Origin of the sequence: Pseudomonas sp. NBRC 111139 (genome assembly GCF_001753955.1) — a bacterium.
Classification (GTDB): domain Bacteria; phylum Pseudomonadota; class Gammaproteobacteria; order Pseudomonadales; family Pseudomonadaceae; genus Aquipseudomonas; species Aquipseudomonas alloputida.
Window position 1 is genome coordinate 1 of the sequence record NZ_BCBP01000022.1, and the last position, 53,145, is coordinate 53,145.

Genomic DNA, 53,145 nt, shown 5'->3' on the forward strand with positions numbered 1-53,145 from the left:
CGTTGTGGCCAAAATCATCGAGTAATCACTCGACCGATTGAAAAAAACCCCCGCTCAGCGGGGGTTTTTTTTATTGGGTTGACACTAATTGGGGGCGTCTATAGAATCACGCCTCCTTTTAGCGGGCGTAGTGCGTCCGTTGGGAACAGCCTGGAGTCTGAAATCCAATGCAAAATCAGCAAATCCGTATCAGGTTGAAGGCTTTCGACCATCGCCTGATCGACCAATCCACCCAGGAAATCGTGGAAACCGCGAAACGTACTGGTGCACAAGTGCGTGGTCCAATTCCACTGCCTACCCGCAAAGAGCGTTTCACCGTTCTGGTCTCCCCGCACGTCAACAAAGACGCGCGTGACCAGTACGAGATTCGCACTCATAAGCGTGTTCTGGACATCGTCCAGCCAACGGATAAAACCGTTGACGCGCTGATGAAGCTTGATCTGGCGGCAGGTGTGGAAGTACAGATCAGCCTCGGCTAAGACTTCGGTCTAGTCGTGTAACGCTCTGAAATGGGCGGCCATAGCGGGTGAAAGCCCCGTACACTCATGAGGTTTACAACATGACTATTGGTGTAATCGGTCGCAAGTGCGGTATGACCCGCATTTTCACCGAAGAAGGTGTCTCCATTCCGGTCACGGTCATTGAGATCGAGCCGAATCGCGTCACCCAGTTCAAAACTGAAGAAACCGATGGCTACCGTGCAGTGCAAGTCACTGTCGGCGAGCGTCGTGCTTCGCGTGTGACTGCCGCTCAGGCAGGCCACTTCGCCAAGGCCAACGTTGCCGCTGGTCGCGGTGTTTGGGAGTTCCGTCTTGAAGAAGGCGATTTCCAGGCTGGCGATCTGATCAAAGCTGAACTCTTCACTGCAGGCCAGCTGGTTGACGTTACTGGTCAGTCCAAAGGTAAAGGCTTCGCCGGTACCATCAAGCGCTGGAACTTCCGTGGTCAGGACAACACCCACGGTAACTCCGTGTCGCACCGTGTTCCTGGTTCCATCGGCCAGTGCCAGACTCCTGGTCGTGTGTTCAAGGGCAAGAAAATGTCCGGTCACATGGGCGCCGAGCGCGTGACTGTTCAGTCCCTGGAAGTAGTTCGCGTAGACGCTGAACGCAACCTGCTGCTGATCAAGGGTGCCGTACCTGGCGCTACTGGCGGCGACGTGGTTGTACGTCCAGCTGTCAAGGCTCGCGGTTAAGGGGAAACTGACATGCAACTTAATGTAAATGACGCTCAGGCGATCGAAGTTTCCGAACTGACTTTCGGTGGCGAATTCAACGAGACGCTGGTTCACCAAGCAGTCGTGGCCTACATGGCTGGCGGCCGTCAGGGTACCAAGCAGCAGAAGACCCGTTCCGACGTGGCTGGTGGCGGTAAGCGCCCATGGCGTCAGAAGGGTACTGGCCGTGCTCGTGCTGGTACCACTCGTGGTCCGATCTGGCGTGGCGGTGGTGTAACCTTCGCAGCTCGCCCTCAAGAACACTCGCAAAAGCTCAACAAGAAGATGTATCGCGCAGCTCTGCGCTCCATCCTCGCTGAGCTGGTGCGTAGCGACCGTCTGGTCGTGGTTCAGGACTTCGCTGTTGAAGCACCGAAAACCAAAGATCTGCTGAACAAGCTGAACGGCATGGGTCTGAGCGACGTATTGATCGTTTCCGACGCTGTTGATCAGAACCTGTACCTGGCTGCTCGTAACCTGCCGCACGTCGATGTACGTGACGTACAAGGTTCCGACCCGGTCAGTCTGATCGCATACGAGAAAGTGTTGATCACTGTCTCGGCCGTGAAGAAATTCGAGGAGCTGCTGGGATGAACCAGGAACGCGTATTCAAAGTCCTCCTTGGCCCGCACGTTTCCGAGAAGGCTACCGTTCTGGCTGAGAAAAAAGGCCAGTTCGTATTCAAGGTTGCTACTGATGCAACCAAGCTGGAAATCAAGAAAGCTGTCGAAGGCCTGTTCAACGTAAAAGTTGAAAACGTGTCGACTGTTAACGTTCTGGGTAAAACCAAGCGTACCGCACGTGGTCTGGGCAAGCGTAATGACTGGAAGAAGGCGATCGTCTCCCTTCAGCCAGGCCAAGATCTCGATTTCAGCAGCAGTGCTGAGTAAGGAAGGGGTGCATCATGGCAATCGTTAAATGCAAACCGACTTCCCCTGGCCGCCGTTTCGTGGTCAAGGTGGTCAACAAGGAGCTGCACAAAGGCGCTCCTCACGCACCGCTGATCGAGAAAAAATCGAAGTCTGGTGGTCGTAACAACAATGGCCGCATTACCACTCGTCACGTTGGTGGTGGTCACAAGCAGCATTACCGTCTGGTCGACTTCCGTCGCAACGACAAAGATGGCATTCCAGCCACTGTCGAGCGTATCGAATACGATCCAAACCGTACTGCTCACATCGCCCTGCTGTGCTACGCAGACGGTGAGCGTCGCTACATCATCGCGCCTAAAGGCGTGAGCGCTGGCGACCAGCTGATCGCAGGTGCCCTGGCCCCAATCAAGGCCGGTAACTCCCTGCAGCTGCGCAACATTCCAGTAGGTAGCACCATTCACGGCATCGAACTGAAGCCGGGTAAAGGTGCTCAGATCGCTCGTTCCGCTGGTGCTTCGGCTCAGCTGATCGCTCGCGAAGGTGTCTACGTGACCCTGCGTCTGCGCTCTGGTGAAATGCGTAAAGTCCTGGCTGAGTGCCGTGCGACCCTGGGCGAAGTCTCGAACTCCGAGCACAGCCTGCGTTCGCTGGGTAAAGCTGGTGCCAAACGCTGGCGCGGCGTTCGCCCAACCGTTCGTGGTGTTGCCATGAACCCGGTTGACCACCCACACGGTGGTGGTGAAGGTCGTACCTCCGGTGGTCGTCATCCGGTATCGCCATGGGGCTTCCCAACCAAGGGTGCTAAAACCCGTGGTAATAAGCGTACCGACAACATGATCGTCCGTCGTCGCAAGTAACTAGAGGGATACGACAGTGCCACGTTCTCTGAAAAAAGGTCCTTTTATCGATCTTCACCTGTTGAAGAAGGTCGAAGTGGCGGTGGAGAAGAACGATCGCAAGCCAGTTAAAACCTGGTCGCGCCGTTCGATGATCCTGCCACAAATGGTCGGTCTGACCATCGCGGTTCACAACGGTCGCCAGCATGTTCCAGTTCTCGTGAACGAAGACATGGTCGGCCACAAACTGGGCGAGTTCGCCGGTACCCGCACCTATCGCGGGCACGTGGCTGACAAGAAAGCCAAGCGTTAAGGGGTAAGGAAATGGAAGTAGCCGCTAAGTTGTCGGGCGCTCGCATCTCCGCCCAGAAAGCCCGCTTGGTCGCCGACCAGATCCGCGGGAAGAAGGTGGGCGAAGCGCTCAACCTGTTGGCCTTCAGCAGCAAAAAAGCCGCTGAAATCATGAAGAAAGTCCTCGAGTCGGCCGTAGCCAACGCCGAACACAACGAAGGCGCAGACGTTGATGACCTGAAGGTCTCCACCGTCTTCGTCAACGAAGGGCGTTCGCTGAAGCGCATCATGCCACGTGCCAAAGGCCGTGCTGATCGCATCGTCAAGCGGTCTTGCCATATCACTGTCAAGGTTGCGGACAAGTAACGGAGTCGATCAGATGGGTCAGAAAGTACATCCCACTGGCATTCGCCTGGGAATCGTCAAGGAGCACACCTCCGTCTGGTACGCAGACGGTGCTACTTACGCAGATTACCTGTTGAAGGATCTGAAAACGCGTGAGTACCTCCAAGACAAACTAAAAAGCGCGTCCGTAAGCCGTATCGATATTCATCGTCCGGCTCAAACTGCACGCATCACCATCCACACCGCTCGTCCCGGTATCGTTATCGGTAAGAAAGGTGAAGATGTCGAGAAGCTGCGTCAGGACCTGACCAAGCAGATGGGTGTGCCTGTGCACATCAACATCGAAGAGATCCGCAAGCCGGAACTCGACGCTATGCTGGTTGCGCAGAGCGTAGCTCAGCAGCTGGAACGCCGTGTAATGTTCCGTCGCGCCATGAAGCGCGCGGTACAGAACGCCATGCGTATTGGTGCCAAGGGCATCAAGATCCAGGTGAGCGGTCGTCTCGGCGGTGCTGAGATTGCTCGTACCGAGTGGTATCGCGAAGGTCGTGTGCCTCTGCACACCCTGCGTGCCGATATCGACTACAACACCTACGAAGCTCACACCACTTATGGTGTGATCGGTGTGAAGGTTTGGATCTTCAAAGGCGAAGTTATTGGTGGTCGCCAAGAAGAACTGAAACCACAAGCACCAGCGCCTCGTAAAAAAGCTGCTAAGTAAGGGGTACGCCAAATGTTGCAACCAAAGCGTACAAAATTCCGCAAGCAGATGACTGGCCACAACCGTGGTCTGGCACTGCGCGGTAGCAAAGTCAGCTTCGGCGAATTCGCCCTGAAAGCTGTTGCTCGCGGTCGCCTCACCGCTCGCCAGATCGAGTCCGCACGTCGTGCGCTGACCCGTCACGTTAAGCGTGGCGGTAAGATCTGGATCCGTGTGTTCCCGGACAAGCCGATCTCCAAAAAACCTCTTGAGGTTCGTATGGGTAAAGGTAAGGGCTCCGTGGAATACTGGGTTGCCCAGATCCAGCCAGGCAAAGTCCTGTACGAGATCGAGGGTGTTTCTGAAGAGCTGGCGCGCGAAGCTTTCGCCCTGGCTGCTGCAAAGCTGCCTCTCGCCACCTCCTTTGTTAAGCGGACGGTGATGTGATGAAAGCGAATGAACTTCGTGAAAAATCGGCACAGCAACTGAACGAGCAACTGCTCGGCTTGCTGCGCGACCAGTTCAATCTGCGTATGCAGAAAGCAACTGGCCAGTTGGGGCAGTCGCACCTGCTCTCGCAAGTTAAGCGTGACATCGCTCGCGTGAAAACTGTGCTCAACCAGCAGGCAGGTAAGTGATCATGGCTGAAGCTGAAAAAACCGTCCGTACGCTGACTGGCCGTGTCGTCAGCGACAAAATGGACAAGACCATCACCGTTCTGATCGAGCGTCGCGTAAAGCACCCGATCTACGGTAAATACGTTAAGCGTTCGACTAAGCTGCACGCGCACGACGAAGCCAACCAGTGCAAGATCGGCGACAAGGTTTCCATCCGTGAAACCCGTCCGCTGGCCAAGACCAAGTCCTGGGCACTGGTTGAAGTCCTCGAACGCGCTGTTGAAGTCTAAGGGCTAGGGGTCGGAGAAATTTTATGATTCAGACTCAATCCATGCTCGATGTGGCCGATAACAGCGGCGCTCGTCGCGTCATGTGCATCAAGGTACTCGGCGGTTCGCACCGCCGTTACGCCGGTATCGGTGACATCATCAAAGTAACCGTCAAGGAAGCAATTCCGCGCGGTAAGGTCAAAAAAGGCCAGGTGATGACCGCTGTCGTCGTACGTACCCGTCATGGTGTTCGTCGCGCTGACGGTTCCATCATTCGTTTCGACGGCAACGCTGCTGTTCTGCTGAACAACAAGCAAGAGCCGATCGGCACTCGCATCTTCGGGCCAGTGACCCGTGAACTTCGTACTGAGAAGTTCATGAAGATCGTCTCGCTCGCCCCTGAAGTGCTGTAAGGAGATCCGACATGCAAAAGATTCGTCGTGACGACGAGATCATCGTGATCGCCGGCAAAGACAAAGGTAAGCGCGGTAAGGTGCTGAAGGTTCTGGCTGATGACCGTCTGGTTATCGGTGGCGTGAACCTGGTCAAGCGTCATACCAAGCCTAACCCGATGGCGGGCGTACAGGGCGGTATCGTCGAGAAAGAAGCGCCTCTGCACGCTTCCAACGTTGCCATCTTCAACGGTGAAACCAACAAGGCTGACCGCGTTGGTTTCAAAGTAGAAGACGGTAAAAAAATTCGTGTCTTCAAGTCGACCCAAAAAGCGGTTGATGCTTGAACACTGCTAGGTAGAAGACCATGGCACGACTGAAAGAGATTTACCGGAACGAAATCGCTCCTAAGCTTAAGGAAGAACTTAAGCTGTCGAACGTGATGGAAGTTCCGCGCGTTACCAAGATCACCCTGAACATGGGTCTGGGCGAAGCGATCGGCGACAAGAAAGTCATCGAGCACGCTGTTGCCGACCTGGAAAAGATCACCGGTCAAAAGCCGGTCGTGACTTTCGCTCGCAAATCCATCGCTGGCTTCAAAGTCCGCGAAGGCTGGCCGATCGGCGTCAAGGTGACCCTGCGTAGCGACAAGATGTACGAATTCCTGGACCGCCTGCTGGCGATCTCCCTGCCTCGGGTTCGCGACTTCCGCGGCCTGAATGCCAAGTCCTTCGATGGTCGTGGCAACTACAGCATGGGCGTGAAAGAGCAGATCATCTTCCCGGAAATCGACTACGACAAGATCGATGCTCTGCGCGGTTTGGACATCACCCTGACCACCACTGCTCGTTCGGACGACGAAGGCCGCGCTCTGCTGCGTGCTTTCAAGTTCCCGTTCCGCAACTGATTGGAGTAGGAAAATGGCCAAGAAGAGCATGAAGAACCGCGAGCTGAAGCGTCAGCTCACGGTAGCAAAGTTCGCTAAGAAGCGTGCTGAGCTGAAAGCGACCATCGTCAACCTGAACGCCTCTCCAGAAGAGCGTTTCGCTGCCGTTGTCGCTCTGCAGAAGCAGCCACGCGACGCTAGCGCCTCGCGCCTGCGCAACCGTTGCCGCCTGACCGGTCGTCCTCACGGTGTATACCGTAAGTTCGGCCTGGGCCGTAACATGCTGCGTCAAGCTGCAATGCGCGGTGACGTACCAGGCCTGGTCAAGGCCTCCTGGTAATCGCTGCAGGCAAGGCGCGGGTGGAAGGGGAGCAATCTTCCGACCGCCGGTGACCTTGCCAACAAACAAGCCCCTATATGGGGCTTGTTTCGTTTCTGCCTTGTGTCTAGAATGACCGGCTCACCTGAGCCTGGGTTTTTGCCCAAACCGTTCGGGTGGTTGTCATAGCCGCAAGGCTAATAATTCTTGTATCAGGAGCATCTAGCCCATGAGTATGCAGGACCCGTTAGCGGACATGCTAACTCGCATCCGTAATGCCCAGATGGCTGAAAAGTCCGTCGTAAGCATGCCTTCCTCTACCCTGAAGGTCGCGGTTGCCAAAGTTCTGAAGGACGAAGGTTACATCGCTGGCTACCAGGTAACTGGTGAGGCCAAGCCTTCCCTGTCGATCGAACTGAAGTACTTCGAAGGCCGTCCGGTCATCGAGGAACTGAAGCGCTCCAGCCGTCCAGGCCTGCGCCAGTACAAGGCCGTCACCGATCTGCCGAAAGTACGTGGCGGTCTGGGCGTGTCTATCGTCTCCACCAACAAAGGTGTGATGACTGATCGCGCTGCGCGCGCTGCCGGTGTCGGCGGCGAAGTTCTGTGCACAGTGTTCTAAGGGGGGATAGACATGTCTCGCGTCGCTAAGAACCCCGTTAAGCTGCCATCCGGTGTCGAAGTCAAATTCGCCGGTCAGCAGCTTTCGGTGAAGGGTGCCAAAGGTACTCTCGAACTGAACGTTCACTCGTCTGTTGAAGTTACCGAAGAGTCTGGTGAGCTGCGTTTCGTCGCTCGCAATGGTGACCAGCAAGCTCGTGCCATGGCCGGTACCACCCGCGCTCTGGTCAACAACATGGTCCAAGGCGTAAGCCAAGGCTTCGAGCGCAAGCTCCAGCTGGTCGGTGTTGGTTACAAGGCACAGGCTAAAGGCACCGTCCTGAACCTGGCCCTGGGCTTCTCTCACCCAGTGGACTACGAACTGCCAGCCGGTATCACCGCTGAAACACCTAGCCAGACCGACATCCTGATCAAGGGTATCGACAAGCAGCTGGTAGGTCAGGTGGCCGCTGAAATCCGCGACTTCCGTCCGCCAGAGCCTTACAAAGGTAAAGGTGTGCGTTACGCGGACGAAGTAGTCCGTCGTAAAGAAGCCAAGAAGAAGTAGGGCCTAGTAAATGACCGACAAAAAAGTTATTCGACTGCGTCGCGCTCGCAAAGCACGTCTCAAGATGCACGAACTCGAAGTCGTGCGCCTGTGCGTGTTCCGCTCCTCGCAGCACATCTACGCCCAGGTCATTTCGGCCGACGGCAGCAAGGTTCTGGCAAGCGCCTCGACCTTGGACAAAGACCTGCGTGATGGCGCCACTGGCAACATCGACGCGGCCACTAAGGTTGGCAAGCTGGTAGCTGAGCGTGCGAAAGCCGCCGGTGTATCTCAAGTTGCCTTTGACCGTTCCGGCTTCAAGTACCATGGCCGCGTCAAAGCGCTGGCTGATGCTGCTCGTGAAGGCGGGCTGGAGTTCTAAGTTATGGCAAATAACGATCAAAAGCGCGACGAAGGCTACATCGAGAAGCTGGTTCAAGTTAACCGCGTTGCCAAAACCGTAAAAGGCGGCCGTATCTTCACCTTCACCGCGCTGACCGTGGTTGGTGATGGTAAAGGTCGTGTTGGCTTCGGCCGTGGCAAGTCGCGCGAAGTACCAGCCGCGATCCAGAAGGCCATGGAAGCTGCTCGCCGCAACATGATCCAGGTTGACCTGAAGGGCACCACCCTGCAGTACGCCACCAAGGCTGCCCACGGCGCCTCGAAGGTTTACATGCAGCCTGCCTCGGAAGGTACCGGTATCATCGCCGGTGGCGCAATGCGTGCTGTCCTGGAAGTTGCTGGTGTTCAGAACGTTCTGGCCAAGTGCTACGGTTCGACCAACCCAGTGAACGTGGTTTACGCCACCTTCAAGGGTCTGAAAGCCATGCAATCTCCTGAATCCATTGCCGCCAAGCGTGGCAAGAGCGTCGAGGAGATCTTCTGATCATGGCAACCGTAAAAGTAACGCTGATCAAGAGCGTCTCGGGCCGTCTGCCTAACCACAAGCTGTGTGTTAAAGGCCTGGGTCTGCGTCGCATCGGTCACACTGTAGAAGTCCAGGATACTCCCGAGAACCGCGGGATGATCAACAAGGCTTACTACATGCTGAAGGTCGAGGGCTAATCGATGAAACTCAATGATCTGAGTCCAGCGCCGGGTTCCCGTCGCGAGAAGCATCGTCCAGGTCGTGGTATCGGTAGCGGTCTGGGTAAGACCGGCGGCCGTGGCCACAAAGGTCAGACTTCCCGTTCGGGTGGTTCGATCGCTCCTGGCTTCGAAGGCGGTCAACAGCCGCTGCACCGTCGCCTGCCGAAGTTCGGCTTCGTTTCCCTGAAAGCCATGGACCGCGCTGAAGTGCGTCTGTCCGAGCTGGCCAAAGTGGAAGGCGACGTGATCTCCGTGCAATCCCTGAAGGATGCCAACGTGATCAACCAGCACATTCAGCGTGTGAAAATCATGCTGTCTGGCGAAGTTACTCGCGCAGTCACCATCAAGGGTATCGCAGCCACCAAGGGTGCGCGTGCGGCTATCGAAGCAGCTGGCGGCAAATTCGAGGAATAAATGGCTAAGCAAGGTGCTCTCTCTTCGCTCGGTAAGGGCGGGATGTCGGAACTCTGGGCTCGTCTGCGCTTTCTGTTCATGGCGATCATCGTCTATCGGATAGGTGCGCATATCCCGGTTCCCGGCATCAATCCGGACCGTCTGGCGGATCTGTTTCGGCAGAATGAGGGGACCATTCTTAGCTTGTTCAACATGTTTTCCGGTGGCGCGCTCGAGCGCATGAGCATCTTTGCACTGGGGATCATGCCGTACATCTCGGCATCGATCATCATGCAGTTGATGACGGCGGTCAGCCCGCAACTGGAGCAGTTGAAGAAGGAAGGTGAAGCTGGCCGTCGCAAGATCAGCCAGTACACCCGCTACGGCACCGTTATCCTGGCACTGGTCCAAGCCATTGGCATGTCCATTGGCCTGGCCAACCAGGGCGTGGCGTTTTCTGCAGGCCTGGGCTTCCACGTCGTCGCTGTTTCCACTTTCGTGGCAGGCGCGATGTTCATGATGTGGCTGGGCGAGCAGATCACCGAGCGCGGTGTGGGCAACGGTATCTCGATGTTGATTTTCGCGGGTATCGTTGCCGGTCTTCCGAGAGCAATCGGGCAGTCTTTCGAGTCTGCACGCACAGGCGATATCAACATTTTCGCCCTGGTCGCCATCGGTCTGCTGGCAGTAGCGATTATCGGTTTTGTGGTGTTCATTGAGCGTGGTCAGCGTCGTATCGCCGTTCATTACGCCAAGCGTCAGCAGGGCCGTAAGGTCTTCGCTGCGCAGACTAGCCACTTGCCGCTGAAAGTGAACATGGCGGGGGTTATCCCGGCTATTTTCGCGAGCAGCATTCTGCTGTTCCCGGCTTCGCTGGGTGCCTGGTTTGGTCAGTCCGAAGGTATGGGCTGGCTGCAGGACATCTCGCAGTCGATCGCTCCTGGTCAGCCGTTGAACATTCTGCTGTTTAGTGCAGGGATCATTTTCTTCTGCTTCTTCTACACAGCGTTGATGTTCAACCCGAAAGACGTAGCGGAAAACCTGAAGAAGTCCGGTGCCTTTATTCCGGGTATCCGTCCTGGTGAGCAGTCGGCGCGCTACATTGATGGCGTTCTGACCCGTTTGACCATGTTCGGTGCTCTTTACATGATGGCCGTCTGCCTTCTGCCCCAGTTCCTGGTGGTGGCAGCAAATGTGCCGTTCTACCTTGGCGGGACCTCGTTGCTGATTGTGGTAGTGGTTGTGATGGACTTCATGTCCCAAGTACAATCGCACCTCGTTTCGCACCAGTACGAATCCCTGATGAAGAAAGCCAACCTGAAAGGCTACGGTGGCAGCGGTTTGCTGCGCTGATACGCCCCTAAGGTTCGAGGAGTCGGTAATGAAAGTTCGTGCATCGGTGAAAAAGCTGTGCCGTAACTGCAAGATCATCCGTCGCGAAGGCGTCGTACGAGTGATCTGCAGCGCGGAACCGCGTCACAAACAGCGCCAAGGCTGAGTGTGATCTGCGCTTCAAACCCAGCAGCTAGTGTGCTGCTGGGTTGATTATTCGTTTCTACAGCGATATTATCTCGCGCCCTATTTCTTGGCTTCCGGGGCGTAGGTAGCTGTCAATTGGAGTCCCACTGAATGGCCCGTATTGCAGGCGTCAACATTCCAGATAACAAGCATACTGTTATCTCGCTGACCTACATCTATGGTGTCGGTCGCACAACTGCACAGAAGATTTGTGCAGACGCTGGTGTAAACCCAGCCGCTAAGATCAAGGATCTGAGCGACGAGCAAATCGAAACCCTGCGTGGCGAAGTCGCGAAGTTCACCACCGAAGGTGACCTGCGTCGTGACATCAACATGAAGATCAAGCGCTTGATGGACCTGGGTTGCTACCGCGGCCTGCGTCATCGTAAAGGTCTGCCGGTTCGCGGTCAGCGCACCAAGACCAACGCACGCACCCGTAAGGGCCCGCGTAAGCCGATCCGCAAGTAATCGCCCAGGAATATAGACATGGCAAAACCTGCTGCTCGTCCTCGTAAGAAAGTCAAAAAGACAGTGGTTGATGGCATCGCCCACATCCATGCTTCTTTCAACAACACCATCGTGACCATCACCGACCGTCAGGGCAATGCTTTGTCCTGGGCGACCTCCGGTGGTTCGGGTTTCCGTGGTTCGCGCAAATCCACCCCGTTCGCAGCTCAGATCGCTGCTGAGCGTGCTGGTCAAGCTGCGCTGGAATACGGTCTGAAGAACCTCGACGTTAACGTCAAGGGTCCAGGTCCAGGTCGTGAGTCCGCCGTTCGTGCATTGAACAGCTGCGGCTACAAGATCGCCAGCATCACCGACGTGACGCCAATCCCGCACAACGGGTGCCGTCCGCCGAAGAAGCGTCGCGTGTAATCAGGAGACAGAAGAATGGCACGTTACATTGGTCCAAAATGCAAACTGTCTCGTCGTGAAGGCACCGATCTGTTCCTGAAGAGCGGCGTTCGCGCTCTGGAATCGAAGTGCAATATCGAAGCAGCCCCAGGTATCCACGGCCAGCGCCGTGGCCGTCAGTCCGACTACGGCACCCAGCTGCGTGAGAAACAAAAAGTCCGTCGTATCTACGGTGTTCTGGAGCGTCAGTTCCGCGGTTACTACCAAGCTGCTGCCTCGAAAAAAGGCGCAACCGGTGAGAACCTGCTGCAACTGCTCGAGTGCCGTCTGGATAACGTCGTTTACCGTATGGGCTTCGGCTCGACTCGTTCCGAGTCCCGTCAGCTGGTTTCGCACAAAGCGATCAGCGTCAACGGTAAGACTGTAAACATTCCATCCTACCAAGTTCGTCCGGGTGACGTGGTCGCAGTCCGCGAGAAATCGCTGGGCCAGTTGCGCATTGTTCAAGCCCTTGAACTGTGCGCCCAGCGTGGCCGCGTTGAGTGGGTTGACGTGGATGCTGCTAAAAAGTCGGGCGTTTTCAAGAACGTTCCTGCTCGCAGCGACCTGTCTGCCGACATCAACGAAAACCTGATTGTCGAGCTCTACTCCAAGTAAGGGCTAGAAAATAGGTGCATCCATGCAGATTTCGGTAAATGAGTTCCTGACTCCCCGCCACATTGATGTGCAGGTAGTCAGTCCGACCCGCGCCAAGATTACGCTCGAGCCTCTCGAGCGTGGTTTCGGCCATACCCTGGGCAACGCGCTGCGCCGCATCCTGTTGTCCTCCATGCCTGGCTGTGCAGTAGTCGAGGCCGAGATCGATGGCGTACTCCATGAGTACTCCGCGATCGAAGGTGTTCAGGAAGACGTAATTGAAATCCTGTTGAACCTGAAAGGTCTCGCTATCAAACTGCATGGTCGTGACGAAGTTACGCTGACCTTGTCGAAAAAGGGTTCGGGGGTGGTTACCGCTGCCGATATTCAGCTGGATCACGATGTCGAGATCGTCAACCCCGATCACGTAATCGCGAACCTGGCGTCGAACGGCGCTCTGAACATGAAGCTCACTGTAGCTCGTGGTCGTGGTTACGAGCCGGCCGACTCCCGTCAAACCGACGAAGACGAAAGCCGTAGCATTGGCCGTCTGCAGTTGGACGCCTCCTTCAGCCCGGTGCGTCGTATCGCCTATGTGGTCGAGAACGCCCGTGTTGAACAGCGTACCAACCTGGACAAACTGGTCATTGATCTGGAAACCAACGGCACCCTGGATCCTGAAGAGGCTATCCGCCGCGCTGCGACCATTCTGCAACAGCAGCTGGCCGCGTTCGTCGACCTCAAAGGTGACAGCGAGCCTGTCGTAGTCGAGCAGGAAGACGAGATCGATCCGATCCTGCTGCGTCCGGTTGACGACCTGGAACTGACTGTACGTTCGGCCAACTGCCTCAAGGCGGAGAACATCTACTACATCGGCGACCTGATTCAGCGTACCGAAGTAGAGCTGTTGAAGACTCCTAACCTGGGTAAGAAGTCCCTGACTGAAATCAAGGACGTTCTGGCCTCTCGTGGTCTGTCTCTCGGCATGCGCCTCGACAACTGGCCGCCTGCAAGTCTTAAGAAAGACGACAAGGCGACCGCCTGATCGTCGTAATCACCGAACGTAGTGTTTGGTAAGGAATGAATCATGCGTCATCGTAAAAGTGGACGTCACCTGAGCCGTACCAGCTCTCACCGCAAGGCTATGTTCCAGAACATGGCAGTGTCGCTGATCGAGCACGAGCTGATCAAAACCACCCTGCCGAAAGCCAAGGAACTGCGCCGCGTTGCCGAGCCGCTGATCACCCTGGCCAAGGAAGACAGCGTTGCTAACCGTCGTCTGGCCTTCGACCGTACCCGTTCGAAGTCCGCTGTTGGCAAACTGTTCAACGACCTGGGCAAGCGTTACGCCACCCGTCAGGGCGGCTACCTGCGCATCCTGAAGTGCGGTTTCCGCGCTGGCGACAACGCGCCTATGGCGTACGTCGAGCTGGTTGATCGTCCGGTCGGCGGTGCTGTAGAAGCTGCTGAGTAAGACGTTCTGTCTGCTACAGAAAACCGGGCCTAGTGCCCGGTTTTTTGTTTTTACATCTATTGTTTATTTCTATTGATGTAAGTCATGTAATGAATTTGTTCCTGTAATCTTGCTCGTCAATACTCTCTCTACAGCCGATTAGCCGGCCCTTGAAGACCGAAAAGGAGAGCCCATGAGCAAGATTCTCACCACCGCCAGCGGTGCACCTGTAGCCGACAACCAGAACTCCCGCTCCGCCGGCCCGCGCGGTCCGCTGTTGCTCGACGACTTCCACCTGATCGAGAAGCTCGCCCATTTCAATCGCGAGAACATTCCTGAGCGTCGCGTCCATGCCAAAGGCTCGGGCGCCTACGGTACCTTTACCGTTACTCACGATATCACCGGCTATACCAGCGCCAAGCTGTTCGAAGAGGTCGGTAAACAAACCGAGACTTTCTTACGCTTCTCCACCGTTGGTGGCGAGCGCGGCTCTGCAGATACCGAGCGTGACCCGCGTGGCTTCGCGGTGAAGTTCTACACCGAGGAAGGCAACTGGGACATCGTCGGTAACAACACGCCAGTGTTCTTCATTCGCGACCCATTGAAGTTCCCGGACTTTATCCACACCCAGAAGCGCCACCCGCAGTCCAACCTGAAGAACGCTCAGATGATGTGGGACTTCTGGTCGCATTCCCCAGAAGCGCTGCACCAGGTCACCATCCTCTTTTCCGATCGTGGCATTCCGGACGGCTATCGCCACATGCATGGCTTTGGCAGCCACACCTACAGCCTGATCAATGCAAAGGGTGAGCGCACTTGGGTCAAGTGGCACTTCAAGACCCAGCAAGGCATCAAGAACCTCACCCCGACAGACGCTGCACGCCTGGCAGGTACCGACCCGGATTACGCTCAGCGCGACCTCTTCGAGGCCATTGAGCGTGGCGACTACCCGCGCTGGACTGTCTGCATTCAGGTGATGAGCGAAGCCGAGGCTGCCAGCCGCGACGAGAACCCATTCGACGTGACCAAGACCTGGTCGCAGAAGGATTATCCGCTCATCGAGGTGGGTGTGCTGGAGCTCAACCGCAACCCGCTCAACTATTTTGCAGAGGTCGAGCAGGCCGCGTTCGGCCCGAGCAATATGGTGCCCGGCGTCGGTCTTTCACCGGACCGCATGCTGCAAGGCCGTGTATTCGCCTACGCCGACGCGCACCGCTATCGCGTTGACACCAACCACCAGCAATTGCCAGTCAACGCGCCACGTTGCCCGGTCAACAGCTATCAGCGCGACGGCTCGATGGCCACCGGCAGTTACGGTAGTGCACCGAACTACGAGCCAAACAGCTACAGCGATGCCCCGAAACAGTCGCCACGTCATGCTGAGCCAGCATTGGCCCTGAATGGTTCGGCTGATCGCTACGATCACCGTGAGGACACTGACTACTTCAGTCATGCCGGCGCGTTGTTCCGTTTGATGAGCGATGAGCAGAAAGCCCTGCTGATCAGCAACATCGCCGGTACCATGGCCGGTGTCAGCGAAGACGTGATTCAGCGTCAGCTACAGTACTTCTTCAAGGCGGATCCGGCCTATGGCGAAGGGATTGCGAAGGCTTTGGGCATCAATCTCGCCTAAGTCGAAGTGATAAGAAGAACCGCCCTCATTTGGGCGGTTTTTCAATGAATATCACTACTGTTTAACCGATTTTTTGCGTCTGATTGCGCGTTTTTCAGTGACCATAGGCAAAAGCTGGTTCACACTATGTGGCATAGACGTTTTCACATGGAGAATCAGGGCGATGCAAGGCCACCCGGATGTAATCAACTATCTCGTCACGCTGCTGAAGGGCGAACTGGCGGCACGCGACCAGTACTTCATTCATTCGCGCATGTACGAAGACTGGGGCCTGTCCAAGCTCTACGAGCGCATCAACCACGAGATGGAGGAAGAGACGCAGCACGCCGATGCCCTGATGCGTCGTATCCTCATGCTCGAAGGGACCCCTGACATGCGTGCGGATGACCTGGAGGTCGGTAGCACCGTGCCGGAAATGATCGAGGCAGACCTCAAGCTCGAATACAAGGTGCGCGGTGCGCTTTGTAAAGGCATCGAGCTATGCGAACTGCACAAGGACTACGTCAGTCGTGACATCCTGCGTGCGCAGCTGGCCGACACCGAAGAAGATCACACCTATTGGCTTGAGAAGCAGCAGGGCCTGATCAAGGCCATCGGGCTGGAAAACTACCTGCAGTCGCAGATGTAAGTTACCCACAGGCTCAAGTAAAAGCCCCTGGCACCCTCGGTACCAGGGGCTTTTTCATTGCGCTGGCAACACTTAGGCCCGGTCCCGCTCCAGCAATGGTTTCAGGTAATGGCCGGTATATGACTGCTTCATCTCGCTCAGCTCTTCTGGCGTACCGCAGGCAATGATCTGCCCACCCTTGGAGCCGCCCTCAGGCCCCAGGTCAACCAGCCAGTCGGCAGTCTTGATCACATCCAGGTTATGCTCGATCACCACCACGGTATTGCCGTGGTCGCGCAGGCGATGCAACACGTCCAGCAGTTGCTGGATATCGGCAAAGTGCAGACCGGTAGTAGGTTCGTCGAGGATGTACAAGGTCTTGCCGGTATCGCGCTTGGACAGTTCGCGCGACAGCTTCACCCGCTGCGCCTCACCGCCGGACAACGTGGTCGCTGATTGCCCCAGTTTGATGTACGACAGGCCCACATCCATCAACGTTTGCAGCTTGCGCGCCAGCGCCGGCACCGCATCGAAGAACTCTCGGGCATCCTCGATGGTCATTTCCAGCACCTCGTGGATGTTCTTGCCCTTGTACTTGATCTCCAGGGTTTCGCGGTTGTAGCGCTTGCTCTTGCACACGTCACACGGCACGTAGATGTCCGGCAGGAAGTGCATTTCCACCTTGATCAGGCCATCGCCCTGGCAGGCCTCGCAACGGCCCCCCTTGACGTTGAATGAGAAACGCCCCGGACCATAACCACGCGAGCGTGACTCCGGTACACCGGAGAACAGCTCGCGGATCGGGGTGAAGATGCCGGTGTAGGTCGCCGGGTTGGAGCGTGGTGTGCGGCCGATCGGGCTCTGGTCGATATCCACCACCTTGTCCAGGTGCTGCAGGCCGTCCATGCTGCTGTGCGGTGCGGCTTCCAGACTGCTTGCGCCATTGAGTGCCGTGGCGGCCAAGGGGAAAAGGGTGTTGTTGATCAGCGTCGATTTGCCCGAGCCGGATACACCAGTCACGCAGGTCAGCAGGCCGATTGGTACTTCCAGGTCGACGTTCTGCAGGTTGTTGCCACGCGCGCCTTTGAGCTTGAGCTGCAGCTTCTTGTTGCGCGGCGTGCGCTTGGCCGGCACGACGATCTTCTTGCGCCCGGACAGGTACTTGCCAGTCAGCGAATCGGGATGGTTCATGACCTCCTGGGGCGAGCCCTCGGCGACGATCTGCCCACCGTGAACACCGGCGCCTGGGCCGATATCGACCACGTAGTCGGCCAGCCGAATGGCGTCCTCGTCGTGTTCCACCACGATCACCGTGTTGCCCAGGTCGCGCAAATGGTTCAGGGTGGCCAACAGGCGGTCGTTGTCGCGTTGATGAAGGCCGATGGACGGTTCATCGAGGATGTACATCACCCCCACCAGACCGGCACCGATCTGGCTGGCGAGTCGGATACGTTGCGCTTCACCGCCGGACAAGGTGTCGGCGCTACGATCCAGGGTCAGGTAGTCGAGGCCGACATTGACCAGGAACTGAAGTCGTTCGCAGATTTCCTTGAGGATTTTTGCCGCGATTTCGCCACGGCGGCCGGTGAGGGTCAGTTGACCAAAGTAGTTGCTGGCTTCACCGATCGGCAAGTTGGTTACCGCCGGCAGGGTTTTCTCGCCCACCCACACATGGCGCGCCTCGCGGCGTAGGCGCGTACCCCGGCAATCCGGGCACGGTTGCGTACCAAGGAACTTGGCCAGTTCTTCACGCACTGTGGCCGATTCGGTTTCGCGGTAGCGGCGCTCAAGGTTCGGCACAATGCCTTCGAACGGGTGCGATCGCTTGACGATATCGCCTCGGTCGTTGAGGTATTTGAAGTCGACACTCTGCTTGCCGCTGCCCTGCAGGATCACCTTCTGGTGTTCGGCCAACAGCTCACCGAAAGGCTCCTCCAGGCTGAAGCCGTAGTGCGCTGCCAACGAACCGAGCATCTGGAAGTAGTACACGTTACGCCGGTCCCAGCCGCGGATCGCGCCTTCGGCCAAGGTCAGTTCGGTGTTGACCAGGCGTTTGGTGTCGAAGAACTGCTTGACCCCCAGGCCGTCGCAAGTCGGACAGGCGCCCGCCGGGTTGTTGAAGGAGAACAGCTTCGGTTCCAGCTCGCTGATCGCGTGGCCGCACACCGGACAGGCGAAGCGCGCGGAGAAGATCGTCTCCTCGCCTTGTTCGTCGTCCATCGGTGCCACCAGGGCAATACCGTCGGCCAGCTTCAACGCGGTCTCGAACGATTCGGCCAGGCGCTGTTGCAGGTCGGCGCGGACTTTGAAGCGGTCCACCACCACATCGATGCTGTGCTTCTTCTGTTTGTCCAGCTTGGGCAACTCATCGAGTTCGTAGAGCTTGCCGTTGACCCTGGCCCGCACGAAGCCCTGGGCGCGAAGCTCGTCAAACACCGCCAGGTGTTCGCCCTTGCGCTCGCGCACCACCGGCGCGAGCAGCATCAGCTTGCTGCCTTCCGGGCGCTCCAGCACCAGGTCGACCATCTGGCTGATCGTTTGCGCCTCCAGCGGGATATCGTGGTCCGGGCAGCGTGGAGTACCGACGCGGGCGTACAACAGGCGCAGATAGTCGTAGATTTCGGTGATGGTGCCGACCGTGGAGCGCGGGTTGTGCGAGGTCGACTTCTGCTCGATGGAAATCGCCGGCGACAGGCCTTCGATGGTGTCGACGTCGGGCTTTTCCATCATCGACAGGAACTGCCGGGCGTAGGCCGACAGCGATTCCACGTAGCGGCGCTGGCCTTCGGCGTACAAGGTATCGAACGCCAGGGACGACTTGCCGGAACCGGACAGGCCGGTGATCACGATCAACTTGTCCCGGGGCAGGGTCAGGTCGATGTTCTTCAGGTTGTGGGTACGTGCCCCACGAATCAGGATCTTGTCCACTGCGGCCTCGCTTGGCGGGCATAAACAAGGAAGTATACGGCGCGCCAGTATGACGCGGCAAAGCGTCGCGTTGATGCCGTCAAGCTGTCGGACTGATAGAATCGCCGCCGGTTCACACGAGGTTAATCCATGCACGACACCCACAACGAGCGTATGAGTGGCGGCGAAACCCGCGCCGCTGGCGGCCTTGCCCTGGTCTTTGCCTTTCGTATGCTGGGCATGTTCATGGTCTTGCCGGTACTGGCCACCTACGGCATGGACCTGGCTGGTGCCACGCCTGCCCTGATCGGCCTGGCCATTGGTGCCTATGGCCTGACTCAGGCGGTATTGCAGATCCCGTTCGGCATGGTTTCCGACCGCATCGGTCGCCGGCCGGTGATTTATCTGGGGCTGGTGATCTTTGCCCTGGGCAGTGTGCTGGCGGCCCAGGCTGACTCTATCTGGGGCGTGATTGCCGGGCGCATCCTGCAGGGCGCGGGGGCAATTTCTGCCGCGGTGATGGCACTGCTGTCGGACCTCACCCGCGAACAACACCGGACCAAGGCCATGGCCATGATCGGCATGAGCATCGGGCTGTCGTTTGCTGTCGCCATGGTCGTTGGTCCATTGCTGACAAGTGCCTTTGGTTTGTCAGGTTTGTTCCTGGTTACGGCCGGGCTTGCCTTGGTCGGCATCCTGTTGATCGCGTTTGTCGTACCCAACACCCACAGCATTTTGCAGCACCGCGAGTCGGGGGTGGCGCGCCAGGCCATCGGCCCGACACTGCGTCATCCGGACCTTCTGCGCCTGGACATAAGCATTTTCATCCTGCACGCCGTCCTCATGGCCAGCTTCGTTGCGCTGCCACTGGCGTTCGTCGAGCGTGGCGGCCTGCCCAAGGAGCAGCACTGGTGGGTGTACCTGACTGCGCTGTTCATCTCATTTTTTGCAATGGTCCCGTTCATCATCTACGGCGAAAAAAAGCGCAAGATGAAACGAGTGTTGGCCGGCGCAGTCAGTGTCCTGCTGCTGACAGAGATATACTTCTGGGAGTGGGCTGACGGTTTGCGCGGACTGGTGATTGGCACCGTGGTATTCTTTACCGCATTCAACCTGCTGGAGGCTTCGCTGCCTTCTCTGGTGAGCAAGGTATCGCCTGCCGGTGGCAAGGGGACGGCAATGGGGGTGTATTCCACCAGCCAGTTCCTCGGTGCAGCGTTAGGCGGGATCCTTGGCGGCTGGTTGTTCCAGCACGGTGGGCTGAACACGGTGTTCCTCGGTAGCGCGGTGCTGTGTGCTATCTGGCTGATCGTCGCCTTGCGCATGAACGAGCCGCCATATGTGACCAGCCTGCGCATGCCCCTGACGCCTGAGGCGGTCCGGGAAGCCGGCCTGACCGAGCGCCTGATGGCCGTGCCGGGTGTGACCGACGCTGTGGTGGTGGCAGAAGAAGCCGCCATCTATATCAAACTGGATACGAAAATTTTGGACCGTGCGACCCTCGAGCGACTGGTGAATCCAGCCTCTTCGGCGTGCGAAGCCTAGGAGAACGTTATGGCCCGTGGGGTTAACAAAGTCATTCTGGTCGGTACCTGTGGCCAGGATCCCGAAGTCCGCTACCTGCCCAACGGTAACGCCGTGACCAACCTGAGCCTGGCCACCAGCGAGCAGTGGACTGACAAGCAGTCGGGCCAGAAGGTCGAGCGTACCGAGTGGCACCGTGTGTCGCTGTTCGGCAAGGTTGCCGAAATCGCTGGCGAGTACCTGCGCAAGGGTTCGCAGTGCTACATCGAAGGCAAGCTGCAGACCCGCGAGTGGGAAAAAGACGGCATCAAGCGCTACACCACCGAGATCATCGTCGACATCAACGGCACCATGCAGCTGCTCGGCGGTCGTCCGCAAGGCCAGCAGCAGGGCGGCGACCCATACAACCAGGGTGGCGGCAATTACGGTGGCGGCCAGCAGCAACAGTACAACCAGGCACCGCCACGCCAGCAGGCCCAGCGCCCGCAACAGGCCCCTCAGCGCCCAGCGCCGCAACAGCCTGCGCCGCAGCCGGCGGCTGACTTCGACAGCTTCGATGACGATATTCCGTTCTGATCAGAGCGGTAAGGCGTTCAGCAAGACCAGAAACCCAGGGCAGTTGCCCTGGGTTTTTTTATGGGCAGCACCGCGTATCTGGCATCGCTTTCAGTAGAACAACCGCGGCTCCGCCGAATCCAGCAGGCTTGCCAGCTTGGTCAGGGCAAAGCCCAGTGCCTGGCGGCTGGGTGCCATCAGGGCGATGCGCACACCGCTGGTGGGGTGGCTGCGTTCTGGCAGGAACTGGCTGCCGCTGACCACCGTTACGCCGTTATCACGCGCCAGGTTGGCAAACTCGTCGCTGGTCCACGGTTCTGGCAGCTCCAGCCAGATATGGAAGCTGTGAGGCTGGGTGCGGATCTTGTATTGGCCAAGAATCTCCCGGGCCATGTGCTGGCGCGCGGCCGCCTCCTGTTGCTGCATACGCACCAGCTGGTCGGCCTTGCCGCTGTTGATCAGGTTACTGGCCAGTTGCGCCATCAGTGGCGATGGCATCCACACGCTGCTGCGTACCATCGATGATAACCGCGACAGGGTTTGCGGCGGGGCGTACAGGTAGCCGATGCGCAGTGCCGGCAGCACGCTTTTGGACAGGCTGGTGAGGTACACCGAGCGTTCAGGCGCATACGCTGCAAGCGGCTTGTAGCCCGGGTCGGGCTCGAGAAAACCGTAGATATCGTCATCCACGATGAACAGGTCGAACTCACGGGCGATCTCGGCGATAGCCTGGCGCCTTGCTGGGGGCATGATCGAGTTGGTCGGGTTCTGGTGCGTGGTGACGCACACCAGCAGGGAAGGGCGGTGTTCCAGGCAGGCCGCGCGCAATGCCTCCGGGATGAGCCCGTGTTCGTCCATGGCGACGCCGCGCAGGCGCCGGCCCAGGCTGTGGGCCAGGGATATGATGCCCGGGTAGCAGAGCGACTCGCACAGCACCACATCGTCACTCTTCGACAGGCTGCTGATGGCCACCAGCAGCCCATGCTGGGCGCCAGCGGTCAGTACCACCTGCTGCCAGCGAGCATCAGGCAGCCAGCGCTGTATCCAGGTCGCACCGGCTTGTTTGTGGGACGTGTGGCCACCTTCTGTCACATAGTCGAGTACCTGCCCCAAGTCAGAGGAGGCGGCCAGTTCGCGGATAGCCGTGCCTAGCCACTCGCTCATGTGAGCGTCGTTGGGCTTGATGATCGAGAGGTCGATCTGGCTACTCTCGCCGGCAACGGGTGTGGGCACCGACGGGGCGGGTAATGGCTGCCGCAGTTGCCTGACAAATGTGCCTCGGCCTACCTCGCCAGCCACCAAACCACGCTTGGCTGCTTCGTCGTAGGCCCTGCCAACCGTGCCGGGGGTTACATTCAGCGCCTCGGCGAGGTCCTTGAGCGTGGGTAAGCGATCGCCTTCTGCAAGCCGACCACGTTCGATGTCCTGTTCAAGGGCATCAGCGATCATCAGGTAAACCGGCTGTGTTTGATGGCTGTATTGGGGGACCCACATGGAGATGGCACCAGGCTCTGCAAGAGCGCGAAAGCCTAGCATGAAAGCTCGGATGCAGGTAATGATGGTAATTGGTTAAATTGAATTGAATTTATTTGAGATTGAATCGATTCAATTTTTGAAATTACAATCATCGCACCGATCAGGCCAGCCGCTCTCAGGCTGCGCCTGGCATAACGCTCCACTGGATGGACTTTGCTATGGACATGTTGGGTTCTTACTGGGCGGAGCACGGGTTGCTGGCAATCCTCATGCTTGGCGCGATCGCTTTTGTTGCGGGCTTCGTTGACAGCATTGCCGGGGGTGGCGGTTTGTTCCTGGTGCCGGGTTTTCTGCTGGTTGGCATGCCGCCCCAGGTGGCACTGGGCCAGGAAAAACTGGTCAGTACCCTCGGCACGCTGGCGGCTATCCGCAACTTCCTGGCCAACAGCAAGATGGTCTGGCAGGTAGCGTTGGTGGGGGTGCCGTTTTCGCTATTAGGCGCCTACCTGGGGGCACACCTGATCGTATCGATCTCGCAGGAAACGGTGGGCAAGATCATCCTGGCACTGATCCCGCTCGGCATTCTCATTTTCCTTACCCCCAAGGATCGTCCGGTCGAGGAGCGCGAGCTGTCTTCGCGAATGCTGTACACCGTAGTGCCGTTGACTTGCCTGGTCATCGGCTTCTATGACGGCTTCTTCGGCCCCGGTACCGGCAGCATGTTCATCATCGCTTTCCATTACCTGCTGCGCATGGACCTGGTCTCCAGTTCAGCCAACTCCAAAACCTTCAACTTCGCTTCCAACATCGGTGCTTTGGTGGCGTTCGTCAGCGCAGGCAAGGTCGTCTACCTGCTGGCATTGCCACTTGTGGCCTGCAACATCCTCGGTAACCACCTGGGCAGTTCCCTGGCCTTGCGTAAAGGCAACGACGTGGTGCGCAAGGCGTTGGTGTTCTCGATGCTCTGTCTGTTCATCAGCCTGGGCGTGAAGTACCTGACCTGATCCATTGATAGGAGATAACCAATGAAAACCGCATTTGTAACTGGTGCTTCCTCAGGCTTTGGCCGCGCCATCTGCTGCACCCTGATCGGCAAAGGCTACCGGGTGATCGGTGGCGCCAGGCGCATGGACAAACTGAAAGCACTGGAGGCCGAACTGGGCGTCAATTTCATTCCGCTGGCACTGGATGTCACTGACCCCGTATCGCTTGAGAAGGCGGTCGAGCAGCTGCGTGAGGCGTCGCTGCAGATCGATCTGCTGGTCAACAATGCGGGGCTGGCGCTGGGCGTGGACCGTGCCCAAACCAGCAGTGCCGCAAACTGGCAGCAGATGATCGACACCAACATCACCGGCCTGGCCATGGTCACCCACAAGATCCTGCCGCAGATGGTGGAAGCCGATAGCGGCATGATCATCAACATCGGCTCGATCGCCGGCACTTACCCCTACCCGGGCGGTAACGTGTATGGCGCCAGCAAGGCGTTCGTCCGCCAGTTCAGCCTCAACCTGCGTGCCGACCTGGCTGGCACCCGCGTGCGGGTGAGCAACATCGAGCCGGGGTTGTGCTCTGGCACTGACTTCTCGGTGGTGCGCCTCAATGGCGACCTGGACGCCGTGCAGGCCTTGTATCGGGATGTAGAGGCCCTCCTGCCGGAGGACATCGCAGCAACGGTAGCCTGGGTTGCCGAGCAGCCGGCGCACGTGAATATCAATACCATCGAGATCATGCCTGTGGCGCAGAGCAGTGCGGCGCTGAATGTGGTGCGCAACTTGCCACGTGCCTGATCGGGGCCGCACCACTGACCCAGGTCATCGCACCTTCTGGATTCTTGACTAGTCTTATCCTTTGGCGGCCATCAATTGGCCGCCACCGTGACTACCAAGAGGCGCCGGCAATGTTCCGCGCGTCCACCACCTGATCAGGAGTGCACGATGGACCTGAACCGTCGGCAGTTCTTCAAGGTCGCCGCCGTCGGCCTTGGAGGCTCGAGCCTTGCGGCGTTGGGCATGGCCCCAACGCCGGCATTCGCCGAGCAGGTGCGTCACTTCAAGCTGGCGCATACCAAAGAAACCCGTAACACCTGCCCCTACTGTTCGGTCGGCTGCGGCCTGATCCTGTACAGCCAGGGCGATGCGGGGAAAAACGTCAAACAGAACATCATCCATATCGAAGGGGACGCCGACCACCCGGTCAACCGCGGCACACTTTGCCCGAAAGGCGCCGGCTTGCTGGACTTTATCCACAGCCCGAGCCGCCTGCAGTACCCCGAGGTTCGCAAGCCGGGCAGCAAAGAGTGGGTGCGGGTCAGCTGGGACGAGGTGCTGGACCGCGTCGCCGACCTGATGAAGCAGGACCGCGATGCCAACTTCATCGAGAAGAATGCCCAAGGCCAAACGGTCAACCGCTGGCTCACCACCGGTTTTCTTGCCGCTTCCGCTGCTTCCAGCGAGGCTGGCTACCTGACCCACAAGGTCATCCGCGCAACAGGCATGCTGGGGTTCGATAACCAGGCACGTGTCTGACATGGCCCGACGGTGGCAAGTCTTGCCCCGACGTACGGCCGTGGCGCCATGACCAACCACTGGTCCGATATCGCCAACGCGAATCTGGTCCTGGTGATGGGTGGCAACGCAGCAGAAGCGCATCCGTGCGGCTTCAAGTGGGTGACCGAGGCCAAAGCGCACAACAAGGCGCGGCTTATTGTGGTCGACCCGCGGTTTACCCGTACCGCTTCGGTGGCGGACTACTACGCGCCGATCCGTACCGGCACCGATATCGCCTTCATGGGCGGGCTGATCAACTACCTGCTCAGCAACGACAAGATCCAGCACGAGTACGTGCGCAACTACACTGACGTGTCGTTCATCGTCAAAGAGAACTATGGCTTCGAGGATGGCCTGTTCAGCGGCTACGACGAGGCCAAGCGTGTGTACGCCGACAAGTCCGGCTGGGGTTACGAGCTGGGTGAGGACGGCTATGCCAAGGTCGACCCGACACTGCAGCACCCTCGCTGCGTGTTCCAGCTGATGAAGCAGCATTACAGCCGCTATACCCCGGAACTGGCGAGCATGACCTGTGGCATGCCACAGGACGCCATGATGAAGGTCTGGGAAGAGATCGCCTCCTGCTCGGTTCCGGGCAAGACCATGACGATCCTTTATGCGCTAGGTTGGACGCAGCATTCGATCGGTGCGCAGATTATCCGCAGTGCGGCCATGGTCCAGCTGCTGCTCGGCAACGTCGGCATGCCCGGTGGCGGGGTCAATGCCCTGCGCGGGCACTCCAACATCCAGGGCCTGACCGACCTCGGCCTGCTGTCCAACTCGCTGCCGGGCTACCTGACCCTGGCCGGTGACGCCGAGCAGGACTACGCCGCCTACATCGACAAGCGCGCTTCCAAGCCGCTGCGGCCTGGGCAGTTGTCGTACTGGCAGAACTACGGCAAGTTCCACGTCAGCCTGATGAAGGCCTGGTACGGCGCCAACGCCACGGCGGAAAACAACTGGGGTTATGACTGGCTGCCCAAACTCGATGTACCGGCCTACGACGTGCTGCGCATGTTCGAGATGATGGGCCAGGGCAAAGTCAATGGTTATATGTGCCAGGGCTTCAACCCGATCGCCGCGCTGCCGGACAAAAACCGCGTCACTGCGGCACTGGGCAAGCTCAAGTGGCTGGTGATCATGGACCCCTTGGCCACCGAGACCTCGGAATTCTGGCGCAACGCCGGGCCGTTCAACGATGTCGACACGGCCTCTATCCAGACCGAAGTGATCCGCTTGCCCACTACCTGCTTCGCCGAGGAAGACGGCTCGCTGGTCAACAGCAGCCGCTGGCTGCAATGGCACTGGAAGGGTGCCGACGGCCCTGGCGAAACGCGCACCGACGTGCAGATCATGAGCGAGCTGTTCCTGCGCCTGCGCCAACGTTACCAGGCCGAAGGGGGGGCCTATCCTGACGCGATAATGAATATCAGCTGGCCGTACAAGATCCCTGAAGAGCCCTCCCCGGAGGAGCTGGCCAAGGAGATGAACGGCTGGGCGGTGGCCGATGTCACCGACCCGACTGGCGCGGTGATCAAGGCGGGCCAGCAACTGGCGGGCTTCGGTCAGCTCAAGGACGACGGTAGCACCGCGTCTGGCTGCTGGATCTTTGCCGGTAGCTGGACCGAACAGGGCAACCAGATGGCTCGCCGCGACAACAGCGACCCGTATGGCATGCATCAGGTGCAGAACTGGGCCTGGGCCTGGCCGGCCAACCGCCGCATCCTTTACAACCGTGCCTCCAGCGACCCGCAAGGCAAGCCGTGGGACCCGGAGAAAAAGCGCCTGGTATGGTGGAACGGCAAGGCCTGGACCGGCACCGACGTGCCGGACTTCAAGGTCGACTCGCCGCCCGAGGCGGGGATGAACCCCTTCATCATGAACCCCGAAGGCGTGGCGCGTTTCTTCGCCATCGACAAAATGGCCGAAGGCCCGTTCCCCGAGCACTATGAGCCCTTCGAAACACCGATCGGCATCAACCCGCTGCACCCGCAGAACAAGAAGGCCACCAGCAACCCGGCCGGGCGCATCTTCGATTCTGTGTGGGACACCCTCGGCACGCACGATGAGTTCCCTTATGCGGCGACCACCTACCGGCTGACCGAGCATTTCCACTTCTGGAGCAAGCATTGCCGGCTCAACGCCATTGCCCAGCCCGAGCAGTTCGTCGAGATAGGCGAGGTGCTGGCCAACGAGAAAGGCATCAAGGCCGGCGACCGGGTACGGGTGTCGAGCAAGCGTGGGCATATCGATGCGGTGGCGGTGGTGACCAAGCGGATTCGCCCGCTGCAGGTCAACAATCAGACCGTGCACCAAATCGGCATTCCGCTGCACTGGGGCTTCACCGGCGCTACCCGGCATGGCTACCTGACCAATACCTTGGTGCCGTTCCTCGGTGACGGCAATACGCAGACGCCAGAGTCCAAGTCGTTCCTCGTGAAAGTGGAGAAACTCTGATGGCCAGCCAAGACATCATCGCCCGCTCGGCCACCACTACCGTGCCGCCCTCGGTGCGTCAGCAGGAGGAGGTCGCCAAGCTGATCGACACTACCAAGTGCATCGGCTGCAAGGCCTGCCAGGTGGCGTGCTCGGAGTGGAATGAACTGCGTGACGAGGTTGGCCACAACCACGGCACCTACGACAACCCCCAGGACCTCACTGCCGAGACCTGGACACTGATGCGCTTTACCGAGCACGAGCGCGACGACGGCAACCTGGAGTGGCTGATTCGCAAGGACGGCTGCATGCACTGTGCCGACCCAGGTTGCCTGAAGGCTTGCCCGAGCCCGGGTGCGATCATCAAGCACGCCAACGGTATCGTCGATTTCAACCAGGACCACTGCATCGGCTGCGGCTACTGCATCACCGGCTGCCCGTTCAACATCCCGCGTATCTCGCAGAAAGACCACAAGGCGTACAAGTGCACCCTGTGTTCCGATCGCGTCAGCGTGGGGCTGGAGCCGGCGTGCGTGAAAACCTGCCCGACCGGGGCGATCGTGTTCGGCAGCAAGGACGAGATGAAAGTGCATGCGGCCGAGCGCATCGTCGATCTGAAGTCGCGGGGCTACGACAAGGCCGGGTTGTACGACCCGGATGGCGTCGGTGGTACCCACGTGATGTACGTGCTGCACCATGCCGACACACCGAAGCTGTATGCCGGCCTGCCGGACCAGCCAGTGATCAGCCCGTTGGTGGGGTTGTGGAAGGGCTTCACCAAGCCGCTGGCGCTGTTGGCCATGGGCGCGGCGGTGCTGGCGGGGTTCTTCCACTATGTGCGGATCGGCCCACAGCGTGTCGAGGAGGATGAACACCCGACACCGCCGGACGAAAGCGTGCATCAAGTGGACCCGTCGGTCCATGTCTATGATCCGAAGCAGCCCGGTGGGCAAGGGGAGCAGCGGCCATGAACGACAACAAACCCATCCTGCGCTACAACGCCAACGAGCGTAGCAACCACTGGGTGGTGGCGATCCTGTTCATCCTGGCTGGGCTGTCGGGGCTTGCGCTGTTCCATCCGGCGCTATTCTGGCTCAGCAACCTGTTCGGCGGCGGGCCGTGGACGCGCATTCTGCATCCCTTCATCGGGGTGGCGATGTTCGTGTTTTTCCTCGGCCTGGTATTGCGCTTCTGGCGGGCCAACTTCATCACCGCCAATGACCGCCTGTGGCTGCGCCGGGTGGACCGGGTAATGCGCAACGAGGAGGAGGGCGTACCGCCGATCGGCAAGTACAATGCCGGGCAGAAGCTGCTGTTCTGGACCCTGCTGGTGTGCATGCTGGTGCTGCTGGTCAGTGGCGTGGTGATCTGGCGCGCATACTTCAGCCATTGGTTTGGCATCGATGTCATTCGCTTGTCTGCGCTGCTGCATGCGCTGGCGGCCTTCGTGCTGATTCTCAGCATCATCGTGCACATCTACGCCGGCATCTGGATCAAGGGCTCGATCGGCGCCATGCTGCATGGCTGGGTCAGCCGCGCCTGGGCCCGCAAGCATCATGAATTGTGGTACCGCGAAGTGACCGGCGACAAGACGCCGGGTGATCACGGACGAAAAGAAGGATGAGCGCTTGAGCATCATACTTGAACCCGGGCAGATCGAAGCGTCGGCAGTCACGCCGCCATTTCTGCACCTGCCTGCCGCCAACCTGTTTGAACTGCGCGCCGCCCGCCTGGAGCAACTGGCTGAGGGCAACGCGCTTGGCGACTACCTGAGGTTGATTGCGCGGTTATGCCGCATCCAGCAGCAGCTTGTGGATAACCCTCCCGGCGGCATGCCGGTGGCCGAGGCGCGTCAGCGCCTGTGCATGGATCATGGTTTGCCGCCGCTGGCGGCTGACAGCCTGGTGCGTGAAGGGCCATGGCTGGTCTGGTTGCAGGCACTGCTAGAGCACCTCAGCGGCGAAACCCGTGGCCCGATGGGTGAGGCCCTGCAGGTGCTACGAGGCAGTGATGACAATCAGCGCAAGGGCTGGGGCATTGCTTTGCTGGCAGGCCAGTACGATGGTGTGCCTGCAGCACTGGTGCCGTTTCTCGGTGCCGCGTTGCAGGCGGCCTGGTCCAGCTGGTTGCTGGCGCTGCCCGCACACCAGCTCAAGCCTGCCGGCAGCCTGGCCCAATGCCCGGCTTGTGGTTCGCCGGCGATGGCCGGGGTGGTGCGCAACCGTGGAAAGCACAACGGCTTGCGTTACCTGGCCTGTTCGTTGTGTGCCTGTGAGTGGCATGTGGTGCGGGTCAAGTGTGTGTACTGCGAGTCGAGCAAGGATTTGCGTTACACCAGCCTTGAGGATGATCGCCATGCGCCAGGCAAAGCGCCGCTGCGCGCGGAATGTTGCCCCGGGTGCGACAGCTACCTGAAGCAGAACTACCTGGAGAACGATGCGGCGGCCGAGCCGCTGGCCGATGACCTGGCCAGCCTGGCCCTGGATATACGTCTGGACGGGGAGGGCTTCCATCGCCTGGCGCCCAACCTGATGCTCGCCCCGGGTAGTGGCTGAGGGTCTACACTGAAACACCGACTTGCCTTCGTACCTACAGGTAATTGCGCCAACCTTCCGGATCACGCTGTACTTGTAGGAGCGGGTTCACCCGCGAATGGGCCAGCACAGACAACGGATCAGTCCAAGGTAGTACCGCATGTCCAACAGCCTAGCCAGCGACACCCCACGCCTGCCGTCCATCGATACCCTCCTTCGCCACCCGGCTTGCCTCCCTCTGATCGATCGCCACGGCCGTGACGCCGTGCTGAATACCCTGCGCCAGTTGCTCGACGACCTGCGCGAGCCCGCCCGTCATGGCGAACTCGGCAGCGCCGAACTGGCTCCGGAAATCCTCCTTGGCCGCAGCGGCGAACGCCTCGCCCTCCAGCAACGCAGCCAGGTTCGCCGCGTGTTCAATCTCACCGGGACCGTGCTGCACACCAACCTGGGCCGCGCCTTGCTACCGGAAGAAGCCATCGAGGCCATGCAGACCGCGGCTCGTTACCCGCTCAACCTGGAATTCGACCTGGCCACCGGCAAACGTGGCGACCGTGATGACCTGATCGAAGGCCTGATCCGCGAGCTGACCGGCGCCGAAGCCGTCACCGTAGTCAACAACAATGCCGCCGCCGTGCTGCTAGCGCTCAACAGCCTGGGCGCGCGCAAGGAAGGCATCATCTCTCGCGGCGAGCTGATCGAGATCGGTGGTGCCTTCCGCATTCCCGACATCATGGCCCGTGCCGGCGTGAAGCTGCACGAGGTTGGCACTACCAACCGTACTCACGCCCGCGACTACGAGGCCGCCATCGGCCCGCGCACTGGTCTGCTGATGCGGGTGCATTGCAGCAATTACAGCATCCAGGGCTTCACCACCCAGGTGCCTACTGCCGAGCTGGCACGTATCGCCCACCAACATCAACTGCCACTGCTTGAAGACCTGGGCAGCGGCAGCCTGCTCGACCTTACCCGCTGGGGCCTGCCCGCCGAACCCACGGTACGCCAGGCCCTGGCCGATGGTGCCGATATCGTCACCTTCAGTGGCGACAAGCTGCTGGGGGGGCCGCAAGCCGGGATCATTGTCGGCCACAAGGACTTGATCACCAGGATCAAGAAAAATCCGCTCAAGCGTGCCTTGCGCGTCGACAAGATCACCCTCGCTGCACTCGAAGCGGTGCTGGCGCTGTACCGTAACCCCGATCGCCTGGCCGAGCGCCTGCCCAGCCTGCGCCTGCTGACTCGCAGCCAAGCCGAGATCCAGGCCCAGGCCGAGCGCCTGGCGCCTGAGCTCCAGGCGCGCCTCGGCGAGCAATGGGCCATCCGTGTAGAGCCTGCGTTGGGCATGATCGGCAGTGGCAGCCAGCCGGTTGCGCGCTTGCCCAGTGCCGCGCTGTGCCTGCGCCCGCAAGTGTCGAAGAAGTTGCGCGGGCGCAGCCTGCATGTGCTGGAGCGCGCCCTGCGCGACCTGCCGGTGCCGGTGCTGGGCCGCATTGACGACGATGCCCTGTGGCTGGACCTGCGTCAGCTGGATGACGAAGCCCAGTGGCTGGCCCAGTTGCCAGCCCTGCAGCTGGGGCCGGTGCAGTGATCGTTGGTACCGCTGGCCACATCGACCACGGCAAGACCGCACTGCTGCTGGCGCTGACCGGCCAGGCCGGCGACCAGCGGCAAGAAGAGCGCGCCCGCGGCATGACCATCGACCTTGGCTACCGCTATGCGGCGCTGAGCGAAGGCGCGCCGCTGACCGGCTTCATCGATGTGCCGGGCCACGAGCGTTTTATCCACAACATGCTGGCCGGCGCCCATGGCATCGACCTGGTGTTGTTGGTAGTGGCGGCCGACGACGGTGTCATGCCACAGACCCGTGAACACCTGGCGATCATCGAGCTGCTGGGCATTCCCCAAGCGTTGGTGGCGATCAGCAAATGCGACCGGGTCGAGCCGTCGCGTCTGGCCGAGGTGCAGATGCAAGTCAGTGAACTGCTGGCGCCTGGGCCATATGCCGGTGCGCGGCAGTTTCCGCTGTCGAGCATCAGCGGGGAGGGCGTGGACGCGTTGCGTCAGGCCCTGCTGGAGGCCGAAGCAGGAACACGGCAGCGTAGTGTCTTCGGTGGTTTTCGCCTGGCCGTCGACCGTGCCTTTGCGGTTACCGGCGCCGGAGTGGTGGTCACCGGCACGGCACTGGCCGGGCGGGTCAGTGCGGGTGATACGTTGTTGCTGGGCAAGGCCGGCAAGGTGGTACGCGTGCGTGGCCTGCATGCACAGAACCAGGCCGCGTTGGTGGCAGAAGCAGGCCAACGGGTGGCGCTGAACATCGCTGCCGAGCGCCTGGCCGTGGAGCAGGTGCACCGGGGCGACTGGCTGGTGCCCGAATGGTTGCATGCGCCCAGTGTTCGGGTGGATATCGAGCTTAACCTGTTACCTGGCGAGAAGCGTGCTTTCGAACATTTCAGTGCTGTGCATGTGCACCTCGGCACCCAGGATGTAACGGCCCGGGTCGCCTTGCTCGAAGGCGAAAGCCTGGCTGCCGGCCAACGCATGTTTGCCCAGTTGTTGCTCAACGCGCCGTTGCAGGCCGTGCACGGTGACCGCCTGGTGCTGCGCGATCAGCGCGCCCAACGCACACTGGGCGGCGGCAAGGTGCTCGACCCGTTCGCCCCAAGCCGCCAACGCCGCAGCGATGACCGTCTGCAGCAGTTGCAGGTGCTGCGCGATGCAGCGGATCTGGAGCAGGCACTGCCAGCACTGCTTGCCAATGCACCGGGCGGCATTAGCCCGCAGCGACTCGAGCGGCAGTTCAACCGCCTGCGGGAAACCTGGCAGTTACCGGATGATGTGCGGGTGGTGGCCACCCGGCAGGGCCAACTGCTGTTCGCCAACGCCCAATGGCAGGCGCTCAAGCAGCAGGTTCTGGAACAGCTGGCGCGCTTTCACGAGCAAGAGCCCGACCAGCTCGGCCCGGACCGCGATCGCCTGCGGCGCTTTGTAGCCTTGCCCCTGGAACGGCCGGCTTTCGTCAGCCTGCTGGATGAACTGCTCGACGACAGCGCCATCGCCAGCAGCGGGCCATGGCTGCATCTGCCCGACCACAAGGTGCAGTTGAGCGAAGCCGACAGTGCATTGTGGGCACGTCTACAGCCGAAGTTGATCGCAGGGCAATACGACCCACCTTGGGTCAGGACGCTGGCGGGTGAGGAGAACCGTGCCGAAGCCGATGTGCGCCTGTTACTGCGCAAGTTGGCCCGGCTGGGCCTGGTGCATCAGGTGGTGCGCGACCTGTTCTATCCAGAGGCTACGCTGCAGCGCATGGCAGCGTTGATGCTGGGGCAGGCCAGCGAAACGCAGATAGTGCAGGTTGCCGCGTTTCGCGATATGTTGGGCATCGGTCGCAAGCGCAGTGTGCAGATTCTGGAATACTTCGACCGCATCGGTCTGACCCGGAGGGTGGCCGACCAGCGTCACATCCGCGCCGACAGCGCCCTGGCCCAACAGCAGGCCAGGCACTGAGTTCAAGGAAGGCAATCGCGCCCGGTGGCGCGGCCGGGCTTCAAACCCGGTTGGGGACGGCAGCCGTTCCCGGGCAGGTTCGACTCCCGCTGCCTTCCGCCATTTTTTCACCCTTTAGGGCCTCTTCGCGGGTGAACCCGCTCCTACACAGGAAACGCAATCGTCGTAGGCGCGGGTTTACCCGCGAAGAGGCCCTCAAAGGCGCTGATCAAGCCCGTTCGCCACACAGGTCCAGGACAAACCAGCGGTCCGCTGCGTCAGCATCCAACCCTGCGCCCAGTAGCGCCACCATCTTGCCCAGCGCTGCTTCACGGGTCATGCCACCGCCACTGACCAGGCCGGCCCCGCGCAAGCGGTTGCCCGCTGCATAGGTGTCGAACACCACCGAGCCTTCCGGGCACTGGCTGATAGCCGCCAGCATCACGCCGCGCTGGCGCGCTGTGCTCAGCACATTCAGCAGCGCCTGGTCATCCGATGGCCCGGTACCGCTGCCGTAGCACTCCAGCAGCAAACCCTGCACACCACTGTCTATCAAGGCCTGCAAATGCCCGGCCTGAAGCCCTGGGAATACTGGCACAACCGCCAGGTTGACCGGCTTGCGCGGCTGCTTGTAGCCCAGTTCGGCAGGGATCGTATCGGCCCGCTCAGCGTCACGGTGGCGTGGCAGCGCAGCAAAGGCATCGAACGCTTCGCTGCGTAGCTTCGACGCCCGACAGCCATGCAGCAGCTGACCGTGGAAGTACAGCTGCACGCCATCTTCCAGGCCGTGTTCGAACTGGCGCAATGCGCCGCACAGGTTGTCCCAGGCATCGCTGTCCGGGGCACCTGCCGGCAGCATCGAGCCGGTCAGCACTACCGGTGCTGGCAGGCCCAGCAACAGGAACGACAACGCAGCAGCGCTGTAGGCCATGCTATCGGTACCGTGCAGCACCAACACGCCATCGTGGCCCGCGACATCCACCGCCGCGACGATGGCATCGCGCATCGCCAGCCAGTTGTGCTGTTGCATATTGGCGCTGTCGAGCAGCGGGTTCAGCTCGTGCAGTGTCCATTGCACCTGGGGTGCATTGGCCATCTGGGCAAAGTGTTCACGCATCCGCGCGTCAAAACCACCGGCCGGTGCCAGGCCTTCGGGGGTTTCGAGCATGCCGATGGTGCCGCCGGTATAGAGAACGAGAAGATTCTTTACTGCACGCATGGAAAGCATCCGTAGCGGTGAGCGGAGAAAGAAAAGCCGCCCGCGGAAGGGGCGGCTGGGCAGGGGAGGATATCAGCGCTGCGTCTGAACTTGGCCGACTGCTTTGTCAGTGGCTGTTTCCACCTGCGGATTGGCAGGCCAGGCATTGCGGTCCAGGTCCAGGTCGGCAAACTTGGACGAGTCGAACACAGGCTGCTTTACACCGGCCTTGCGCTGGTCGTCATAGTCGCGCATGACTCGCAGGCCGACCTTGAACAGCAGGGCCAGGGCCACCAGGTTGACGAAGGCCAGGCAGGTCATGGTGATGTCGGCGAAGGCGAACACGGTCGACAGGTCTTGCATCGAACCCCACACGACCAGTGCCAGCACCAGGCCACGGAACACCATCAACACTGCGCGGTTACGGCTGAGGAATTGCAGGCTGTTCTCGCCGAGGTAGTAGTTGTAGAGGATGCAGGTGAAGACGAACAGCGACAGCGCCACGCTGACGAACACGCGCCCCCAGTCACCGACTACGGCGGCCAGCGAGTTCTGGGTCAGGACGATGCCGTCACCTTCGAAGCCCGGGGTGTAGAAGCCCGACAGCAGGATCAGCAAGGCGGTGCAGGTGCAGATCACGAAGGTGTCGAGGAACACGCTGAAAGCCTGGACCACGCCCTGTGCGCCCGGGTGTTTCACGGCAGCCACGGCAGCGACGTTCGGTGCACTGCCCAGGCCTGCTTCGTTGGCGAACACGCCACGTTTCACGCCCATGACGATGGCGCTGCCGAGCAGGCCGCCAAACGCCGGGTCGAGGCCGAAGGCGCTCTTGAAGATGGTTTCCAGCATGGCTGGCACGTGTTCGATCTGGGTGCCGATCACGTACAGGGTCACGCCGATGTAGGCCAGGGTCTTGACGGGTACCAGCAGGTCCGACACTGCCGCGATGCGCTTGATGCCGCCGATGAAGGTGATGGCCAGCAGTACGGCCAGCACAATACCGGTGTGGCTTGGGTCGAAGGCAAAGGCATTCTGCAGCGAGTGGGTGACGGTGTACGACTGCAGGCCGATGAAGGCGAAGCCGTAGGTGACCAGCAGCAAGATCGAGAACACGATGGCCATGCTCTTGCGCTTCAGCCCGTGCTGGATGTAGTAGGCCGGGCCGCCACGGTACAGGCCGTCGCCATCAGCGCGCTTGTACACCTGGGCCAGGGTGCACTCGAAGAAGCTGCTGGACATGCCCACCAGTGCGGTAACCCACATCCAGAACACGGCACCAGGGCCACCCAGGGTCACTGCGATACCGACACCGGCGATGTTGCCGGCGCCCACGCGGCCGGCCAGGCTCAGCATCAGGGCCTGGAAGGAGCTCAGCTGGCCTGCCTGGCCACGCAGCGATTCCTTGAACACGCTGAACATATGGGTGAAGTGGCGGAACTGGACGAACCGGGAGCGAATGGTGAAGTAGCTACCCAGCCCGACGATCAGCACGATGAGGAGTTTCCCCGAAAGGAAATCGTTGATTACTTCGAGCATTGGAAAATGACCTCGATTCTTATTCTTCGTGTGGAAAGACCAGCGGACGGCAGGCGCACCGCTATTCGTTGGGGCGCATGGTTGGCTATGACAAGAGTGGTTACAATTTCGCGGATTGCTCTGACTTGATGCGACTTGATGCTACAATGGCGTCATTCGCGTCACCTGGATTCCGCATATGAGCGATCACTTCGCTACAAACCTCAAACTTGCCTGCAGTCACTACCGCTCTATTTCCGAAGTTTGCCGCCAGCTGTCGATCAACCGCGCGCAGTTCAACAAGTACCTGAGCGGGCAAAGCCGTCCGACGGCTTTCAACCTGAAGCGTATCGGCGACTTCTTCGGTGTCGAGGATTACGAACTGAACCTGCCCGCCGAGCAGTTCGCCCGTCTGATCGGTGCGCGGGTATCGCCCCAGGCCCAGCAACCCAGTGACCCGATCAGCGAGTTGTTCCGCCCGTTGCACGAACATGGCGGCAACCTTTCGCGCTATTGCGGTTACTACTTCGAGTACTCCAACTGCATGTCGGTGCCGGGCACGACCCTCGTGTCGCTGGTGCACCTGTGGGAAGAACGCGGCCGTTTTCTGTTCGAGCGCCAGGAACGGCAGGAGCGCTCCAGCGCCACCGATCAGCATGCCGAGGTACGCTGCCGCTACCTGGGGGCGGCGTTCCAGCTGCAGGACCGGATGTTCCTCATCGACTACGAGTCGCTGACATTCAACGAAATGAGCCAGACCATCCTCATCCCCAGCTTCAAAAGCCGCATTACCCGGCTGAATGGCCTGAAGGCCGGCGTATCCAGCGGTGACCGGCGCAACCCGGCCTGTACCCGGGTGGTGTGGGAATACCTGGGCGAGGAGATCAATCGCATCAATGCGTATCGGCAGGTGAAACTGTACCGGCCGGATGATCCGCGTATAGATGACGATGTGCGTGAGCGGTTGAGTGTGGCGCCGTTGCGCAACGGTCTGTTCGAGATCGAGTAATGCTCAACGCCTCAAGCATTGTCGAGGATGAACGTTGCTACTGCGTCCGCAACCTGGTCCGCTATTGTTGGAGTACTGCGCAAATGAGCCGCGATGCCATGGTCGCAGTCGGTAAGAAACAGGCATTGCAAACGTGACGCTGAAACTGCTCGCATCAAGGCGAGGGTAACTTCTTCAGGAATCGGGCTATAGCGTTCAGTGCCAGCAAGCCACAGGTTGCCAGCGCTGGTGCCGGGGCCTTTGCCGAATCGCTGGGAGTTGAGCCCGTCGTACTCGCCGATCACCATCAATACTCTTCCTCGAAACTGGTTGAGGAAGGTGTAGCTATCGCTCTCCAGAAAACCGAAACGCTTGTTGATGGCGGCAGTGAATGCCGGGCCGAACGGCGCCTGGTGGGCATCGTCTGGATAAACAGCAGGGCAGATCAATACGATGCTGTCCACTTGTGGCAACTGTGCTGCAAGCTTAAGCGTAATGGCCGCGCCAAGGCTGTGGCCAATGAGCGTTCGGCATCGAGGCGCGATATGCGCGTGGAAACGCTTTGCTTCATCAAGGTTCGTCGCCAGCGACGGCGCCGTTGCGCCTGGCTCGCTGGCGAGGCTATGACCTGACAGATTGCCAGTGAGTGAACCAATGCCTGCGGTTTGCAGGCGATAAAGCAGAGGGTTGAGCCGGGTAAAGTCGGAACGCGCGCCCCCCAAAACGAATGCGGGGGCTGCGCGCTCGATATCAGGTACCAGCAATCGCGCCTGTTGCTGGTAGTTTTCAAAGACTTCATTGATGAACAGCTCTTTGCCCGGGGCGGGCTCGTCAAACTGCCACTTCACGCGCTGCGGGGAAGCCTTTTGAATGTGCATGGTGCTCTCTAGAAGAACTGGTTGAGCCAATCGCCGAGCGGGTTGCCGGTATCGAGCAGCAGTTTGAGTGCCATGATGCAGCAGACACTGACCAGCAGCGGTTTTATGAGGCGCGAGCCGAAGCGCACTGCGCAGCGAGCCCCCAATTGTGCGCCCAGAAAGGCGGCGAGCGCCATTGCCAGCGCCAGCGGCCAGATGATCGCCCCGCTGAGAGAAAAAACTGACAATGCGCCCAGGTTACAGGCCGCGTTCAAAAGCTTGCTGGACAAACGTCAAGTCGATTTCGATTATGGAGTATTTTTCTGTGCTCAACCACGGACCAGCAGCGGGTCTTCAGTGAGCACCTTTCTCGAGTTGATCGGCGAATATACGAGCACTGAAGTGCCACTCCTTTAGCCTCCGCTCCACCCAAATCAGCAAGGGTTTGGCTTGCAAAGGCTATGGCTTGGCTTTGCTCTGGGTAGAAATCCAGGTAGGCAGCTTCCGAATGAAGCATTGAACGTTCCTTGTCGTTTTTAGGTGAAACTCCCTGGCTGGCAAGTGGGGAGTCGACTATTCAATGCAGTTATGCCGAGACGTGGTAGTCAGCCCATTCCTCGTATGTCGTAGGAGATTTCTGTCTGTGGCGGTATTGAGCAGTGAAATGGTGGAATCACCCCCTGTGGCATCGAACGGGTCCGGTGTTGGACTTCCCGGGCAGGAAACCGCAAAATGACTCTTTTTTCTCATCAACCTCTCCGGATCTGCTGACTCTATGCGTATGCGCCTAATGCTGTTGGGTGGTGGCAATGCCCTCGGGCAAGCGCTGATTCGTCTTGGGGCCGAGGAGGACATCGCATTCCTGGCACCGCGCCCGCCCGAGAACGGCTGGGCGCCCTCAAGCCTCACTCAGCTGCTCGATGACCATCGCCCCGACGCGCTGGTCAACCTGGCCTATTACTTCGACTGGTTCCAGGCCGAGTCGGTCAGCGAGCAGCGCCTGGCTCAACAGGAGCGGGCGGTGGAGCGGTTGGCAGAGCTGTGCCAGCACCATCAGATCACCTTGGTGCAGCCCTCCAGCTACCGTGTGTTCGATGGTTCGCGGGCCACGGCCTATAGCGAAAAGGACGAGCCAGTGCCGCTGGGCTTGCGTGGCCAGGCCCTATGGCGCATCGAGCAGAGCGTGCGTGCGGCCTGCCCGCAGCATGTGTTGCTGCGCTTTGGCTGGTTGCTGGACGAGAGCATCGATGGCGCGTTGGGCCGCTTCCTGACCCGTGCCGAGCAACCACAGGAACTGCTGCTGGCCGATGATCGACGTGGCAACCCGACGCCGGTTGATGATGCCGCCCGAGTGATCCTGTCGGTGCTCAAGCAACTGGATTGCAATGCGCCGCTGTGGGGCACCTACCATTACGCCGGCAATGAGGCGACCACGCCGCTGGCGCTGGGCCAGGCGATCCTCGCCGAGGCCGGTCAATACCGCCAGCTGGCCGTTCAGGCCCCCACGCCGCAGGCCCATGCCGCGCGCCCGGATGCCAGCGAAGAGCCACAGCACGCGGTACTGGCCTGCAAGAAAATCCTTCATACCTTCGGTATCAAGCCGCGTGCCTGGCGCGCTGGTTTGCCACCTCTACTGGACCGGTTCTACCGCCATGGCTGACGCCCCCATCCTGATCACCGGCGGTGCCGGCTTCATTGGCTCCCACCTGTGCGATGCGTTGTTGGACAAAGGCTACGCCGTACGCATTCTCGACGACTTCTCCACCGGCCGGCGAAGCAATCTGCAGGTCGACCACCCACGGCTGGAACTGATCGAAGGTGATGTTGCCGATGCAGGGCTGGTCACTCAGGCTGCGGCTGGCTGCCGTGCTGTGGTGCATCTGGCGGCGGTAGCGTCGGTTCAGGCCTCGGTCGAAGACCCGGTGCGTACCCACCAGAGTAACTTCATCGGTACCCTCAACGTTTGCGAAGCCATGCGCGTGCATGGCGTGCGCCGGGTGCTCTTCGCCTCCAGCGCAGCGGTGTACGGCAACAATGGTGAAGGGGAGTCGATTTCCGAAGACACGCCCAAGGCGCCGTTGACCCCTTATGCCGTGGACAAGCTGGCCAGTGAGCAGTACCTGGACTTCTACCGTCGCCAGCATGGTCTGGAGCCGGTGGTGTTTCGCTTCTTCAATATCTTCGGGCCACGGCAGGACCCTTCCTCACCGTATTCCGGGGTGATCAGCATCTTCTGCGAGCGCGCTGTGCAGGGCTTGCCGATTACAGTGTTCGGTGACGGCGAGCAGACCCGTGACTTCCTTTACGTGGGCGACCTGGTGCAGGTGATGGTGCAGGCACTGGAGCAGCCGCAGGTCGAGGAGGGGGCGGTGAATATCGGGCTGAACCAGGCGACCTCACTGAACCAGTTGCTGGCTGCGCTGGAGAAGGTTGTAGGGAGCTTGCCAGCGATCAGCTATGCGGCGGCGCGATCGGGTGATATCCGCCATTCGCGAGCGGATAACCAGCGGTTGTTGGCGCGGTTCAAATTTGCGCAGGTAACGCCGATGGTTGAAGGCCTGACAAAGCTTCTCGGTAAAGGCTGAGCCCCGCGGGGCTGCTCAGCAGCCCTGACATCACCCATGCCGCACCCTTCTGCGCTGGCAATCTTCGGGATGTAAGACCCGCCCATCCTGGCCACGGACCTGCAATACTTCAAGCGCCTGCCCCGTCACGCCGTCCACCAGCTCCGAACGCGTTTCACCCGCCTCGAACAGAAACCGCTCCCCCCACTGCCTCAAACCAACCACCACTGGAAACACCGACCGCCCTTTGTCGGTCAGCACATACTCTTTGTAGGCACTGCCATCCGACGCCGGCTGTGTCATCAGCAACCCACTTTCCACCAACAGCTTTAGCCGCGAGGTGAGGATGTTCTTCGCCAGCCCCAGGTTCTTCTGAAATTCACTGAAACGCCGTAGGCCGTCAAAGGCATCGCGCAGGATCATCAGCGCCCAACGGTCACCCAGCACCTCCAGAGCCCGGGCCACGGGGCACTGCGCATTGTTTTCATCGAGCATGGGGCAAGCCTGTCTTGATTATCTGGTTGCAGATTAAAACCACATTTGCTAAATAGCCAGCATGTAGTTTCAAATTGAAACCAGATTCCAGAGGCTTTGCCCGATGACACCTTCGCTGACACGCTGGATAACCCTGTTGCTTGCCACCACCAGTGCGATGGCTGTGGCGACGGTGTACTTCGCTCAACCGCTGCTTGAGTCGATGGCTGCTGAGTTGGGGGTGGCGCAGCAGCAGATTGGCTGGGTCGTTGGCGCGACCCAGGGGGGTTACGCCCTGGGGCTGCTACTGATTGTGCCGCTCGGGGACTTGGTCGACCGTAAACGTCTGTTGCTTGGCCAGTTGCTGTTCTCGGCGCTTGCGCTGGTCGGCGTTGGCATGGCGCCGAACTGGGCAATATTGCTGCTGGCTCTGGCTATCGCCGGGTTGATGGCAGTCATGGTGCAGGTGATGGTGGCTCATGCCGCGAGCCTGGCCTCACCTGGCCAGCAAGGGCAGGCGGTAGGCACCGTCACCAGTGGTGTGGTGCTGGGTATTCTGCTGGCACGGCTGGCTTCGGGCGGGCTTGCTGACCTGGCCGGTTGGCGAAGTGTGTACCTGGTCGCTGCAGGGCTCTTGATGCTGTTGGCGCTGGTGCTGTGGCGCAGCCTGCCCGGCGGGCAGCCGATGAGGAGTAGGCCGGGTTACCGGGCGCTGATCATGGCTCAGTTCAGCCTGTATCGGCACGACCGGTTGCTGCGCCAGCGCGGCGTGTTCGGTGTGTTGATCTTCGCCGCATTCAGCGTGCTGTGGAGTGCCATGGTCATGCCGCTCAGTACTGCGCCGCTGGCGCTGAGCCATACCGAGATCGGCCTGTTTGGCCTGGCAGGTGTCGCGGGTACGCTGGCGGCTTCGCATGCCGGTCGTCTGGCCGACCTTGGAAGGGGGGAGCGTACGACCGGGGTGTCGTTGGCCCTGCTGACGCTGTCGTGGCTGCCAACAGCGTTCGTCGAGCATTCATTGCTGGCCTTCGTGCTGGGTGTGCTGATGCTGGACTTTGCCGTGCAGGCAGTGCATGTCACCAACCAGAGCCTGTTGCTGGCCGGACGTGGTGCGATGGCTAGCCGATTGATCGGCGCTTACATGTGTTGCTATTCGCTGGGCAGCGGTTTGGGGGCGGTGTTGGCGAGCTGGGTGTTTGCACACTGGGGCTGGGTTGCCGTGTGTGGGCTTGGCGTGGGCATCAGTGCCGTCGCACTGTGCTATTGGCTATGGCTGCAACGCGCGAGGGCGGCCGAGGCCGCCCTGCGATGTTCAGGTCAGAACTTGTAGCCAAGGCCGACCATGTATACCCATGGGTCGACGTCGACGTTGACCTTGGTCTTGCTGTAGCCAAGGGCGGTCGGGCCGTTGACGCTGGCCTTGGTGTCGATGTCGACGTACCAGACCGAGGCGTTTACCAGCAGGTTGTCGGTCAGCAAGTAGTCCATGCCCAGTTGGCCGGCGATACCTACCGAATCCTGCAGCTTGAGGTTGCTGAAGCCTTGTTGCTTGCGTGCGCTGCTCAAGTCTTCGTCAAAGAACAGGGTGTAGTTGATACCGACGCCAGCGTACGGCTGGAAGCGCGAATTCGGTTCCATTGGGTAGTACTGCAGCGACAGCGTCGGTGGCAGTTGCTTGATGTCTGCCAGCTTGCCGTCCAGCCCGCCGCCCAGGCCTTTTACGGCGACGGTGTGCTTGAACGGGGTCGCTGCCAGCAGCTCCAGGCCGATGTGGTCGGTGAGCATGTAGGCAAAGGTCAGGCCCAACTGGGTATCGCTGTCCAGGGTCGCCTTGGTGCCCGACACCTTGTTGCCGTCGAACTTGAGGTCGCCGCTGCTCTCGTTCGGGGCGGTGGTGATGGCGCCTGCGCGCAGGATCATGTCCCCCGCCTGATAGGCGTGGGCGGCAGGGGCGGCGAGCGCAAGGGCCACAAGCGAGGCACCCAGCAAGGACTTGTTCATGGAAGCTCCCAAAGGACGTTATTAATCGAGTGGTCCAATGGTACGGAGCTGGTTAAACGGAAAGTTTGACCCAGCTCAAAGAAGCGTCTTCACGAATTCGAAACAGTTCTCATCTCAGCTCATAAGCGTAGATTTTCTCGGCTTCCATCTGGTAGCCGGCGTCGGCCAACTCGCTGCTGGAAGCTCTAACCTGCATCTTTCCCTCGATCCAGTAGGGCTGGTAGAGGTCTTCGACGCGCACGCCCATCTCGCTGAAAATGTGCACGATCTGGTTCGGCGGTGGCGGCGGCACGTGGATGCACGCGCCATAGTAAGGGACCAGCAGGAATTCGGTGGTGCGGCCTTCTTCGCTGACCTCCAGTGGCACGATGTAGCCGGGTAGTTTGACCTGTTGGCCGTCGAGGCTTTTTACCACTGGCGCGTCGGGCGCCTGTTGGCGCGCGGGTGGGGCGGATTCGGCAGACAGGGCGTTGCTGAGCTGTGACATGTCGTGCAGCGGGGTGAGTTGCGGCGGGATGACCGGGGCGCCTTCGGGGATCAGGGCGGGCCAGTCGAGTTCGCGGGGTTCCGAAGCCCACAAGGGCATCGCTACGGTAATCAGCAGGCTCAGTAGTATCTGCAGTGCTGGCCTCTTCGCGGGTGAACCCGCTCCTGCAAGGGGAACACGACCCGGTGTAGGAGCGGGTTTACCCGCGAAGAAGTGCAGGAGGTAATGGATCATTCCGCGCTCTCAGAGGTGTAGGGTCAAACCATCGGCCAGCGACTGCCGATAGGCCCGCCATGCCGGCACGCTGCCCATCAGCAACGCTGCGCCAAGGATAATCGCTAGCAAGGTCCACTCATGAATGCTCGGCAGCGCCAGCGGCAGATACAAACCGTAGTTGGCCTGCACATACCCCTGCGCCAGGGCGATACCCGCATATAGCAAGCCAAGCCCGGCCACGATCCCGACCGAGGCCAGTGACAGTGCTTCCAGTACCAGCAACCCCGCAATATGCCAAGGCCGGGCCCCGACCGAACGCAAGATCGCCATCTCTCGGCGGCGTTCGTTGAGGCTGGTGAGAATCGCCGTGAGCATGCCGATCAAACCGGTCAGCACCACGAACAGTGACACCACGAACAATGCCTGTTCTGCAGTGCCCATCAGGCTCCACAGCTCCTGCAGGGCGACCCCTGGCAGGATCGCCAGCAGCGGCTCGCTGCGGTACTCGTTGATCTCTCGCTGCAAACTGAAGGTTGCGATCTTGCTGTTAAGGCCAAGCATGAACGCAGTGATGGCGGCAGGTTGCAGGTCCATGGTACGGGCCTGCTCGGCGCTGATGCGGCCGGCGCCACGGGCGGGTACGCCGTTGTGCCAGTCGATATGGATCGCTTCCATGCCGCCCAGGCTGATATGCAGGGTGCGGTCGACGGGTGTGCCGGTGCGCTTGAGTACGCCGACCACGGTAAACGGCTTGTCGTCGTGCTTGACCAGGCTGATTGCGGCCACACCGTGGGCCAGCACCAGCTTGTCACCCAGCTTGTAGTGCAATGCCTCGGCCACTTCGGCGCCGAGCACCACTTCGAACGGGTCGTTGGCGAACGTACGCCCCTGGCTCAGTTCCAGGTGCTGGCGGCGGCCGTACTGGTAATGGCTGAAGTAATCCGTGGTGGTACCCATCACTCTGTAACCGCGGTGCGAGTCGCCCAGCGAGATCGGGATTGCCCACTTCACCCGTGGGTCCTGTGCATAGTGCTGGAAGCTGTCCCAGCGGATGTTGTTGGTCGCGTTGCCAATGCGGAATACCGAGTACAGCAGCAGGTTCACCGAGCCGGAGCGTGCACCGACAATCAGGTCGGTGCCGCTGATGGTGCTGGCGAAGCTGGCACGGGCTTCGGTACGGACCCGCTCAACAGCCAGCAGCAGGCACACCGACAGGGCAATGGCAAAGGCGGTCAGAAACGCCGTGAAGCGGCGGTTGGCCAGGCTGGCCAAGGCAAGGCGGAGCAGGTACATCAGGCCTCCTGGGGCTTGGCAGCGCGGTTCAGTTCGGCAAGCGACAGGTGGCGGTCGAACAGCGGTGCCAGGCTCTGGTCGTGGCTGACGAACAACAAGCTGGCACCGGCGGCACGGCACTCATCGAACAGCAGGCGGATGAACGCTTCGCGGGTGTCTGCATCCAGTGCCGAGGTCGGTTCGTCGGCAATCACCAGCTCAGGCTGGCCGATCAGTGCGCGGGCGGCGGCGACCCGTTGCTGCTGGCCGATCGACAGGCTGTCGGCGCGGCGGGCGAGCATGGCAGGGTCGCCCAGGCCCAGGTGGGTCAGCAGCGTGCTGGCCGCCTGGTCAACACTGCCATGGCGCTGCTCGGCGCGGGCCTTGCGGCTGCGCGAGAAGCGGCAGGGCAGCTCGACGTTTTCACGTACCGAGAGGAACGGCAGCAGGTTGAACTGCTGGAAGATATACCCGGTGTGATCGACCCGAAAGCGGTCGCGGGCGCCCTGGCTCAGGCTGCCAAGGTCCTGACCGAGCAACTGGATGCGGCCCTGGACCGGCACGTTCACCCCACCCAGCAGGCCCAGCAAGGTCGTCTTGCCACTGCCGCTGGGGCCCTTGAGAAACAGCGCTTCACCAGCGTCCAGGCGTAATGCCGGAATATCCAGCAGCGGCGGGTGACCTGGCCAGGCGAACATCAGGTCATGCAGATCGATCAACGGCTGGTTCATTCAGAAGGCGACCGTTGCCTTGGCCGGCGTGGTTTCCACGCCTTTCTGGCCATTGGGGCCGATCAGTTGCACGTTGATTTTCTGGGTGGCGGGGAAGGCCTTGAACAGCGGCGCCAGGTCCAGCTCTGTCAGTTTGTCGGGGTTGGCGCAAGTCAGCTGATAATGGGCGCCGATGTCGCTGTGCTGATGGCCGTGCTCGTGCTCGTCACCCTCGTCGTCGGCCTTGGAGGCGTCACCGAAGAGAGGGCTTTCCAGTGCCTGCTGGTCTTCCTTGCAGCCTGCGGCGGCGGAAAGGCCGAACAGCTTCAGTGGTTGTTCAAGTTGCTGGCGCACGGCGGCGACTTTGGCCTTGTCGGCATCGTTGCTGGCGGCATGCTCGAAGCCGACCAGGTTCATTGCCGGGCTGTCCAGTTCCAGTTCCAAGGTATTGCCATCGAGCACTGCGTTGAGCTTGGCTACGCCATGCTCGTGGGCGCCGAGGGAGCCATGGGTGTGGTCATGATCATGGTCATCGTGAGCATGGGCCACGGCCAGTGGCAGCAAAGCGAAGGGCAGGGCGAGCAGCAGGCGACGCATGGAAGACTCCGGAGCGGGCTGAAAGATAGGGTTATGTTATAACAACTTCTCGGCGTGCCGCCAGCCGATGTGGCGCATGTTTCATGTTGCGGTAGCATGGCTGCATTGATTTGGGCTCAAGGAATGCATCATGAGAATTCGTGGACAGATTGGTGATTGGCCGGTGGACCTGACCATCGAGCTGACGCCTGAAGAGTGGGCGCAACTGGGGCGGCAGACCGAGGTGCCGATGGTAGCCCAGGCGGCCGCGACAGCTGCGGTGGTCGCGCCGCGCCAAGATGACGGTCAGTGGGCTGCGGCGCGTGATGTGTTGCGTCTGGCAGGACAGATGAGCGGGCCGGAATTGCTGGACCGGCTGGAAGGGTTGGCGGGGAGTACGGCGGCGGGTAAACGGTTGCTGGTGCGCTTGCGGCACAGCAGTGAGGTAAAGGTAGAAAGTGGCGTGGATGCGCCGATGTATCACTGGGTGGGGTGAGAGCTGTTTTCGCTGTTGGAGCCAAGCCTGCGCGCTCGCCTGTAGGAGCGGGTTTACCCGCGAACACCGGCAGAGCCGGTGCCAGCCACTGCGTTGGCTTCTTCGCGGGCATGCCCGCTCTCAAATTCTGAAAAGCCTGCGCGCTCGCCTGTAGGAGCGGGTTTACCCGCGAACACCGGCAAAGCCGGTGCCTCCACTGCGCTGGTTCCTCGCAGGCATGCCCGCTCCCACTGGTCCAGCGCAGGCTTCAAGGTCACTCAGAACATCGCCGCCGACAGCTTGCGACGATAAACACCAACCAGCGGGTGATCGCCACCCAGCAATTCGAACACCTGCAACAGCGCCTTCTGCGGCAGCCCGTTCTCGTAGCCACGGTTACGCTGGAACAGCTTCAGCAGCCCCTCCAGCGCCGCCTCATACTGCTGGCGCGCCAGTTGCTGAATGCTCAGCTGATAAGCCGCCTCGTCGTCTTGCGGGTTCTGCGCCAGACGGCTTTTAAGGTCTGCCACTTCCGGCAGGCTGGCAGCCTGGCGCAGGAAGGTCAGCTGGGCCTTGGCACCGGCCAGTGCAGCTTTGTGTTCGTCAGTCTTGACCGCATCCAGCACCACTTGCGCTTCGCCCAGCTCGCCACGCTCGGCCAGGCAGCGGGCATACAGGATCAGCGCCTCGACATTGCTGTTGTCCTCACCCAGCAGCGCCTGCAACAGCGCTTCGGTTTCGGCAAAACGGCTTTCGGCAAACAGCGCCTTTGCCTGCTCCAGTGGCGAGGCGGTGGGCGCGGCTGGCAGTTGTACATGCGGCTCGAGCATGGCGCGGATCGCCGACTCCGGTTGCGCCCCGGCAAAACCGTCCACCGGCTGACCGTCCTTGAACAGCACCACTGTCGGCAGGCTACGGATGCCGAACTGGGCAACCACCTGTTGCTCCACGTCGCAGTTGATCTTGGCCAGCAGCAGTTCGCCCTGGTAACCCTCGGCAATCTTTGCCAGCAATGGCATCAGCGCCTTGCACGGCGCGCACCACTCGGCCCAGAAGTCCACCAGCACTGGCTTGTGGAAGGAGTTCTCGATCACCAGTTGCTGGAAGTTGGTATCGGTGGCGTCGAAAATGTAAGGCGTGTCTTGGGTCATCGCGACTCTCGCAAACTCGTGTATGGCACCACTATAAGGTGTCGCGGCTGGCGTGGTACAGGCTGACCCGGCGGAATTCGTGTGGCTCGGCCAGGTCCGGCAGGGTCAGTGCTTCGAGCACGCCCAATTGCTGGTACAACGGGTGGTGAAAGTCACGTACCCGCGAGTCGGCCACCAAGGCCTGCCGACCGCGGCTCAGGAAGGCATCCAGCAGCGGCAGGTTGGCGCGGTCGTACAGCACATCGGCAACCAGGATCAGGTCGAAGCGGTCTTCCTCGGCAAAAAAATCGCTGCTGTAGCGTAATGTCACCCCGTTCAGTGCTGCATTCGCACGGCAGGCATCGAGGGCCAGCGGGTCGAGGTCGCAGGCCACCACTTCCCGTGCACCGGCGCGTGCAGCAGCAATGCCGGCGATACCAGAGCCGGCGCCAAAGTCCAGCACGCGCTTGCCCGCCACCCACTCCGGGCGTTCGGCCAGGTAGCGGGCCATTGCCAGCCCGCTGGCCCAGCAGAAGCTCCAATAGGGAGGTTCTTCAAGAATGCGCCAGGTTTCTTCGCTGCTGAAGGCGCGATCCATGTTCTGGTCGTTGATCAGCCATAGCTTCAGGTCACAGTCGGGCAGTTCGCTGACGATCAGGCGTGCTTCGCCGATCAGGCCGCTGAGGGCCTGTTGCAGGGCCAGCGGCATCACTTAAGGCGCCTTCTCGAAACGCAGCGGGCCGGTGGCCTGGGTTTGTGCCTGGGTAATGCGCACCGGGGGCAGGTGCATGATCAGCTGGCCGGAGTTGCTGGCGCGGCCACGCAGTTCGACCCGTGCGCCGGGCGGGAAGGCTTCGGGGTTGAAACGCAGGTGGTAGGGCAGCGCCTGGCCGGTGCCGGTCAGGTTGCTGCTGGCCAGCAGGCGCTGCGGGCGGTCGCGTTCGTCGATCACCAGCAAGGCCAGTTCCACCTCGGCACCCGCCGGAATTTCCAGCAAGGTGCCGCTCAGCTCGCGCTGGTAGGCCGGCAGCGGGCCCAGTACTTCGGCCTTGGCCGAAGGGGCTGGCGCGGGCACTGGGTTGTCGGTCTTTGGCCTGTCGCTGCCGCAGGCGGCAAGCAGAGCGGCGCAGCACAGCACGACGAGCGCTCGGTAGTGCATGGGGGAGTCCTTCACGGGCATATTTCCCATGGATGTTAACCCCTTTGGCTTGTCTTGCCAGTGCAATGCGCTACCATGGCCCTCCCTTTTTTTGTTGCCTGCCACCATGCACTGTCCCTTTTGCGGTGCCAACGACACCAAGGTCATCGACTCTCGCCTCGTCGCCGAGGGCGAGCAGGTGCGCCGCCGCCGTGAATGCGTGGCCTGCGGCGAGCGCTTCACCACCTTCGAAACCGCCGAGCTGGTGCTGCCCCGGCTGATCAAGCAGGACGGCACGCGCCAGCCCTTCGACGAAGAAAAGCTGCGCGCTGGTATGCAACGGGCCCTGGAAAAGCGTCCGGTCAGCGTCGAGCGCCTGGAAGCTGCGCTGGCGCACATCAAGAGCCGGCTGCGTGCCACAGGCGAGCGCGAAGTCAAATCGCTGGTGGTCGGTGAAATGGTCATGGCCGAGTTGCGCAAACTCGATGAAGTGGCCTATATCCGCTTTGCTTCGGTGTACCGGCGCTTCCAGGACCTCGACGAGTTCCGCGAAGAAATCGACCGCCTGGCCCGTGAGCCAGCTAAAGAGTGAACATGCCCAGCCAAGCCGCCATCCTTGACGCCCACTACATGGCCCGTGCGCTGGAGCTGGCGCGTAAAGGCCTGTACACCACCCACCCGAACCCGCGCGTAGGCTGCGTGATCGTGCGTGATGGCGAAGTGGTTGGCGAAGGCTGGCACGTTCGCGCCGGCGAGCCCCATGCCGAAGTGCATGCCCTGCGCCAGGCCGGTGAACTTGCCCGGGGTGCTTGTGCCTATGTCACCTTGGAGCCATGCAGCCACCATGGCCGTACGCCGCCGTGTGCCGAAGCGCTGGTCAAGGCCGGTGTGGCGCGAGTAGTCGCAGCCATGCAGGACCCTAACCCGCAAGTGGCGGGACAGGGCCTGCGGCGCCTGGCCGAAGCCGGAATCGAAGTGGCCAGCGGGGTGCTCGAAGCCGAGGCCCGCGCCCTCAACCCAGGCTTCCTCAAGCGTATGGAGCACGGCCTGCCGTTCGTTCGCGCCAAGCTGGCCATGAGCCTGGACGGCCGCACCGCCATGGCCAGTGGTGAAAGCCAGTGGATCACCGGCCCGGCTGCTCGCTCAGCCGTGCAGCGCTTGCGCGCCCGCTCCAGCGTGGTGCTGACCAGCGCCGCCAGCGTGCTGGCAGACAACGCACGCATGACCGTGCGTGGTGCCGAGCTGGGCCTGGATGCCGAAACTACTGCCCTGGCTCTTAGCCGCACACCCTTGCGGGTGCTGGTCGATGGCCGTCTGCGCCTGCCCCTGGCGGCGCCGTTCTTCCAGGCCGGCCCGGCTCTGGTGGTGACTGCTGTCGCAGATGACCCGCGCTATGCCGCTGCCGGCCACGAATTGCTCAGCTTGCCGGGCGACAATGGCCAGGTCGACCTGGGGGCGCTGCTTCACGCCCTGGCCGCCCGCGGCGTCAACGAAATCCTGCTGGAAGCCGGTGCCGGCCTGGTCGGTGCCTTCGCACGGCAAGGCCTGGTCGATGAGTACCAGCTGTTCGTCGCTGGCACCTTCCTCGGCTCTCAGGCCCGGCCGCTGCTGGACTGGCCGATGGACAAGATGAGCGAAGCACCACGGCTGAAAATTACCGAAATGCGCGCAGTGGGCGATGACTGGCGGGTCACGGCCATCCCCCTGCCAGCACCCGGCGTATAATGCCGGGCTTGCCCCGCGCAAACCGTTTTTGAGGAAGACCCCATGTTCACCGGCATCATCGAATCCATCGGCACCATCCGCAGCCTGACTCCCAAGGGTGGTGACGTGCGCGTCTACGTAGAAACCGGCAAGCTCGACCTGGGGGACGTCAAGCTCGGCGACAGCATCGCCGTCAACGGTGTATGCCTCACGGCCGTAGAACTGCCGGGCGACGGCTTCTGGGCCGATGTCAGCGTCGAAACCCTCAAGCGCACCGCCTTCATCGACCTCAAGAGCGGCAGCAAGGTCAACCTGGAAAAAGCCCTGACCCCCACCACCCGCCTGGGCGGGCACCTGGTCAGCGGCCACGTCGACGGGGTTGGCGAAATCATTTCGCGCAGCGATAACGCCCGCGCCATCCAGTTCCGCGTGCGTGCACCGAAGGAACTGGCCAAGTACATCGCCCACAAGGGTTCGATCACCGTCGACGGCACCAGCCTGACGGTCAATGAGGTCAATGGCGCCGAGTTCGAGCTGACCATTGTCCCGCACACTCTGTCCGAAACCATCATGGCCGATTACCGTGCAGGGCGTCGGGTAAACCTTGAGGTCGACCTGCTGGCCCGTTACCTGGAGCGCTTGCTGCTGGGTGACAAGGCCGCCGAACCGAGCAAGGGCAGTGGCATTACCGAAAGCTTCCTGGCCGCCAATGGCTTCTTGAAATCCTGATTGAGAAGGGGGTGCCGCGTGGCGCTCAACAGCATCGAAGAACTGGTCGAAGACATCCGCCAGGGCAAAATGGTCATCCTGATGGATGACGAAGACCGCGAGAACGAAGGCGACATCATCATGGCGGCCGAATGCTGCCAGCCGGAGCACATCAACTTCATGGCCAAGCATGCCCGTGGCCTGATCTGCATGCCGATGACCCGCGAGCGTTGCGAAACGCTGAAGCTGCCGTTGATGGCACCGCGCAACGGCTCGGGCTTCGGCACCAAGTTCACCGTGTCGATCGAGGCCGCCGAGGGCGTCACCACCGGTATTTCCGCCGCCGACCGCGCCCGCACTGTGCAGGCTGCTGCTGCCAAGGACGCCAAGGCCGAAGACATTGTCAGCCCTGGTCACATCTTCCCGCTGATGGCCCAGCCAGGCGGTACGCTGGCGCGTGCCGGCCACACCGAAGCCGCCTGTGACCTGGCGCGCATGGCCGGTTTCGAGCCAAGCGGCGTGATCTGCGAAGTGATGAACGACGACGGCACCATGTCGCGCCGCGCCGAACTGGAAGTGTTCGCCGCCGAGCACGGCCTGAAGATCGGCACCATTGCCGACCTGATCCACTACCGCATGATCCACGAGCGCACCGTGCAGCGTGTCTCCGAGCAATCGGTGGAGAGCGAGCTGGGTGAGTTCAACCTGGTCACCTACCGTGACGCGGTCGAAGGCGACGTGCACATGGCCTTGACCCTGGGCAAGATCTGCGCCGAAGAGCCGACCTTGGTACGGGTACACAATATGGACCCACTGCGTGACCTGCTGCTGGTCAAGCAGCCAGGCCGCTGGAGCCTGCGCGCGGCCATGGCCGCAGTGGCCGAAGCCGGCAGTGGCGTGGTGCTGCTGCTGGGGCACCCGCTGGACGGCGACGTGCTGCTGGCGCACATCCGCGAAAGCGCGGGCGATGCACCGGCCAAGGCACCGACTACCTACAGCACCGTGGGGGCCGGTTCGCAGATCCTGCGCGACCTCGGTGTGCGCAAGATGCGCCTGATGAGTTCGCCGATGAAGTTCAACGCGATATCCGGATTCGATCTGGAAGTTGTAGAATACGTGCCCTCCGAGTGACTTGAGGCGGCATTGACGCCCTCTGCTCGAGTCCAGACCCCTGTCGAGGCCGCTTGTATGCGGCCTCGCTCTTGAAGATGAGAATATCGGAATGACCCTGAAGACCATCGAAGGTACCTTCATCGCCCCCAAAGGTCGCTATGCTTTGGTGGTTGGCCGCTTCAACAGCTTCGTTGTCGAAAGCCTGGTAAGCGGTGCCGTTGATGCCCTGGTACGCCACGGTGTCAGCGAAAGCGACATCACCATCATCCGTGCCCCGGGTGCATTCGAGATCCCGCTGGTGGCACAGAAGGTCGCCCAGCAAGGCGCCTACGACGCGATCATCGCCCTGGGCGCCGTGATCCGTGGCGGTACCCCGCACTTCGAATACGTGGCGGGCGAGTGCACCAAGGGCCTGGCCCAGGTGTCCATGGAGTTCGGTGTTCCGGTGGCCTTCGGCGTACTGACCGTCGACTCCATCGAG

The 53,145-nt window shown here is 60.7% G+C and carries 64 protein-coding genes, 1 tRNA gene and 1 pseudogene (1 of these 66 only partly in view); 51 read left to right on the top strand and 15 right to left on the bottom strand.

The window, feature by feature from the left end; genetic code table 11:
• Positions 1–167 precede the first annotated feature (167 nt).
• The 30 genes from rpsJ to bfr all read left to right on the top strand — a co-directional run bounded on the left by rpsJ (position 168) and on the right by bfr (position 16,095).
• Positions 168–479: a 30S ribosomal protein S10 gene (rpsJ, locus tag BJQ17_RS06715; protein WP_003186070.1), complete on the top strand. Its 312-nt coding sequence runs from the start codon at positions 168–170 to the stop codon at positions 477–479.
• Positions 480–559: 80 nt separating this feature from the next.
• Positions 560–1,195 (top strand): 50S ribosomal protein L3, encoded by a 636-nt coding sequence (gene rplC / locus BJQ17_RS06720; protein WP_003255486.1) that lies wholly within the window; start codon positions 560–562, stop codon positions 1,193–1,195.
• A gap of 12 nt (positions 1,196–1,207) precedes the next feature.
• Positions 1,208–1,810: a 50S ribosomal protein L4 gene (rplD, locus tag BJQ17_RS06725; RefSeq protein WP_070095799.1), complete on the top strand. Its 603-nt coding sequence runs from the start codon at positions 1,208–1,210 to the stop codon at positions 1,808–1,810.
• Positions 1,807–2,106 (top strand): 50S ribosomal protein L23, encoded by a 300-nt coding sequence (gene rplW, locus BJQ17_RS06730; RefSeq protein WP_003255484.1) that lies wholly within the window; start codon positions 1,807–1,809, stop codon positions 2,104–2,106. The genes rplD and rplW overlap by 4 nt, the downstream gene beginning before the upstream one ends.
• A 14-nt stretch (positions 2,107–2,120) precedes the next feature.
• Positions 2,121–2,945: a 50S ribosomal protein L2 gene (gene rplB, locus BJQ17_RS06735; protein WP_003255483.1), complete on the top strand. Its 825-nt coding sequence runs from the start codon at positions 2,121–2,123 to the stop codon at positions 2,943–2,945.
• Positions 2,946–2,961: 16 nt separating this feature from the next.
• Positions 2,962–3,237: a 30S ribosomal protein S19 gene (gene rpsS / locus BJQ17_RS06740; protein ID WP_003255482.1), complete on the top strand. Its 276-nt coding sequence runs from the start codon at positions 2,962–2,964 to the stop codon at positions 3,235–3,237.
• Positions 3,238–3,248: 11 nt separating this feature from the next.
• Positions 3,249–3,581, top strand: coding sequence for a 50S ribosomal protein L22 (gene rplV, locus BJQ17_RS06745; protein ID WP_003103908.1), 333 nt, complete (start codon positions 3,249–3,251; stop codon positions 3,579–3,581).
• A 13-nt stretch (positions 3,582–3,594) separates the two neighbouring features.
• On the top strand, positions 3,595–4,281 hold the full coding sequence (gene rpsC / locus BJQ17_RS06750) for a 30S ribosomal protein S3 (protein WP_003255481.1): 687 nt from the start codon (positions 3,595–3,597) through the stop codon (positions 4,279–4,281).
• 12 nt (positions 4,282–4,293) lie between these two features.
• Positions 4,294–4,707, top strand: a complete 414-nt coding sequence (gene rplP, locus BJQ17_RS06755) for a 50S ribosomal protein L16 (RefSeq protein ID WP_003255479.1) — start codon at positions 4,294–4,296, stop codon at positions 4,705–4,707.
• Positions 4,707–4,898 (top strand): 50S ribosomal protein L29, encoded by a 192-nt coding sequence (gene rpmC, locus BJQ17_RS06760; protein ID WP_002555481.1) that lies wholly within the window; start codon positions 4,707–4,709, stop codon positions 4,896–4,898. Before rplP ends, rpmC begins: the two co-directional genes overlap by 1 nt.
• A 2-nt stretch (positions 4,899–4,900) precedes the next feature.
• Complete coding sequence (rpsQ, locus tag BJQ17_RS06765; RefSeq protein WP_003255478.1) at positions 4,901–5,167, top strand: 30S ribosomal protein S17; 267 nt, start codon at positions 4,901–4,903, stop codon at positions 5,165–5,167.
• A gap of 23 nt (positions 5,168–5,190) precedes the next feature.
• On the top strand, positions 5,191–5,559 hold the full coding sequence (gene rplN / locus BJQ17_RS06770; protein WP_002555479.1) for a 50S ribosomal protein L14: 369 nt from the start codon (positions 5,191–5,193) through the stop codon (positions 5,557–5,559).
• 11 nt (positions 5,560–5,570) lie between these two features.
• On the top strand, positions 5,571–5,885 hold the full coding sequence (rplX, locus tag BJQ17_RS06775; RefSeq protein WP_003255476.1) for a 50S ribosomal protein L24: 315 nt from the start codon (positions 5,571–5,573) through the stop codon (positions 5,883–5,885).
• Between the two features lie 20 nt (positions 5,886–5,905).
• Complete coding sequence (gene rplE / locus BJQ17_RS06780; protein ID WP_003255474.1) at positions 5,906–6,445, top strand: 50S ribosomal protein L5; 540 nt, start codon at positions 5,906–5,908, stop codon at positions 6,443–6,445.
• 13 nt (positions 6,446–6,458) lie between these two features.
• Positions 6,459–6,764, top strand: coding sequence for a 30S ribosomal protein S14 (gene rpsN, locus BJQ17_RS06785; RefSeq protein ID WP_003255472.1), 306 nt, complete (start codon positions 6,459–6,461; stop codon positions 6,762–6,764).
• Between the two features lie 208 nt (positions 6,765–6,972).
• Positions 6,973–7,365 (top strand): 30S ribosomal protein S8, encoded by a 393-nt coding sequence (gene rpsH / locus BJQ17_RS06790; protein WP_003255471.1) that lies wholly within the window; start codon positions 6,973–6,975, stop codon positions 7,363–7,365.
• A 12-nt stretch (positions 7,366–7,377) separates the two neighbouring features.
• A complete protein-coding gene (gene rplF / locus BJQ17_RS06795; RefSeq protein WP_003255469.1) occupies positions 7,378–7,911 on the top strand; it encodes a 50S ribosomal protein L6 in 534 nt (177 codons plus the stop codon).
• Positions 7,912–7,921: 10 nt separating this feature from the next.
• On the top strand, positions 7,922–8,272 hold the full coding sequence (rplR, locus tag BJQ17_RS06800) for a 50S ribosomal protein L18 (protein ID WP_003255467.1): 351 nt from the start codon (positions 7,922–7,924) through the stop codon (positions 8,270–8,272).
• A 3-nt stretch (positions 8,273–8,275) separates the two neighbouring features.
• On the top strand, positions 8,276–8,776 hold the full coding sequence (rpsE, locus tag BJQ17_RS06805; protein ID WP_003255465.1) for a 30S ribosomal protein S5: 501 nt from the start codon (positions 8,276–8,278) through the stop codon (positions 8,774–8,776).
• A 2-nt stretch (positions 8,777–8,778) separates the two neighbouring features.
• On the top strand, positions 8,779–8,955 hold the full coding sequence (gene rpmD / locus BJQ17_RS06810; protein WP_003255463.1) for a 50S ribosomal protein L30: 177 nt from the start codon (positions 8,779–8,781) through the stop codon (positions 8,953–8,955).
• A 3-nt stretch (positions 8,956–8,958) separates the two neighbouring features.
• The gene (rplO, locus tag BJQ17_RS06815; RefSeq protein ID WP_003255461.1) at positions 8,959–9,393 is read left to right on the top strand and encodes a 50S ribosomal protein L15; all 435 of its coding nucleotides are present in this window, start codon (positions 8,959–8,961) and stop codon (positions 9,391–9,393) included.
• A complete protein-coding gene (gene secY, locus BJQ17_RS06820) occupies positions 9,394–10,725 on the top strand; it encodes a preprotein translocase subunit SecY (protein ID WP_003255459.1) in 1,332 nt (443 codons plus the stop codon).
• A 28-nt stretch (positions 10,726–10,753) separates the two neighbouring features.
• Complete coding sequence (rpmJ, locus tag BJQ17_RS06825) at positions 10,754–10,870, top strand: 50S ribosomal protein L36 (protein WP_002555468.1); 117 nt, start codon at positions 10,754–10,756, stop codon at positions 10,868–10,870.
• Between the two features lie 131 nt (positions 10,871–11,001).
• Entirely contained in the window at positions 11,002–11,358 is a 357-nt protein-coding gene (gene rpsM, locus BJQ17_RS06830) for a 30S ribosomal protein S13 (RefSeq protein WP_003255457.1), read from the top strand.
• Positions 11,359–11,376: 18 nt separating this feature from the next.
• Positions 11,377–11,766: a 30S ribosomal protein S11 gene (gene rpsK, locus BJQ17_RS06835; protein ID WP_003255454.1), complete on the top strand. Its 390-nt coding sequence runs from the start codon at positions 11,377–11,379 to the stop codon at positions 11,764–11,766.
• A 15-nt stretch (positions 11,767–11,781) separates the two neighbouring features.
• Positions 11,782–12,402 (top strand): 30S ribosomal protein S4, encoded by a 621-nt coding sequence (gene rpsD / locus BJQ17_RS06840; RefSeq protein WP_003255453.1) that lies wholly within the window; start codon positions 11,782–11,784, stop codon positions 12,400–12,402.
• A 22-nt stretch (positions 12,403–12,424) separates the two neighbouring features.
• Positions 12,425–13,426: a DNA-directed RNA polymerase subunit alpha gene (locus BJQ17_RS06845; RefSeq protein ID WP_003255452.1), complete on the top strand. Its 1,002-nt coding sequence runs from the start codon at positions 12,425–12,427 to the stop codon at positions 13,424–13,426.
• A gap of 42 nt (positions 13,427–13,468) precedes the next feature.
• Positions 13,469–13,855 (top strand): 50S ribosomal protein L17, encoded by a 387-nt coding sequence (gene rplQ, locus BJQ17_RS06850; protein ID WP_003255451.1) that lies wholly within the window; start codon positions 13,469–13,471, stop codon positions 13,853–13,855.
• Positions 13,856–14,027: 172 nt separating this feature from the next.
• Positions 14,028–15,467 carry a catalase gene (locus tag BJQ17_RS06855; RefSeq protein ID WP_070095800.1) on the top strand — a complete coding sequence of 480 codons (1,440 nt, stop codon included), beginning with the start codon at positions 14,028–14,030 and terminating at the stop codon, positions 15,465–15,467.
• 163 nt (positions 15,468–15,630) lie between these two features.
• Complete coding sequence (gene bfr, locus BJQ17_RS06860) at positions 15,631–16,095, top strand: bacterioferritin (protein WP_003255449.1); 465 nt, start codon at positions 15,631–15,633, stop codon at positions 16,093–16,095.
• A gap of 72 nt (positions 16,096–16,167) precedes the next feature.
• Here bfr and uvrA read toward each other — a convergent pair whose 3' ends face one another.
• The gene (gene uvrA / locus BJQ17_RS06865) at positions 16,168–19,002 is read right to left on the bottom strand and encodes an excinuclease ABC subunit UvrA (RefSeq protein WP_003255448.1); all 2,835 of its coding nucleotides are present in this window, start codon (positions 19,000–19,002) and stop codon (positions 16,168–16,170) included.
• Between the two features lie 129 nt (positions 19,003–19,131).
• Between uvrA and BJQ17_RS06870 the strand changes: the two genes are divergently transcribed.
• Complete coding sequence (locus tag BJQ17_RS06870; RefSeq protein ID WP_003255447.1) at positions 19,132–20,526, top strand: MFS transporter; 1,395 nt, start codon at positions 19,132–19,134, stop codon at positions 20,524–20,526.
• A gap of 9 nt (positions 20,527–20,535) precedes the next feature.
• Positions 20,536–21,081 (top strand): single-stranded DNA-binding protein, encoded by a 546-nt coding sequence (locus tag BJQ17_RS06875; protein WP_003255446.1) that lies wholly within the window; start codon positions 20,536–20,538, stop codon positions 21,079–21,081.
• Positions 21,082–21,171: 90 nt separating this feature from the next.
• Here BJQ17_RS06875 and BJQ17_RS06880 read toward each other — a convergent pair whose 3' ends face one another.
• Positions 21,172–22,554 (bottom strand): PLP-dependent aminotransferase family protein, encoded by a 1,383-nt coding sequence (locus BJQ17_RS06880; RefSeq protein WP_003255445.1) that lies wholly within the window; start codon positions 22,552–22,554, stop codon positions 21,172–21,174.
• A gap of 200 nt (positions 22,555–22,754) precedes the next feature.
• On the opposite strand from BJQ17_RS06880, the gene BJQ17_RS06885 reads away from it, so the two are divergent.
• From BJQ17_RS06885 to BJQ17_RS06930, 9 genes are all read left to right on the top strand, one after another.
• Positions 22,755–23,540, top strand: a complete 786-nt coding sequence (locus tag BJQ17_RS06885) for a TSUP family transporter (protein WP_003255443.1) — start codon at positions 22,755–22,757, stop codon at positions 23,538–23,540.
• Positions 23,541–23,561: 21 nt separating this feature from the next.
• Positions 23,562–24,323 carry an SDR family NAD(P)-dependent oxidoreductase gene (locus BJQ17_RS06890; RefSeq protein ID WP_003255442.1) on the top strand — a complete coding sequence of 254 codons (762 nt, stop codon included), beginning with the start codon at positions 23,562–23,564 and terminating at the stop codon, positions 24,321–24,323.
• A 147-nt stretch (positions 24,324–24,470) separates the two neighbouring features.
• Positions 24,471–27,539: a formate dehydrogenase-N subunit alpha gene (gene fdnG, locus BJQ17_RS06900; RefSeq protein WP_139139756.1), complete on the top strand. Its 3,069-nt coding sequence runs from the start codon at positions 24,471–24,473 to the stop codon at positions 27,537–27,539.
• Entirely contained in the window at positions 27,539–28,489 is a 951-nt protein-coding gene (gene fdxH / locus BJQ17_RS06905) for a formate dehydrogenase subunit beta (protein WP_003255436.1), read from the top strand. The genes fdnG and fdxH overlap by 1 nt, the downstream gene beginning before the upstream one ends.
• Positions 28,486–29,142 (top strand): formate dehydrogenase subunit gamma, encoded by a 657-nt coding sequence (locus tag BJQ17_RS06910; protein WP_003255435.1) that lies wholly within the window; start codon positions 28,486–28,488, stop codon positions 29,140–29,142. Before fdxH ends, BJQ17_RS06910 begins: the two co-directional genes overlap by 4 nt.
• 4 nt (positions 29,143–29,146) lie before the next feature.
• Positions 29,147–30,073 carry a formate dehydrogenase accessory protein FdhE gene (fdhE, locus tag BJQ17_RS06915; protein ID WP_070095803.1) on the top strand — a complete coding sequence of 309 codons (927 nt, stop codon included), beginning with the start codon at positions 29,147–29,149 and terminating at the stop codon, positions 30,071–30,073.
• A 139-nt stretch (positions 30,074–30,212) separates the two neighbouring features.
• Positions 30,213–31,640, top strand: a complete 1,428-nt coding sequence (selA, locus tag BJQ17_RS06920; protein WP_019750300.1) for an L-seryl-tRNA(Sec) selenium transferase — start codon at positions 30,213–30,215, stop codon at positions 31,638–31,640.
• Positions 31,637–33,559 (top strand): selenocysteine-specific translation elongation factor, encoded by a 1,923-nt coding sequence (selB, locus tag BJQ17_RS06925; protein ID WP_070095821.1) that lies wholly within the window; start codon positions 31,637–31,639, stop codon positions 33,557–33,559. Before selA ends, selB begins: the two co-directional genes overlap by 4 nt.
• Positions 33,560–33,565: 6 nt before the next feature.
• Positions 33,566–33,661, top strand: a tRNA-Sec gene (locus BJQ17_RS06930).
• Between the two features lie 106 nt (positions 33,662–33,767).
• Here the strand turns inward: BJQ17_RS06930 and BJQ17_RS06935 are convergent.
• Both BJQ17_RS06935 and BJQ17_RS06940 read right to left on the bottom strand, forming a co-directional pair.
• Positions 33,768–34,766: an asparaginase gene (locus tag BJQ17_RS06935; RefSeq protein ID WP_081384650.1), complete on the bottom strand. Its 999-nt coding sequence runs from the start codon at positions 34,764–34,766 to the stop codon at positions 33,768–33,770.
• A 63-nt stretch (positions 34,767–34,829) separates the two neighbouring features.
• Positions 34,830–36,272, bottom strand: coding sequence for a sodium:alanine symporter family protein (locus BJQ17_RS06940; protein ID WP_060538757.1), 1,443 nt, complete (start codon positions 36,270–36,272; stop codon positions 34,830–34,832).
• Positions 36,273–36,450: 178 nt separating this feature from the next.
• On the opposite strand from BJQ17_RS06940, the gene BJQ17_RS06945 reads away from it, so the two are divergent.
• Positions 36,451–37,260 carry a helix-turn-helix transcriptional regulator gene (locus BJQ17_RS06945; RefSeq protein WP_003255426.1) on the top strand — a complete coding sequence of 270 codons (810 nt, stop codon included), beginning with the start codon at positions 36,451–36,453 and terminating at the stop codon, positions 37,258–37,260.
• 11 nt (positions 37,261–37,271) lie between these two features.
• Here BJQ17_RS06945 and BJQ17_RS06950 read toward each other — a convergent pair whose 3' ends face one another.
• Both BJQ17_RS06950 and BJQ17_RS29745 read right to left on the bottom strand, forming a co-directional pair.
• Entirely contained in the window at positions 37,272–38,117 is an 846-nt protein-coding gene (locus BJQ17_RS06950; protein WP_070095805.1) for an alpha/beta hydrolase, read from the bottom strand.
• An 8-nt stretch (positions 38,118–38,125) separates the two neighbouring features.
• A pseudogene (locus tag BJQ17_RS29745) lies at positions 38,126–38,383 on the bottom strand (TSUP family transporter); the annotation flags it as partial.
• A 488-nt stretch (positions 38,384–38,871) separates the two neighbouring features.
• Between BJQ17_RS29745 and BJQ17_RS06960 the strand changes: the two are divergent.
• Entirely contained in the window at positions 38,872–39,756 is an 885-nt protein-coding gene (locus BJQ17_RS06960; RefSeq protein ID WP_003255419.1) for a sugar nucleotide-binding protein, read from the top strand.
• A complete protein-coding gene (locus tag BJQ17_RS06965; RefSeq protein ID WP_003255418.1) occupies positions 39,749–40,681 on the top strand; it encodes an NAD-dependent epimerase/dehydratase family protein in 933 nt (310 codons plus the stop codon). Before BJQ17_RS06960 ends, BJQ17_RS06965 begins: the two co-directional genes overlap by 8 nt.
• 30 nt (positions 40,682–40,711) lie before the next feature.
• Here BJQ17_RS06965 and BJQ17_RS06970 read toward each other — a convergent pair whose 3' ends face one another.
• Positions 40,712–41,155, bottom strand: a complete 444-nt coding sequence (locus tag BJQ17_RS06970) for a helix-turn-helix domain-containing protein (RefSeq protein ID WP_003255415.1) — start codon at positions 41,153–41,155, stop codon at positions 40,712–40,714.
• A 103-nt stretch (positions 41,156–41,258) separates the two neighbouring features.
• Between BJQ17_RS06970 and BJQ17_RS06975 the strand changes: the two genes are divergently transcribed.
• Positions 41,259–42,464, top strand: a complete 1,206-nt coding sequence (locus BJQ17_RS06975; RefSeq protein WP_070095807.1) for an MFS transporter — start codon at positions 41,259–41,261, stop codon at positions 42,462–42,464.
• Here BJQ17_RS06975 and BJQ17_RS06980 read toward each other — a convergent pair.
• The 5 genes from BJQ17_RS06980 to BJQ17_RS07000 all read right to left on the bottom strand — a co-directional run bounded on the left by BJQ17_RS06980 (position 42,452) and on the right by BJQ17_RS07000 (position 46,417).
• Complete coding sequence (locus tag BJQ17_RS06980; protein WP_003255412.1) at positions 42,452–43,135, bottom strand: OmpW family protein; 684 nt, start codon at positions 43,133–43,135, stop codon at positions 42,452–42,454. The two genes, BJQ17_RS06975 and BJQ17_RS06980, sit on opposite strands and share 13 nt — an antisense overlap.
• Positions 43,136–43,244: 109 nt before the next feature.
• Positions 43,245–43,757 carry a DUF3299 domain-containing protein gene (locus BJQ17_RS06985; protein WP_033726071.1) on the bottom strand — a complete coding sequence of 171 codons (513 nt, stop codon included), beginning with the start codon at positions 43,755–43,757 and terminating at the stop codon, positions 43,245–43,247.
• A gap of 108 nt (positions 43,758–43,865) precedes the next feature.
• Positions 43,866–45,131: an ABC transporter permease gene (locus tag BJQ17_RS06990; RefSeq protein WP_004576905.1), complete on the bottom strand. Its 1,266-nt coding sequence runs from the start codon at positions 45,129–45,131 to the stop codon at positions 43,866–43,868.
• On the bottom strand, positions 45,131–45,841 hold the full coding sequence (locus BJQ17_RS06995) for an ABC transporter ATP-binding protein (RefSeq protein WP_014860917.1): 711 nt from the start codon (positions 45,839–45,841) through the stop codon (positions 45,131–45,133). The genes BJQ17_RS06990 and BJQ17_RS06995 overlap by 1 nt, the downstream gene beginning before the upstream one ends.
• Positions 45,842–46,417, bottom strand: coding sequence for a DUF2796 domain-containing protein (locus tag BJQ17_RS07000; RefSeq protein WP_070095808.1), 576 nt, complete (start codon positions 46,415–46,417; stop codon positions 45,842–45,844).
• A 130-nt stretch (positions 46,418–46,547) separates the two neighbouring features.
• On the opposite strand from BJQ17_RS07000, the gene BJQ17_RS07005 reads away from it, so the two are divergent.
• Complete coding sequence (locus tag BJQ17_RS07005) at positions 46,548–46,892, top strand: hypothetical protein (protein WP_003255407.1); 345 nt, start codon at positions 46,548–46,550, stop codon at positions 46,890–46,892.
• Positions 46,893–47,149: 257 nt separating this feature from the next.
• On the opposite strand, the gene trxA is transcribed toward BJQ17_RS07005, so the two are convergent.
• The 3 genes from trxA to BJQ17_RS07020 are packed head-to-tail and all read right to left on the bottom strand — an operon-like array spanning position 47,150 to position 49,160.
• Entirely contained in the window at positions 47,150–48,022 is an 873-nt protein-coding gene (trxA, locus tag BJQ17_RS07010; RefSeq protein WP_003255406.1) for a thioredoxin, read from the bottom strand.
• A gap of 31 nt (positions 48,023–48,053) precedes the next feature.
• Positions 48,054–48,710 (bottom strand): methyltransferase, encoded by a 657-nt coding sequence (locus BJQ17_RS07015; protein ID WP_070095809.1) that lies wholly within the window; start codon positions 48,708–48,710, stop codon positions 48,054–48,056.
• 3 nt (positions 48,711–48,713) lie between these two features.
• Positions 48,714–49,160 (bottom strand): YbaY family lipoprotein, encoded by a 447-nt coding sequence (locus tag BJQ17_RS07020; RefSeq protein ID WP_003255404.1) that lies wholly within the window; start codon positions 49,158–49,160, stop codon positions 48,714–48,716.
• Positions 49,161–49,266: 106 nt separating this feature from the next.
• On the opposite strand from BJQ17_RS07020, the gene nrdR reads away from it, so the two are divergent.
• From nrdR to ribE, 5 genes are all read left to right on the top strand, one after another.
• Positions 49,267–49,731, top strand: a complete 465-nt coding sequence (gene nrdR / locus BJQ17_RS07025; RefSeq protein ID WP_003255402.1) for a transcriptional regulator NrdR — start codon at positions 49,267–49,269, stop codon at positions 49,729–49,731.
• A 2-nt stretch (positions 49,732–49,733) separates the two neighbouring features.
• Positions 49,734–50,864: a bifunctional diaminohydroxyphosphoribosylaminopyrimidine deaminase/5-amino-6-(5-phosphoribosylamino)uracil reductase RibD gene (ribD, locus tag BJQ17_RS07030; protein ID WP_049588007.1), complete on the top strand. Its 1,131-nt coding sequence runs from the start codon at positions 49,734–49,736 to the stop codon at positions 50,862–50,864.
• A 42-nt stretch (positions 50,865–50,906) separates the two neighbouring features.
• Positions 50,907–51,572, top strand: a complete 666-nt coding sequence (locus BJQ17_RS07035) for a riboflavin synthase (protein ID WP_003255399.1) — start codon at positions 50,907–50,909, stop codon at positions 51,570–51,572.
• A gap of 18 nt (positions 51,573–51,590) precedes the next feature.
• Complete coding sequence (gene ribBA / locus BJQ17_RS07040; RefSeq protein ID WP_003255398.1) at positions 51,591–52,682, top strand: bifunctional 3,4-dihydroxy-2-butanone-4-phosphate synthase/GTP cyclohydrolase II; 1,092 nt, start codon at positions 51,591–51,593, stop codon at positions 52,680–52,682.
• A gap of 91 nt (positions 52,683–52,773) precedes the next feature.
• On the top strand, positions 52,774–53,145 hold the 5' portion of the coding sequence (gene ribE / locus BJQ17_RS07045; RefSeq protein ID WP_003255395.1) for a 6,7-dimethyl-8-ribityllumazine synthase. Its footprint extends 105 nt past the window's final position; the window shows 372 of its 477 coding nt (coding positions 1–372); it begins with the start codon at positions 52,774–52,776; the stop codon falls past the right edge of the window.

What these genes read in the sequence shown, in the direction of transcription:
- rpsJ (WP_003186070.1), top strand. Translation starts at nt 168, where the DNA reads ATGCAAAATCAGCAAATCCGTATCAGGTTGAAGGCTTTCGACCATCGC.
- rplC (WP_003255486.1), top strand. Translation starts at nt 560, where the DNA reads ATGACTATTGGTGTAATCGGTCGCAAGTGCGGTATGACCCGCATTTTC.
- rplD (WP_070095799.1), top strand. Translation starts at nt 1,208, where the DNA reads ATGCAACTTAATGTAAATGACGCTCAGGCGATCGAAGTTTCCGAACTG.
- rplW (WP_003255484.1), top strand. Translation starts at nt 1,807, where the DNA reads ATGAACCAGGAACGCGTATTCAAAGTCCTCCTTGGCCCGCACGTTTCC.
- rplB (WP_003255483.1), top strand. Translation starts at nt 2,121, where the DNA reads ATGGCAATCGTTAAATGCAAACCGACTTCCCCTGGCCGCCGTTTCGTG.
- rplV (WP_003103908.1), top strand. Translation starts at nt 3,249, where the DNA reads ATGGAAGTAGCCGCTAAGTTGTCGGGCGCTCGCATCTCCGCCCAGAAA.
- rpsC (WP_003255481.1), top strand. Translation starts at nt 3,595, where the DNA reads ATGGGTCAGAAAGTACATCCCACTGGCATTCGCCTGGGAATCGTCAAG.
- rplP (WP_003255479.1), top strand. Translation starts at nt 4,294, where the DNA reads ATGTTGCAACCAAAGCGTACAAAATTCCGCAAGCAGATGACTGGCCAC.
- rpmC (WP_002555481.1), top strand. Translation starts at nt 4,707, where the DNA reads ATGAAAGCGAATGAACTTCGTGAAAAATCGGCACAGCAACTGAACGAG.
- rpsQ (WP_003255478.1), top strand. Translation starts at nt 4,901, where the DNA reads ATGGCTGAAGCTGAAAAAACCGTCCGTACGCTGACTGGCCGTGTCGTC.
- rplN (WP_002555479.1), top strand. Translation starts at nt 5,191, where the DNA reads ATGATTCAGACTCAATCCATGCTCGATGTGGCCGATAACAGCGGCGCT.
- rplX (WP_003255476.1), top strand. Translation starts at nt 5,571, where the DNA reads ATGCAAAAGATTCGTCGTGACGACGAGATCATCGTGATCGCCGGCAAA.
- rplE (WP_003255474.1), top strand. Translation starts at nt 5,906, where the DNA reads ATGGCACGACTGAAAGAGATTTACCGGAACGAAATCGCTCCTAAGCTT.
- rpsN (WP_003255472.1), top strand. Translation starts at nt 6,459, where the DNA reads ATGGCCAAGAAGAGCATGAAGAACCGCGAGCTGAAGCGTCAGCTCACG.
- rpsH (WP_003255471.1), top strand. Translation starts at nt 6,973, where the DNA reads ATGAGTATGCAGGACCCGTTAGCGGACATGCTAACTCGCATCCGTAAT.
- rplF (WP_003255469.1), top strand. Translation starts at nt 7,378, where the DNA reads ATGTCTCGCGTCGCTAAGAACCCCGTTAAGCTGCCATCCGGTGTCGAA.
- rplR (WP_003255467.1), top strand. Translation starts at nt 7,922, where the DNA reads ATGACCGACAAAAAAGTTATTCGACTGCGTCGCGCTCGCAAAGCACGT.
- rpsE (WP_003255465.1), top strand. Translation starts at nt 8,276, where the DNA reads ATGGCAAATAACGATCAAAAGCGCGACGAAGGCTACATCGAGAAGCTG.
- rpmD (WP_003255463.1), top strand. Translation starts at nt 8,779, where the DNA reads ATGGCAACCGTAAAAGTAACGCTGATCAAGAGCGTCTCGGGCCGTCTG.
- rplO (WP_003255461.1), top strand. Translation starts at nt 8,959, where the DNA reads ATGAAACTCAATGATCTGAGTCCAGCGCCGGGTTCCCGTCGCGAGAAG.
- secY (WP_003255459.1), top strand. Translation starts at nt 9,394, where the DNA reads ATGGCTAAGCAAGGTGCTCTCTCTTCGCTCGGTAAGGGCGGGATGTCG.
- rpmJ (WP_002555468.1), top strand. Translation starts at nt 10,754, where the DNA reads ATGAAAGTTCGTGCATCGGTGAAAAAGCTGTGCCGTAACTGCAAGATC.
- rpsM (WP_003255457.1), top strand. Translation starts at nt 11,002, where the DNA reads ATGGCCCGTATTGCAGGCGTCAACATTCCAGATAACAAGCATACTGTT.
- rpsK (WP_003255454.1), top strand. Translation starts at nt 11,377, where the DNA reads ATGGCAAAACCTGCTGCTCGTCCTCGTAAGAAAGTCAAAAAGACAGTG.
- rpsD (WP_003255453.1), top strand. Translation starts at nt 11,782, where the DNA reads ATGGCACGTTACATTGGTCCAAAATGCAAACTGTCTCGTCGTGAAGGC.
- BJQ17_RS06845 (WP_003255452.1), top strand. Translation starts at nt 12,425, where the DNA reads ATGCAGATTTCGGTAAATGAGTTCCTGACTCCCCGCCACATTGATGTG.
- rplQ (WP_003255451.1), top strand. Translation starts at nt 13,469, where the DNA reads ATGCGTCATCGTAAAAGTGGACGTCACCTGAGCCGTACCAGCTCTCAC.
- BJQ17_RS06855 (WP_070095800.1), top strand. Translation starts at nt 14,028, where the DNA reads ATGAGCAAGATTCTCACCACCGCCAGCGGTGCACCTGTAGCCGACAAC.
- bfr (WP_003255449.1), top strand. Translation starts at nt 15,631, where the DNA reads ATGCAAGGCCACCCGGATGTAATCAACTATCTCGTCACGCTGCTGAAG.
- BJQ17_RS06870 (WP_003255447.1), top strand. Translation starts at nt 19,132, where the DNA reads ATGCACGACACCCACAACGAGCGTATGAGTGGCGGCGAAACCCGCGCC.
- BJQ17_RS06875 (WP_003255446.1), top strand. Translation starts at nt 20,536, where the DNA reads ATGGCCCGTGGGGTTAACAAAGTCATTCTGGTCGGTACCTGTGGCCAG.
- BJQ17_RS06880 (WP_003255445.1), bottom strand. Translation starts at nt 22,554, where the DNA reads ATGTGGGTCCCCCAATACAGCCATCAAACACAGCCGGTTTACCTGATG.
- BJQ17_RS06885 (WP_003255443.1), top strand. Translation starts at nt 22,755, where the DNA reads ATGGACATGTTGGGTTCTTACTGGGCGGAGCACGGGTTGCTGGCAATC.
- BJQ17_RS06890 (WP_003255442.1), top strand. Translation starts at nt 23,562, where the DNA reads ATGAAAACCGCATTTGTAACTGGTGCTTCCTCAGGCTTTGGCCGCGCC.
- fdxH (WP_003255436.1), top strand. Translation starts at nt 27,539, where the DNA reads ATGGCCAGCCAAGACATCATCGCCCGCTCGGCCACCACTACCGTGCCG.
- BJQ17_RS06910 (WP_003255435.1), top strand. Translation starts at nt 28,486, where the DNA reads ATGAACGACAACAAACCCATCCTGCGCTACAACGCCAACGAGCGTAGC.
- selA (WP_019750300.1), top strand. Translation starts at nt 30,213, where the DNA reads ATGTCCAACAGCCTAGCCAGCGACACCCCACGCCTGCCGTCCATCGAT.
- BJQ17_RS06935 (WP_081384650.1), bottom strand. Translation starts at nt 34,766, where the DNA reads ATGCTTTCCATGCGTGCAGTAAAGAATCTTCTCGTTCTCTATACCGGC.
- BJQ17_RS06940 (WP_060538757.1), bottom strand. Translation starts at nt 36,272, where the DNA reads ATGCTCGAAGTAATCAACGATTTCCTTTCGGGGAAACTCCTCATCGTG.
- BJQ17_RS06945 (WP_003255426.1), top strand. Translation starts at nt 36,451, where the DNA reads ATGAGCGATCACTTCGCTACAAACCTCAAACTTGCCTGCAGTCACTAC.
- BJQ17_RS06950 (WP_070095805.1), bottom strand. Translation starts at nt 38,117, where the DNA reads ATGCACATTCAAAAGGCTTCCCCGCAGCGCGTGAAGTGGCAGTTTGAC.
- BJQ17_RS06960 (WP_003255419.1), top strand. Translation starts at nt 38,872, where the DNA reads ATGCGTATGCGCCTAATGCTGTTGGGTGGTGGCAATGCCCTCGGGCAA.
- BJQ17_RS06965 (WP_003255418.1), top strand. Translation starts at nt 39,749, where the DNA reads ATGGCTGACGCCCCCATCCTGATCACCGGCGGTGCCGGCTTCATTGGC.
- BJQ17_RS06970 (WP_003255415.1), bottom strand. Translation starts at nt 41,155, where the DNA reads ATGCTCGATGAAAACAATGCGCAGTGCCCCGTGGCCCGGGCTCTGGAG.
- BJQ17_RS06975 (WP_070095807.1), top strand. Translation starts at nt 41,259, where the DNA reads ATGACACCTTCGCTGACACGCTGGATAACCCTGTTGCTTGCCACCACC.
- BJQ17_RS06980 (WP_003255412.1), bottom strand. Translation starts at nt 43,135, where the DNA reads ATGAACAAGTCCTTGCTGGGTGCCTCGCTTGTGGCCCTTGCGCTCGCC.
- BJQ17_RS06990 (WP_004576905.1), bottom strand. Translation starts at nt 45,131, where the DNA reads ATGTACCTGCTCCGCCTTGCCTTGGCCAGCCTGGCCAACCGCCGCTTC.
- BJQ17_RS06995 (WP_014860917.1), bottom strand. Translation starts at nt 45,841, where the DNA reads ATGAACCAGCCGTTGATCGATCTGCATGACCTGATGTTCGCCTGGCCA.
- BJQ17_RS07000 (WP_070095808.1), bottom strand. Translation starts at nt 46,417, where the DNA reads ATGCGTCGCCTGCTGCTCGCCCTGCCCTTCGCTTTGCTGCCACTGGCC.
- BJQ17_RS07005 (WP_003255407.1), top strand. Translation starts at nt 46,548, where the DNA reads ATGAGAATTCGTGGACAGATTGGTGATTGGCCGGTGGACCTGACCATC.
- trxA (WP_003255406.1), bottom strand. Translation starts at nt 48,022, where the DNA reads ATGACCCAAGACACGCCTTACATTTTCGACGCCACCGATACCAACTTC.
- BJQ17_RS07015 (WP_070095809.1), bottom strand. Translation starts at nt 48,710, where the DNA reads ATGCCGCTGGCCCTGCAACAGGCCCTCAGCGGCCTGATCGGCGAAGCA.
- BJQ17_RS07020 (WP_003255404.1), bottom strand. Translation starts at nt 49,160, where the DNA reads ATGCACTACCGAGCGCTCGTCGTGCTGTGCTGCGCCGCTCTGCTTGCC.
- nrdR (WP_003255402.1), top strand. Translation starts at nt 49,267, where the DNA reads ATGCACTGTCCCTTTTGCGGTGCCAACGACACCAAGGTCATCGACTCT.
- ribD (WP_049588007.1), top strand. Translation starts at nt 49,734, where the DNA reads ATGCCCAGCCAAGCCGCCATCCTTGACGCCCACTACATGGCCCGTGCG.
- BJQ17_RS07035 (WP_003255399.1), top strand. Translation starts at nt 50,907, where the DNA reads ATGTTCACCGGCATCATCGAATCCATCGGCACCATCCGCAGCCTGACT.